The organism is Actinomadura rifamycini DSM 43936 (genome assembly GCF_000425065.1).
Taxonomy (GTDB): domain Bacteria; phylum Actinomycetota; class Actinomycetes; order Streptosporangiales; family Streptosporangiaceae; genus Spirillospora; species Spirillospora rifamycini.
On record NZ_AULB01000027.1, the window covers coordinates 56693 to 114363 of the forward strand.

A 57671-nucleotide genomic window follows, 5' to 3' on the forward strand; every position below is an offset into this window, starting at 1 on the left:
GCACCGCCTGCCGGGCGAGGTCCTCGCGGTGCTGCTCCTCGCGGCGGCGCAGCTCCGCCATCGCCGAGTGCCGGCCGCCGACCGCGTCGCCGAACGTCAGCGCCAGCGCCGCGAGCCCGGCGAGGATCGTGCCGAACCAGCCGGGCGTCCCGAACAGCACCGCCGGCGCGAACACCCCCGCGATCGTGACCGCCCCCACGCCGACGGTCGTCTCCCGGTCGCAGCCGACGCCGACGAAGAACAGGATCACCACCATCGCCAGGATGGCCGTGACCGGCCACGGCATGAACGCGTCGCCGGGCCGGACCAGGACGATCAGCAGCATCCCCGCCGCGGCCGTCCGCCACGCCCGCAGCGGCCAGCGCGCCGCGAAGATCAGCGGCGCCGCCTGCAGGACGCCGAGCGGCCAGGCGACACCGGGGTCCATGCCGTCCGCGACGATGGAGATGGCGATCGACCCGGCGGTGAACCCGATCGTCAGGGCGAGCAGGAACGCCAGCAGGGGGTAGCGCAGCGCGGGGTGCGCGGGCAGGAGCGTGACGCCCGGCTCGTCCCCGCCCGGCAGCACGGCGGAGCGCACGCCGGCCGTCAGCCGCGGCCGCCCCGCGTCGAAATGGTCCGTCTCGTTCATTAGGTAGGAAGCCTAGGACGTGCGGGAACGGGCACGCCTGCACCTGTGGAGGGAGATCCGGACCGGCCCCCGGGTATCGGGCGGGGCCGCCCGGCACGGTGACGCGATCTTGCGCATGATCGCCGGCGGACGGACACTGCGGACATGACGGACCTGAGGCATCCGATCTTCGCCCGGCTCTACCCGCGGATCGCCGCCGCGTCCGCGAAGGCGGGCGTGGACGCGCACCGCGCGGAGCTGCTCGCCGGCGCGTCCGGACGCGTCCTGGAGGTCGGCGCCGGCCACGGGGCCAACTTCCCGCACTACCCGCCGGAGGTCACCGAGGTCGTCGCGGTGGAGCCGGAGCCGCGGCTGCGCCGCGGCGCGATCGCCGCGGCCGCCCGCGCGCCCGTCCCCGTCTCGGTGCGCCCCGGACGCGCCGAGGACCTCGGGCTGGACGCCGCCTCGTTCGACGTCGTCGTGGTGTCGCTGGTGCTGTGCTCGGTGCGCGACCCGCTGCGCGCGCTCGCCGAGATCAGGCGGGTCCTGAAACCGGGCGGCGAGCTGCGCTACTACGAGCACGTCCGGGGGAGCACGCCGCGCCAGGTGCGCTTCCAGCGGTGCGCCGACCTGGTGTGGCCGTTCCTGGCGGGGGGCTGCCGGCTGGCCCGGCCCACCGACGCGCTCATCCCGCGCCTCGGGTTCACCGTCCGCGCCGAGCGCCGGTTCGCGTTCCCCGACTCCGGTCCGCCCAACCCGGCGTCCCCGCACGTCCTGGGCGTGGCCGTCCGGGACTGAGGACGCCGCGCCCACGACGTGCGCGCCCGCTCCCGGACGGCGTCCCGCATAAGGTCGACGCTCCCGGGAAGATCGCCGGGCATGACCGCATCGGACAGCGACGGCCCGGCTCCGGAGGAGTCGCCGCCCGGCCACGCCCCCTCCCACTCGGCCGCGACCGCCGCGCTCCTCGCGGGCGCGGCGGCCCTCGGCGGCTTCCTGTTCGGCTACGACTCCTCGGTGATCAACGGCGCGGTCGGCGCGATCGAGGACGAGTTCGGCCTCAGCGACTTCTCGGTCGGCTTCGTGGTGTCGTCGGCGCTGCTCGGCTGCGCCGTCGGCGCCTGGTTCGCGGGCCCGCTCGCCGACCGGCTCGGCCGCGTCCGCGTCATGCTGATCGCCGCCGTCCTGTTCGTGGTCAGCTCGCTCGGCTCCGCGCTGGCGTTCAGCGCGGCCGACCTGACGTTCTGGCGGGTCGTCGGCGGCCTCGCGATCGGCGCGGCGTCGGTCATCGCCCCCGCCTACATCGCCGAGATCGCGCCCGCCGAGCTGCGCGGGCGGCTCGGCTCGCTCCAGCAGATGGCGATCGTCCTCGGCATCTTCGCCGCGCTGGTCGTCGACTACGTCATCGCGGAGGTCTCCGACGGCGGCGCGAGCGGCGACTTCCCGTGGGGCGGGACGGCCTGGCGGTGGATGTTCGCCAGCGCGATCGTGCCCGCCGTCGTCTACGGGGTGATCGCGACGACCATCCCGGAGTCGCCGCGGTACCTGGTGAAGCGGCACGAGACGGCGCGGGCCCGGGACGTCCTGGCGAAGCTGATGAGGCCGAGCGAGGTGGACGCCAAGATCCGGCAGATCGCCCGGTCGATCAGCGCCGACCGGCCGGTGCGCCTGCGGGACCTGCGCGGGCGCACGTTCGGGCTGCTGGCGGTCGTGTGGGTCGGCATCCTGCTGTCGGTGTTCCAGCAGTTCGTCGGCATCAACGTGATCTTCTACTACTCGTCGTCGCTGTGGCAGGCCGTCGGCTACAACGAGAGCGACGCCATGTTCACCTCGGTGATCAACTCGGTGGTCAACGTGCTGTTCACGCTGGTGGCGATCGCGCTGATCGACCGGGTCGGGCGGCGGCCGCTGCTGCTGGGCGGCGCCGCCGGGATGACGCTGTCGCTCGGCACGCTGGCCGTCTGCTTCTCCACCGCGACCGTGGTGGACGGGGAGCCCGCGCTGGGCGACGTCGCCGGCCCGATCGCGCTGGTCGCCGCCAACGTGTTCGTCGCCTCGTTCGCCGCGACGTGGGGCCCGGTCGTGTGGGTGATGCTCGGCGAGATGTTCAACAACTTCATCCGCGCGGCCGCCCTCGCCGTCGCGACCGCGTCGCAGTGGATCGCGAACTGGATCATCACGACGACGTTCCCCGAGCTGTCGAGCGTGTCGCTCGTCCTCGCGTACGGCCTGTACACGCTGTTCGCCGCCCTCGCGTTCCTGTTCACGTGGCGGGTCGTCCCGGAGACCAAGGGCCGGGAGCTGGAGGACATGGACAAGCTCACCATGCGGGCCCGCGCGTGAGCGCCCCCGTCCTATACCCTGGAGGCATGCGAGCCGTGAGCGGGAACGTCTTCGAGACGACGACGCCGGGTCACCCCCGGCGCCACGGCCGCATGTCCTGACATTGCACGCGGTGAGGCCCCGGGAGCGATCCCGGGGCCTCACCGCTTTCCGGGATCGCGCCGGAGCCCGCCCCCGGACGAAGGAGGCAGGCGAATGGACGAGCCGAAGGGGCGGGATGCGTCCGGCGGAGTTCCCGACTCGATAGCATCGGAACCCGCCGATCCCGAACCGCCATCGCGAGGAGTATCCGTGTCCACCGTGTCTGAGCTGCGCATCACCCTCGACGGGAGCGAACGGGTGGTACCCGCCGGCTCGACCGCCGGGCAGGCCCTCGACGCCGACGGCCGCACCGTCGTCGCCGCGCGGGTGAACGGCGAGCTGCGCGACCTCGCCGGCGAGCTGCGCGACGGCGACCGCGTCGAGCCCGTGGAGATCGGCTCCGACGACGGGCGCGCCATCATGCGGCACTCCGCCGCGCACGTCATGGCGCAGGCCGTCCAGGAGCTGTTCCCCGAGGCGAAGCTCGGCATCGGCCCGCCCGTCGAGAACGGCTTCTACTACGACTTCGACGTCGCCGAGCCGTTCACCCCCGAGGACCTCAAGCGCATCGAGAAGAAGATGCGCGAGATCGTCAAGCAGGGGCAGCGGTTCGCCCGGCGCCCGGTGTCCGACGACGACGCCCGCGCCGAGCTGGCCGCCGAGCCCTACAAGCTCGAGCTGATCGGCCTCAAGGGCGGCGGCGCCGAGGACGCGGCCGAGGGCGCGGCCGTCGAGGTCGGCGCGGGCGAGCTCACCATCTACGACAACCTCGACGCCAAGTCCGGCGAGCCGCGCTGGAAGGACCTGTGCCGCGGCCCGCACCTGCCGAGCACCCGCGTCATCCCGGCGTTCAAGCTGATGCGCTCCGGCGGCGCCTACTGGCGCGGCAGCGAGAAGAACCCGCAGCTCCAGCGCATCTACGGCACCGCGTGGGAGTCCCGCGAGAAGCAGGACGAGTACCTGAAGTTCCTCGAGGAGGCCGAGAAGCGCGACCACCGCAGGCTCGGCGCGGAACTCGACCTGTTCTCCTTCCCGCCGGAGCTCGGCAGCGGGCTGCCCGTCTTCCATCCCAAGGGCGGAATCATCCGCAAGGAGATGGAGGACTACATGCGGCGGCGGCAGCACGAGGCGGGCTACGAGTTCGTCAACACCCCGCACATCACCAAGTCGTCGCTGTTCGAGATCTCCGGCCACCTGCCGTACTACGGCGACGACATGTTCCCGCCCTTCGAGGTGGACGAGGTCGAGTACCGGGTCAAGCCGATGAACTGCCCGATGCACAACCTCATCTTCCGGTCGCGCGGACGGTCCTACCGCGAGCTGCCGCTGCGCCTGTGCGAGTTCGGCTCGGTCTACCGGTACGAGAAGTCCGGGGTGGTGCACGGCCTCACCCGCGTGCGCGGCATGACCCAGGACGACGCCCACATCTACACCACCAAGGAGGAGATGGGCGACGAGATCAAGTCGCTGCTGGACTTCGTGCTCAGCGTGCTGCGCGACTTCGGTCTCTCGGAGTTCTACCTGGAGCTGTCCACCAAGGACGACTCCGACAAGTTCATCGGCGAGGACGCCGAGTGGGCGGAGGCCACCGAGGCGCTGCGGCAGGCGGCCGGGGAGTCCGGCCTCGACCTGGTCGACGACCCGGGCGGCGCGGCGTTCTACGGGCCGAAGATCTCGGTGCAGGCCAAGGACGCCATCGGCCGGACCTGGCAGCTGTCGACCATCCAGCTCGACTTCAACCAGCCGAAGCGGTTCGGGCTGGAGTACCAGGCGTCCGACGGCACCCGCCGGCAGCCGGTGATGATCCACCGGGCGCTGTTCGGCTCCATCGAGCGGTTCCTGGGCGTGCTCGTCGAGCACTACGCGGGCGCGATGCCGCCGTGGCTGGCGCCCGTCCAGGTCGTCGGGATCCCGATCGGCGACGCGCACGTCCCGCACCTGGAGAAGGTCGCCGGGGCGCTGCGCGAGCGGGGGATCCGGGTGGAGGTCGACACCTCCTCCGACCGCATGCAGAAGAAGATCCGCAACGCGCAGAAGCAGAAGATCCCCTACATGCTGCTGGCGGGCGACGACGACGTCGCCAAGGACGCGGTGTCGTTCCGCTACCGCAGCGGGGAGCAGAAGAACGCCGTGCCGATCGGCGAGGCGGTCGAGGAGATCGCCAAGGCCGTCGAGGCCCGCGTGCAGATCTGAGTCCGTCCCGGGGGCGCGCCGGCCGTGCCCGCGGCCCCCGGGACGTTCCGGCCGGTCAGTCCTTGGCGAGGACGAGCGGCTTGCCGTCCCGGACGCCCACGGCCATCACCGTGCGCGTGCCGGGCACGTGCGCGAGATCGAGCAGCCGTCCGCCCGGGCCGGCGGCGACCGGTTCCCGGACCCAGGCCCCGCCGGAGTAGCGCAGCAGCCCGACCTCGTCCGCGGTGCTCCGCGGCGCGGCGATCGTGTACAGGCCGCCCGCTCCGTCCTCGACCAGCGGTCCGCCGAGGGAGAACCGGTCCGCCTCCGGCACCGGCACCTCCCGCCAGGCGGTCCCGTTCCAGTGGTAGGAGCGGGCCTCGGCGGGGCCGCCGCCGTCCCGGCCGCGGCCGGTGACCCACACGTCGTCGGCCGCGCGGGCGAGGACGGCCTCGAGCGCGGAGCCCTCGCCCGTGAGCCGCGGAGGCGTCATGTCCCGCCACGTGGAGCCGTCGTAGTGTGCCGCGAACGCCTCGTCGCCGTACTCGGAGTCGGTGCCCACGGCCCACACGTCGTCGTGGGCGCGCGCCTCGATGTCCGCGATCCTGGTGGAGCCGGGGTCGTGCGGCTCCCACCCCTGCCCGGACCACCGGTACACCGACACCCGGCCGTGCGCCGTGTCGGCCCGCCCGGCGACCCAGGCGCCCGCCGCGTCCCCGTCGATGTCCTCGAGGCACGCGAGGCCGTCCGGCGCCGGCAGCTCGCTCCATCCGTTCCCGCCGTCGTGGGCGACATAGGCGGTTCCGCATCCGGACCCGTCGGGCCGGTCCCGCCTCCCCGCGGCCCACGCATCGGTGGCGGAGACCGCGTCCACCTCCAAGATCTGTCCCGAGCCCGGCATTCCGGGCGTGCCGATCCATGACCACGAGCTGCCGTTCCCGCTCTGCAGCACGGGATTCTGGTGGACGTGCGTGGCGCAGTACACCCCGGGGCAAGGGTAGGAGGTGTAGGAGAGGCGCCATTGGTATCCGCCGACCAAGACCGCATCGGGCGCGGCGGCCGCGATCGTGTTCAGGCCGCTGGTGCCGAGGGCGAACGGGGCCGGACGTTCGCTCCATCCGGTGTCGGCGTGCGCGGTGGTCGAGGGTGCGGCGAGCGTGATCGCCAGGGCGGCGGCGAGGACGGCGGGCGCGTGCGCGGTTCGTGTGATCTTCACGACACGAGGATGCGCCGGGCGGCGCGTCCCGATCTTGTCCCGCGCGTGACAACAAGCGGGTGCGGCGCGTGCCCCGGTCTGGACAGAATCACCGCATGCGTCAACGTGGTCTCCCGCGGGAGCGGCTGCTCGACGCGGCCCGCGCGGTCGTGGCGGACGGCGACTGGGAGGACCTGCGGATCGCCCCGGTCGCCCGCGCGGCCGGCGTCAGCAGGCAGACCGCCTACAACGAGTTCGGGTCCCGGCTGGGACTGGCGCGGGCGCTCGTCGAACGGGAGCTCGACGGGTTCGTCGGCGGCGTCCAGGAGCGGATGGAACGGCACGTGGACGACGTCCCGGCGGCGGTGGAGGCGGCCGTCCTGCACGCCCTCGCGGAGGCGGGCCGCCGACCGCTGCTGCGCGCCGTCCTCGGCGCGGGCCGCACCCGCGACGACGACCTGCTCGGCCTGGCGACCCGGGGGACCGACCTGCTGCTGCGGCGGCTGGTCGGGGCGTTCCGCGCCTACGCCGACGCGGTGTGGCCCGCGATCCCGGACGAGGCGAAGAACCTGCTGGTGGAGTCGCTGATGCGGCTCACGGTCAGCCACGCGGTCGCGCCGCTGCACGCGCCCGGCGAGGTCGCGAGGGGAATGGCCGAGCTGACCCGGCGCCTGCTGGCGCCGCCGCCGGACGGGCCGTGAGCGGCCGCCCGAATTGGTAGCCTTCACGCTCGTCGTGCGGGAGCGGAGAGAGGGCTTAACGCGGATGAAGACCGGGAGGCCGGTGCGAAGCGGCCGGTCGATCTGGGGACGCGTCGCCGGATACGGCGGCGCGGTCCTGCTCGTCGCGGCGGCCGTCGCGGTGCTGCTCGTCCCCCTGCTGGAGGACGACGGCGGCGCCGACCCCGCGGGCGCCCGGGGGCCCGCGACCGGCGCGGTGCCGCCGTCCAACGCGCCCACCCGGCACACCGCGCCGCCCGCGACGATCGCGACGCCCGGGGCGACCGCGCCGACCACCGGCGGAACGCCGGGCGGCGGGACCGGCCCGTCCGGCGGGACGGCCGGGAACGGCGGGCCGCCCATGCCCGACGCGGGCGGCGGCACCGGCGCGTCCTGGTGCCCGCAGGGGACGGCCGTCTACCGCGCGACCGGCACCGGCGTCGACGTCGTGGTCGCGGTGGCGTCCAGCGGCGCCGTCCGGGCCGAACTGCAGATGCAGGGCGCCGACCCGCAGTCGCAGCAGACGACGATCCGGGGCGGCAGCCCGCACACGTTCCGCTTCGCCGGGGTCTCCCCGCAGCGGCTCGAACGCGTCAAGATCACCACAGTGTCGGTGGGCGTGGCGATGCAGACGTGCTACGCCCGCGCGGCGACCTGACCGGGGCGGCCCGACCGCCCGCTCAGGCGGGCGGCCTGCGGACGTCCTCGACCGAGACGTTGACGGCCGTGACGCGCATCCCCAGCATCAGTCCCGCCATCCGCGCCGCGTTCTCCTGCACGGCGCCCGCCACGTCCCTGACCACGCTGCCGTACGCGACGACGATGCCGAGGTCGAGCGCCACCGCGCCGTCGCGCACCCGCGCGCGCACCCCGCCCTCGCCGTCCCCGTGCGGAGCGGCCAGCGCGACGACGCCGCGCACGTCCAGCGCGGCCAGCTCGGCGATCCGCGCGACCACCGCGTCCTCGATCGCGATGCGCCCGTCCACGCCCGTCCCGCCCTGCTCCGCCGCCGGACGCGCGTCGCCGTGCGGGCGCGGGGACGGGACGGGCGGCGGGGCGGCGGACGCCCGGTCGCCCGCGAGCTCGGGGGAGGCGGGCGGCGGCGCGGACAGCGGGGTGCCCGGCGGCCCCGGCGGGCCGGAGAAGAAGCGCATCGGGCCGGTGTCCGGGCGCGGGGCCGGGCGGCCGGGCTCGGCGGGACGCTCGTCGGGCTCGCTCATGATCGCTCCCACGGGACGGGTCGGACCACCATCGTGCCCGACGCGGGCGGCCGGCACGGGCGGCGGACGGGACGGCGGATCATCATCGTGGCGGAAGCCCCGCACGGCGTCACGGAGCCCCGCGATCACCGGCGCGTCCGGGCCTCCCGCCCGAACCCGGCTGCGGCCCCGCGGGGGCGTCTCTCTATGCTGCTGGTCAGGCCGTGAACAAAAGGAGACCGCCGCCTTGACCGCAGAGCCGGAGGAGCCCGTGGAGCGCGTGGAGCGGCACGGGCGCGAAGAGCCGTCCGGGGCGGACCCCGGTGACCGGCGCAGCCCCCGCCTCGAGGAGGAGCGGGGCGGGGCGGGCATGCCCGACAACTTCCAGCGGCTCTGGACTCCGCACCGCATGGCCTACATCAAGGGGACGGGCTCGGAGGGCGGCTGCCCCTTCTGCGAGATCCCGAAGATGACCGACGAGGAGGGGCTCGTCGTGTCCCGGGGCGAGACCGTGTACACGGTGCTCAACCTGTACCCGTACAACTCCGGGCACCTCATGGTCGTCCCGTACCGACACGTCGCCGACTACGGGGAGCTGGAGCAGGCGGAGTACGTCGAGCTGGCCGAGTTCACCCGGCTCGCGCTGGCGGCGCTGCGCAAGGCGAGCGGCGCGCAGGGCTTCAACGTCGGGATGAACCTCGGGCTGGTCGCGGGCGCGGGCATCGCCGCGCACCTGCACCAGCACGTCGTCCCGCGCTGGGGCGGCGACACGAACTTCATGCCGGTGGTCGGGCACACCAACGTGCTGCCGCAGCTGCTGCGCGACACCCGCCGGATGATCGCCGACTGCTGGCCGGGCGCGGACTGACGGGCGCGGACTTGACGGGCGCGGACTGACGGGCGCGGGCCGGGCGTCCCGCGCCGCGGCGGGCGGCGGGCGGCGGGCGGCGGGCGGCCGGTCCCGGCCGCCGCGCCCCCGCCGGGCGTCCGGGTCAGCCGGTCTCGTGCGACGCGGCGGCGACCTTCTCGGTCAGGTGGGACGGGAGCGGCTCGTAGCGCAGGAACGCGCGGCTGAACGTGCCGGTGCCGTGCGACATCGAGCGCAGGTCGATCGCGTACCGGACGATCTCGAGCTGCGGCACCTCCGCCTTGATCGCGGTGCGGCCGCCGGGGATCGCGCGGGAGCCGAGGACGCGGCCGCGCCGCGCGGTCAGGTCCGACATGACCGTCCCGACGTGCTCGTCGGCGATCAGCACGTCGACCTCGTCGACCGGCTCGAGCAGCAGGATCGGCACCGACGCGGCGGCGTCCTTGAGCGCCTGGGCGCCCGCCGCCTGGAAGGCCATGTCGGACGAGTCGACCGAGTGCGCCTTGCCGTCGTGCAGGGTGACCTTGATGTCGACCATCGGGTACCCGGCGGACACGCCGCGCTCCATCTGGTGCCGCACGCCCTTCTCGACCGAGGGGATGAACTGGCGCGGGATCACCCCGCCGACGATCCGGTCGACGAACTCGAAGCCCTCGCCGGACGGCAGCGGCTCCACCTCGATGCGGCAGATGCCGTACTGGCCGTGCCCGCCGCTCTGCTTCACGTGCCGGCCGAGGCCCTCGGCGGAGCCGCCGAACGTCTCCCGCAGCGGCACCCGCAGGTCCGCCCGGTCGACCTCGACGCCGTAGCGGGTGTGCAGCCGCTCGATCAGCACCTCGGCGTGCGCCTCGCCCATGCACCACAGGACGAGCTGGCGGGTCTCGGAGTTGTTCTCCAGCCGCAGCGTCGGGTCCTCGGCGACGAGCCGGCCGAGCGCCTGGCTGAGCTTGTCCTCGTCGGCCTTGGAGTGCGCCCGGACGGCGACCGGCAGCAGCGGGTCGGGCATCGACCACGGCGCCATGACCACGGGGGAGCCGGGGTCGGAGAGCGTGTCGCCGGTCTCCGCGCGGCTCAGCTTGGCGACCGCGCAGATGTCCCCGGCGATGCACGACGACACCGTCCGCTGGGTCTTGCCGAGCGGCGAGGTGAGGGCGCCGACGCGCTCGTCGACGTCGTGGTCCTCGTGCCCGCGGTCCTCGAGGCCGTGCCCGGACACGTGCACGAGGGTGTCGGGCCGCAGCGTCCCGGAGAACACCCGGACGAGCGAGACGCGGCCCACGTACGGGTCGGACGTCGTCTTCACGACCTCGGCGACCAGCGGCCCCTCCGGATCGCAGGCGACCGCGCGCGGCGGACCGCCCGCGACCGGCGTCACCGTCGGGATGCCGTGCTCCAGCGGCGACGGGAACGCCTGGGTGACGACCTCCAGCAGCTCCTGCATGCCGATCACCGGGCCGGGGTGGTCGCCGTGCGGCACCGACGTCGCCAGCACCGGGTAGAAGCTGCCGCGCGCCACCGCGGTCTCCAGGTCCTCGATCAGCGCTTTGACGTCGATCTCCTCACCGGACACGTACCGGTCCATGAGGGTCTCGTCCTCGCTCTCCTGGATGATCCCCTCGATCAGCGAGGCCCGCTGCTCGGCGATCTGCTCCAGGTAGCGCGGGTCGGGCTCGCACTCGGTGCGCCGCCCGGTGGAGTAGTCCAGGCAGCGCTGCGTCAGCAGCCCGATCAGGCCCGTCGGGCCGCCGTCCCCGTCGGTGGGGAAGTAGACCGGGGCGACGCCCTCGCCGAAGGCGTCCTGGCAGGCCAGGACGGTGTCGTCGTAGTCGCCGCGCTGCTGGTCGATCTTGGTGATGACGACCGCGCGGGGCATCCCCACGGCCGCGCACTCGTCCCACAGCATCCGGGTGAGCCCGTCGATGCCGTCCACCGCCGAGATCACGAACAGCGCGGCGTCCGCGGCGCGCAGCCCGGCCCGCAGGTCCCCGACGAAGTCGGCGTATCCCGGCGTGTCGATCAGGTTGATCTTGATGCCCGCGTGCTCGAGCGGGGCGAGCGCGAGGTTCACCGAGCGCCGCCGCCGCAGTTCGGCCTCGTCGAAGTCGCTGACGGTGGTGCCGTCCTCCACCCGGCCGGGCCGCTGGATCGTGCCGGTGGCCGCGAGCAGCGCCTCGACGAGCGTCGTCTTGCCCGCTCCGGAATGGCCGACCAGCGCGACGTTGCGCACCTTGTCGCACCCGCCGGCCTCCGGTGCCCTGCCGGCGCCTCCGGTGTGGCCTCCCTTGTCCGCCATGGCTACCTCCTCGGACGGTCTCCGCGCGGATCTCGCGCGCAGGCCCGCGTACGGTGGGGCCCGGCCCGGCGGCCCGGCCCCCGACGTCCGAGTGCGGCGGCGGCCTCGTCCTCGGCGTGACCGACGTCACACCCGTGCCAACACCTTTTCCCGGTATTCGCGGGATCACAAGAGGTGGACGGCAAACAACGCGAAACCGTCGCGAGCGAACCGCGACGAACCGGAGGGGACCGGTCGCCCGGGGCCCGCCCCGAGGGCCGTGCGGGACGCACGTCCCGGCGGGAGCGGGACGAACACGGAGCGCGCCGGGGCGCACTACGATGGGCGCGCTGCGGGAGCCCGCGGGGGGCCTTCACCAGACACACGAGAACGGACGGCGATGCTCAACAAACTGAGGCCCGCGCTCGGGCGAGTCCTGACGCCCATCGGGCAGGCGGTCGCGCGGACGGGGGTCTCGCCCAACGCCATCACGATCATCGGCACCGCCGGCGTGGCCGCCGGCGCCCTCGTGCTGTTCCCGCGCGGCGAGTTCTTCTGGGGCACGATGGTGATCACCGCCTTCGTGCTGTTCGACATGCTCGACGGCGCGGTCGCCCGCGTCACCGGGAAGATCTCCCGCTTCGGCGCGTTCCTGGACTCCACGATGGACCGGGTCGCCGACGCCGCGATCTTCTCCGGCCTGATGATCGGCCTGTACCGGGACGGGCAGGAGGTCCTCGCGGGCGCCGCGCTCTACTGCCTGGTGTCCGGGGTCGTCGTCTCCTACGCCAAGGCCCGCGCCGAGGGGCTCGGCTACACCTGCAACGTCGGCATCGCCGAGCGCGCCGAGCGGCTCATCGTCGCGCTCGTCGCCGCCGGCTTCGCCGGCCTCGGCGTCCCCTACATCCTGGCCGTCGCGCTGTGGGCGCTCGCGGCGCTCAGCACCGTCACGGTCGGGCAGCGGTTCGCGACCGTCTACGCCCAGGCGAAGGCCGACCCCGCGCCCGTCCCGCCGGGCGGCGCGCCCGCCGCGCCCGCCCCGGGCGCCGCGGGCGGCGCGACCGCCGCCGGGCGGCCGGACGGCGGCGCCGGGCGCGGCGGCGCCCCCGGCCCCGGGGCGCGGGCCGCCGCGAACGCCGGCGCGGAGCGGCGACGATGAAGGTCCCGTACCGCGACGAGGCGGCGGACGCCGCCTACGCGTTCGGCTGGACGGTCGTCCGCAAGACGCCCGAGCGGGCGGCCCGGCTGGCGTTCACCGCCATCGCCGACCGCACCTGGCACCGGTACGGCGCCGGGGTGCGGCAGCTCGAGAGGAACCTGTGCCGCGTCCTCGGCAAGGACGCCGTCGACGACGAGGTCCGCGTCCTCAGCAAGAAGGTCATGCGGTCCTACCTCCGCTACTGGCTGGAGGTGTTCCGGCTCCCCGAGTACGACCGGGAGCGGATCGTCGGGAAGATGCGCGTCACCGGCGAGAAGAAGATCTTCGCGAACCTCGAGGCGGGACGGGGCGTCATCCTCGCCCTCCCGCACATGGGCAACTACGAGCACGCCGGCGCCTGGCTCGTCCACCAGGGACACCCCTTCACGACCGTCGCGGAACGGCTGAAGCCCGAGTCGCTGTTCGACCGGTTCGTCGAGTTCCGGGAGGGGCTCGGCATGGAGGTCCTCGCGCACAAGGGCGCCTCCGCCTACGGGCGGATGGCGCGGCGGCTGCGCGAGGGGCGGCCGGTCTGCCTCGTCGTCGACCGCGACCTCACCGACAGCGGCGTGGACGTCGAGTTCTTCGGCGCGACCGCCCGCATGCCCGCCGTGTCCGCCGCCCTCGCGATCCAGACCGGCGCCGCGCTGATCCCCGTCACGCTGTGGTACGAAGGGGAGTACTGGGCGGCGCGCGTGCACGAGGAGATCCCCGTGCCCGCCGAGGGCGCAAGACAGGAGAAGATCCGCGCCATGACCCAGGAGCTCGCGGGCGTCTTCGAGGAGGGCATCGCCGCCCACCCCGAAGACTGGCACATGCTGCAGAAGGTGTGGCTGGACGACCTGCCGGGGAGCCCGGCGGAGGCACCCCGATGAGGGTCGGCATCGTCTGCCCCTACACATGGAACGTCCCGGGCGGCGTCCAGCGGCACATCGCCGACCTCGCCGAGGCGCTGATCGACCTCGGCCACACCGTCTCGGTGATCACCCCGGCGGACGACGACGCCGACCTCCCCCCGTACGCGGTCCCGGCGGGGCGCGCCGTCCCGGTCCCCTACAACGGCTCGGTCGCGCGGCTCGCGTTCGGGTTCCTGTCGTCCGGACGCGTCCGGCGGTGGATCCACGAGGGCGGCTTCGACGTCCTGCACGTGCACGAACCCGCCGCGCCGTCGCTCGGGCTGCTGGCCTGCTGGGCGGCGGACGGCCCGATCGTCGGCACGTTCCACGCGTCCTACGAGAAGTCCCGCGTGGTGTCGGTCACCGCCCCCATCCTGCAGAGCGCGCTGGAGAAGATCACCGGACGGATCGCGGTGTCGGAGGCGGCCCGCACCACGCTCGTCGAGCACCTCGGCGGCGACGCCGTCCTCATCCCCAACGGGGTCGCCACCGAGCGGTACGCGATGGCCGACCCGCTGCCCGGCTGGCCCGGCCGCGCCGACGGCTCCGGGGACGGCTCCGGCGAGGAGGCGATCGGCTTCCTCGGCCGCATGGACGAGCCCCGCAAGGGCCTCCAGGTGCTGCTGCGCGCCTTCGACGTCCTCGGCCGCGCCCGGCCGCGCCTGCGGCTGCTGATCGCCGGGCCCGGCGACGCCGACGACGTCCTGTCCCGCGTCTCCCCGGAACTGCGCGACCGGGTCGTCCTGCTCGGCATGGTCAGCGAGGAGGACAAGGTCCGCGCCTACCACTCGGTGGACGTCTTCGTCGCGCCGAACCTCGGCGGGGAGAGCTTCGGGATCGTCCTCGCCGAGGCGATGGCGGCGGGCGCCCCCATCCTCGCCAGCGACATCGAGGCGTTCGACCGGGTGCTGCGCGGCGGCCGCGCCGGGGCGCTGTTCCGCACCGGCGACCACGAGGCCCTCGCGGCGGCGGCCGCCGACCTGCTCGACGACCCGGCCCGCCGCAAGCAGCTGTCCGCCGAGGCCCGCGCCGCCGTCCGCGACTACGACTGGTCGGCCGTCGCCCGCGACGTGCTGAGGGTGTACGAGACCGTCTCCCTCGGCCACGCCGGCGTCGTCGAGTCCGGCCCCGTGGCGTAGGGGAGCACCGGATGCCCGACTGGATCATCGACGTCCTGTTCTGGATCGCCGTCGCGTTCCTGCTCGCCGTGTACGTGTCGTGGCGGGCGACCCGCCTCGACCGGCTGCACGTCCGCGTCGAGACGGCCCGCGCCGCGCTCGACGCCGCGCTCGTCCGGCGGGCGGCCGCCGCGCTCGAGCTCGCGGCGTCCCGGCTGCTGGACCCCGCGACCAGCCTGGTCCTCGCCACCGCGGCGCACGAGGCCCGCACCGCCGACGCCGAGCACCGCGAGTTCGCCGAGAGCGACCTGTCGCGGGCGCTGCGCGCCGTCGTCGACCAGCCCGGCTTCGTCGACGCCCTCACCGGCCGCGGCGACGGGGACGGCAAGGCGGTGCTGGAGGAGCTCTCCTCCTCCGCCGCGAAGGTCGCCTACGCCCGCCGCTTCTACAACGACGCCGTCTCGCAGGCCCGCATCGCCCGCCGCAAGCTGCTGATCCGGGCGCTGCGGCTGGCGGGGCGGGCCCCGCTGCCCGGGTTCTTCGAAATCGACGACGACCCGCCCGGCATCTGACCCGACCCGCACGGACGGACGCACGGACGGGGCACGGCGCGCGCTTCGCTACCCTCTGGCGCAGCTCTCGCGAAGGAGGGATCAGCGTGCGCATGTCCCGAGGCGGCACCGCCGCCGGCCGGGCGGCCGCGGGGACCGGGGCGCTCGTCCTGGCCGCCGCGCTCACCGCCTGCTCCGGCGGGGACGGGGGCCGGCGGGCCGAACCGCCGAGCGCGCCCGGCGGACGGGACGGCGCCGGGACGTCCGCGACCCCCGGCCTGCCGTACCACCCGTTCGACGGCGGCGCCGAGAGCCCGCGCGGCCCGGTCCTCGCCGTGAAGATCGCGAACACCGAGCGGGCGCTGCCGCAGTCCGGCGTCCGGGACGCCGACATCGTCTACGTCGGGCAGGTCGAGGGCGGCGAGACCCGGCTGATGGCGGTGTACTCGTCGAAGCTGCCCGAGCGCGTCGGGCCCGTCCGCAGCGCCCGGATCTCCGACCTGTCCATCCTGGCGCAGTACGGGCGGCCCGCTTTCGCCTTCTCCGGCGTCCAGAGCAAGATGAAGAAGGACATCCGGCAGGCGCCCTCCTACGACGTCTCCCAGGAGAACGGCGGGTCCGCCTACTTCCGGGCCGGCCCGAAGCCGATCCCCTACAACCTGTACGCCGACCCCCGCGACCTGCTGGAGCTCGCGCCCGAGGCGACCGGTCCGCGCGACATCGGCTTCCGCTTCGGACCGGCCCCGGCCGGCGGCGAGCCGACCGCGTCGTTCACCGCGAAGTGGCCGTCGGCGACCATGGGCTTCACGTGGTCGGCCGAGGAGAAGCGCTGGCTCGCGAGCTTCGGCGGCCGTCCCGACGTCGCCGCCGAGGGCGGCAGGCTCGGCGGCGCCACGGTCGTCGTCCAGTACGCGAAGACGACGCGCTCGAAGTTCCACGACTCCCTCGGCCACTACACCCCCCTGATCCGGACGACCGGGACCGGCCGCGCGCTCGTCCTGCGCGACGGCAAGGGGTACGACGCCCGCTGGTCGCGGCCGTCGGAAGGGCAGGGGACGACCTTCACCACCGCGGACGGGAAGCCGATGACGTTCGCGCCCGGCCAGGTCTGGGTCGTGCTGGTCAGCGAGGGCGGCCCCGTCATCCCCTGAGGACGCCCCCGCCACACTGCTCGCCGGGGCGCCGGGAACGTGTTTCGGGCTCCGGATCCGACGACCTGTAAACCGGACGTACCTCGCGTTGACGGTCTGCCGGGTCCAGAGACGACACAAGCAGGCAATATTATGGAAAGCGACTAGTCGCCCGCTCACGTGAGGATGTGCCTGTGTCCACTTCCAGTCCCGCTTCCCAGAACACCGCGCCGGAGACCGGGACCGCCCGGGTCAAGCGCGGCATGGCGGAGATGCTCAAGGGCGGCGTGATCATGGACGTCGTCACGCCCGAGCAGGCGAAGATCGCCGAAGACGCCGGCGCCGTCGCCGTGATGGCCCTCGAGCGGGTCCCCGCCGACATCCGCGCCGAGGGCGGCATCTCCCGGATGAGCGACCCGGACATGATCGACGGGATCATCAGCGCCGTGTCGATCCCGGTCATGGCCAAGGCCCGCATCGGCCACTTCGTCGAGGCGCAGGTGCTGCAGGCGCTCGGCGTCGACTACATCGACGAGTCCGAGGTGCTCACCCCGGCCGACTACGAGAACCACATCGACAAGTTCGCGTTCACCATCCCGTTCGTGTGCGGCGCGACCAACCTCGGCGAGGCGCTGCGCCGCATCACCGAGGGCGCCGCGATGATCCGCTCCAAGGGCGAGGCGGGCACCGGCGACGTCTCCAACGCCACCACCCACATGCGCCAGATCCGGCAGCAGATCCGCAAGCTGCAGAACCTGCCCGAGGACGAGCTGTACGTGGCGGCCAAGGAGCTGCAGGCGCCCTACGAGCTGGTCAAGGAGGTCGCGCAGGCCGGGAAGCTGCCCGTCGTGCTGTTCACCGCCGGCGGCATCGCCACCCCCGCCGACGCGGCCATGATGATGCAGCTCGGCGCCGAGGGCGTCTTCGTCGGTTCCGGGATCTTCAAGTCCGGCAACCCCGCGCAGCGCGCCGAGGCGATCGTGAAGGCCACCACCTTCCACGACGACCCCGAGGTCATCGCCAAGGTCTCCCGCGGCCTCGGCGACGCGATGGTCGGCATCAACGTCGCGTCCCTCGGCGAGGACCAGAAGTTCGCCGGCCGCGGCTGGTGATCCGCTGACGCCCCCGGAGGCGGTCGCCGCACGGCGATCGCCTCCGGCCCCTCCACAGCGCGTCATTCCGGGGTTACGCTTGCGGCGCGGCCGGTGCGGGACCGGGCGCACGGCGCGATCCCGCGGGCGGTGCCCGGCCGCGGGAGGGGAGAGCATGGCTTGGTCGGTCGCGCTGGCCTGTGCGAGCGCCGGGGAACCCGCCGACGTCTTCCGCCCCGGCCTGGAGCCCGATCCGGACGCCGCCGCGCGCATCGCCCGCGGCCTGCACCCGGCGGGCGCCCTCACCGAGACCGGCGACACCGTCCTCGACTTCGCCCTCTGGCCCTACGAGGACGAGCTGTTCGTCGGGGCCTTCGGCGCCGCCCGCGACGGGCGGGCGCTGCTGGTGTGCGACCGCCGGCTGTTCCGCCTCGACGACGACGCCCGCCGCGTCGCCGACGCCACCGCCGCCGCGCTGCCCGGCGCCCGCTGCGGCGTGCTCGTGCTGCACAGCGTCGTCCGGGGCTGCTGGTTCCGCTGGTACGAGGACGCCGAACTGCGCCGGGACGTCTTCCTCACCGCCGAGGACGGCGTCATCGTCGACCAGGGCGCCCGGCTCCCCGCCGAGCGCCCGTTCTGGCGCGCCCTCGACGCCGGCGCCCCGGACGTCCCGCTGCCGTTCGACCCCGAGGAGTTCGGCCTCGCGCTCGCCGCCGCCCACATGTTCGGCCGCGGCATCGCCGACCGCGGGACGGACGGCTTCCTGCCCCTCGAACTGCCGCTGCGCCGCTTCAAGCTCGCCGCCCGCGACCGCGCCGGGACCGGCGACGCGCGGTGATCCGCGGGGCCCGCGCAGGGAAGACGCGCGCGTGACCGGGGCGTTGGACAAAGCGTCCAGACGACGGAACGTCTAGGGTTGGTCCGTCCGCATCCCCCGGAAGGTTCATTTGTGACTGCCGTACCGACCATCGGCGTCCTGGCCCTGCAGGGCGACGTGCGCGAGCACGCCCGCGCCCTCGAACAGGCCGGGGCCCGAACCGTGAACGTGCGCCGCGCCGCGGAGCTGGAGCGGGTCGACGGGCTGGTCCTGCCCGGCGGCGAGTCCACCGCCATCTGGCGGCTGGCCCGCGCGTTCGACCTGCTGGAGCCGCTCCGCAAGCGGATCGAGGCGGGCATGCCCGCCTACGGCTCCTGCGCCGGCATGATCATGCTGGCCGACCGCATCCGCGACGGCGCGGCCGGCCAGGAGACCATCGGCGGGATCGACATGACCGTGCGGCGCAACGCCTTCGGCCGGCAGGTCGACTCGTTCGAGTCCGACGTGCCGCTGGCCGGTATGGGCGACACGCCGTACCACGCCGTATTCATCCGCGCCCCCTGGGTGGAGTCCACCGGCGACGCCGTCGAGATCCTCGGCCGCGCCGAGGGCGGCCCGAACGCCGGTAGGATCGTCGCCGTCCGCCAGGGCCGGCTGATGGCCACCGCGTTCCACCCGGAGCTGACGGGCGACTTCCGCGTGCACCACTACTTCGCCGATCTGGTGCGCCGGGCGATGGTTGAGGAGGATTGAGATGTCCGGCCATTCCAAATGGGCGACGACCAAGCACAAGAAAGCGGCCCTCGACGCCAAGCGGGGCAAGCTCTTCGCGAAGCTGATCAAGAACATCGAGGTGGCGGCCCGCACGGGCGGCGGCGACCCCGACGCCAACCCCACCCTGTACGACGCCATCTACAAGGCGAAGAAGAACTCGGTCCCCAACGACAACATCGAGCGTGCGCGCAAGCGCGGCGCCGGTGAGGAGGCCGGGGGTGCCGACTGGCAGAACATCACCTACGAGGGCTACGCGCCCGGCGGCGTCGCGGTGCTCATCGAGTGCCTCACCGACAACCGCAACCGCGCCGCCTCGGAGGTCCGCGTCGCGCTGACCCGCAACGGCGGGTCCCTCGCCGACCCGGGCTCGGTGTCGTACATGTTCAACCGCAAGGGCGTCGTGATCGTCCCGAAGAACGGCACCAGCGAGGACGACGTCATGATGGCCGTCCTCGACGCCGGCGCCGAGGAGGTCAACGAGCTCGACGAGGAGAACTTCGAGGTCGTCAGCGAGGCCGGTGACCTCGTCGCCGTCCGCACCGCCCTCCAGGAGGCCGGGATCGACTACGAGTCGGCGGAGAGCAAGTTCCTGCCGAGCGTCACGGTCCCGCTCGACGAGGAGAACGCCAAGAAGGTCTTCCGCCTGCTCGACGCCCTCGAGGACAGCGACGACGTCCAGGACGTCTACGCGAACTTCGACGTCAGCGACGAGGTCATGGCCGCGATCGACGCCTGAGCACGATCGCCGTCGCCCGACGCCGCCGCGCACCCGACCGCGCGGCGGCGTTCGCGCGTCCCCGCGGACGCGCCCGCCCCGGGGGACACACGCGGGCGGGGCGCTGCGCGATGTCGGCGCGGATTGGTAGCGTTGGCGGCCCGAACAGATGATCGAGAGGGGCGGCCGTGCGGGTGATGGGGGTGGACCCCGGGCTCACCCGGTGCGGGGTCGGCGTCGTCGACGGCGCCCCGGGCAGGCCGCTCCGGCTGGTGCACGTGTCGGTCGTCCGCACCGCCCCCGACGAGGACCACGCGCTGCGGCTGCTCGGCGTCGAGCGGGGCATCGAGGCCCTCATGGACGAGCTGCGCCCCGAGGCCGTCGCCGTGGAGCGGGTGTTCTCGCAGCACAACGTGCGGACCGTCATGGGCACCGCGCAGGCCGCCGGCATCGCGATGCTCGCCGCCGCGCGCCGCGGGCTGCCGGTCGCCCTGCACACCCCCAGCGAGGCCAAGGCGGCCGTCACCGGCAACGGCCGCGCCGACAAGGCGCAGGTGACGAAGATGGTGACGCGGCTGCTCGCGCTCGACGCGGCACCGAAGCCCGCCGACGCGGCCGACGCGCTCGCCCTCGCCATCTGCCACGTGTGGCGCGGCGGGGCGGGGCGGCGGCCCGCGCCCGCGTTCCGGTCGCGGATCGAGGAGGCGGCCCGGGCCGAACGCGAACGGCTCGCCGCCCGCAGAACAGGAGGGACCGCCCAGTGATCGCCTTCGTCAGCGGCGAGGTGGCCGCCGCCGGACCCGACGGCGCGGTGATCGACGTGCACGGCGTCGGGCTCGCGGTGCAGTGCACCCCCGCCACCCTGGCCGGGCTGCGCGTCGGCGACCGCGCCCGGGTGCCCACGTCGCTGGTCGTCCGGGAGGACTCCCTGACCCTCTTCGGGTTCGCCGACGACGACGAGCGGACGGTGTTCGAGCTGCTGCAGACCGCGAGCGGCGTCGGCCCCCGGCTCGCGCTGGCGATGCTGGCCGTGCACACCCCGAACGCGCTCCGCCGGGCCGTGGCCGCCGAGGACCTCACCGCCCTCACCAAGGTCCCCGGCATCGGGAAGAAGGGGGCGCAGCGCATCGTGCTCGAGCTGAAGGACCGCCTCGGCGGCCCGGTCGGCGACGGCGCCGACGACCGGGCGCCCGCCCGGGCCGAGCCGTGGCGCGAGCAGGTGCAGATGGGCCTGGTCAACCTCGGCTGGTCGGCCAAGGACGCCGACGCCGCCGTCGACGCGGTCGCCGCCGACCTCGACGGCGCCGAGGCGCCGCCCGTCGCGACCCTGCTGAAGTCCGCCCTGAAGAAGCTGAGCAAGTGAGCGAGGACGAGCGGCTCGTCTCGGCGGACGCCGACGGGTCCGAGGAGCAGGTCATCGAGGCCGCGCTGCGGCCGAAGAAGCTCGGCGACTTCGTCGGGCAGGAACGGGTCCGCGAGCAGCTCGCGCTGGTGCTGCACGGCGCCCTCGGGCGCGGCCGGACGCCCGACCACGTGCTGCTGTCCGGCGGTCCCGGCCTCGGCAAGACCACCCTCGCGATGATCATCGCGGCGGAGCTGGGGCAGCCGCTGCGGATCTCCTCCGGCCCCGCCATCGAGCGGGCCGGCGACCTGGCGGCCGTCCTGTCGACGCTGGCGGAGGGCGAGGTCCTGTTCATCGACGAGATCCACCGGCTGGCGCGGCCCGCCGAGGAGATGCTCTACATGGCGATGGAGGACTTCCGCGTCGACGTCGTGGTGGGCAAGGGGCCCGGCGCGACCGCGATCCCCCTCGACATCGCCCCGTTCACCCTGGTGGGGGCCACGACCCGCGCCGGGATGCTGCCGGGGCCCCTGCGCGACCGGTTCGGGTTCACCGCCCACATGGACTTCTACGAGCCCGCCGAACTGGAGATCATCGTCCGGCGCTCGGCGGGCCTGCTGGGCGTGGAGATCAGCGATGAGGGCGCCGCGGAGGTCGCCGGGCGCGCCCGCGGCACGCCCCGGATCGCGAACCGGCTGCTGCGCCGCGTCCGCGACTACGCCGAGGTGCGCGGCGACGGCACCGTCACCCGGGAATCGGCGCGGACGGCGCTGTCGTTGTACGAGGTGGACGAACGAGGGCTCGACCGGCTCGACCGCGCCGTGCTCGGTTCCCTGCTGCGCAAGTTCGGCGGCGGCCCGGTGGGGCTGTCGACGCTGGCCGTCGCGGTGGGGGAGGAGCCGGAGACGGTCGAGGTGGTCGCGGAGCCGTTCCTGGTGAGGCAGGGCCTGCTGGCCCGGACGCCGCGCGGCCGGGTCGCGACCGGCGCCGCGTGGGCGCACCTCGGGCTGACCCCGCCGCCGACGGCGCCGCTGGCCGGGACCCTGTTCGACCTGGACGACGACGCCGATCGGCCCGAATAGTGATCATCGGGTAACGGGTTGGGAACTACTCGGCACCACCGATCGTCACGTCGTTGCCGGGGCCTGGCGTAATCTCTAGACTCCGGGACCTGGTTCACCGTCTTCCAGCCGACGGTTCCAATGATGTGGCCGATCCGGTCACGGGCTGGGCAATCGACACCGGAAGGATGCCCCAGTAATGGGCGGCGACATGATCATTGCGGCGGAGTCGGGCGGCAGCGGGGCCTTCAACCTCCTGCTCCTGCTGGCCATTCCGCTCGTCTTCTACTTTCTCCTCATCCGGCCGCAGAGCAAGCGGCGCAAGGAGCAGCTGCAGATGGAGAGCTCCCTGCAGCCGGGCACGCGCGTGATGACGACCAGCGGCATGCGCGCCACCGTGCTGTCGGTCGACGACGACGGCGTGCTGCTGGAGATCGCGCCCGGCGTCGAGGTGAGCTTCGTCAAGCAGGCCGTCATGCGGGTCCTCCAGGACGACGACGCCAAGGGCGCCGACGCCGAGGAGCTCGACCTGGACGAGGACGACGACGCGGACGACGACGAGCGCGACGGCGACGCCGTCGACCTCACCAAGAACGACGCGGACGCCGACGACTCCGTCGAGGACGTCGAGGACGACGAGCCCGAGGCGAAGGCCGGTGCGAAGGCCGGGCGGAAGTCCTCCGACTGACCGACGCCCTCCTGCACCGAATCCAGACGGGAAGTAAGACGACAAGTGGCTCCCCCTAGGAACGTCCCCAAGCCGGGACGCACCCTTCTCGCGCTCTTCGCGATCCTGGTGGTCCTGGCAGGGACGGCGTTCCTGCAGGGGTCCACGACTCCCAAGCTCGGGCTCGACCTCGCGGGCGGGACGACCGTGACGCTGTCGGCGAAGACGCCGAACGGCGAGACCCCGCCCGCCGAGCAGATGGACCAGGCCGTCAAGATCATGACCCAGCGGGTCAACGGCCTGGGCGTCTCGGACGCCGAGGTGCAGAAGCAGGGCGGCGACAACATCGTCGTCAACGTGCCGGGGGCGGGCCAGAGCCGCGTCGTCAACATGATCGGCACGACCGCGAAACTCCAGTTCCGGCAGGTGTTCGCGGCCGCGGACGGGCGTCCGGCGACGGGGGGCTCCCCGTCGCCGTCGCCCTCCGCGGGCGGAGGCGAACGCGCCGACCGAGGAAGCGGGGACCGCGGCGACCAGGACGGGGAGGCGAGCCCGTCGCCGTCGGCCTCCGCGTCCGCCGGCGCGCCGTCGTCCTCGCCCTCCTCTTCCGCGGCGCCGCGCGGCCGCGCCGCCTCCGCGGCGCTGACCGCGTCCGCTCCCACCGCTCCCACTCCCCCCGCGACCGCCTCCCCGTCGCCGTCCGGCTCCGCCGAGCCGTCCGCCTCGCCCGAGCCGTCCGGCTCGTCCGACGCGACGGACGCGTCGGCCCTCTACCCGGGCGTCCGCGACCAGGCCGTCGTCAAGCAGTTCGAGGAACTCGACTGCTACAACGGCGACCGCCGCGCCCCAGGCTCCAACGACCCCGGCAGGCAATGGGTCGTCGCCTGCGACGAGGAAGTCGAGAACGGCCAGGTCACCAAGTACATCCTCGGCCCCGTCCGAGTGCTCGGCGAGAACGTCGACGGCGCCGAGGCGGTCCCGCCGAACGCCCAGCAGGGACAGCCGAGCTGGTCGGTCTCCCTCGACTTCGACGGCCGCGGCGCCGACCAGTTCGGGCAGGTCACCACCGAGGCGTACGGCGCCTACCAGCAGGACCCCACGTCCGCGCAGGCGCAGATCGCGATCGTCCTGGACGGCCAGGTCGTCTCCGCCCCCGCCATCAACCAGGGCCCGATCACCGGCGGCACCGCCAGCATCGACGGCCCGCCCGAGAGCTTCGGCCAGCAGTACGCCACCGACCTCGCCAACGTGCTCAAGTACGGGGCGCTGCCGCTGGAGTTCGAGCAGAGCTCCATCGACGAGGTCTCGTCCACGCTCGGGTCCGACCAGCTCACCGGCGGCCTGATCGCCGGCGCCATCGGCCTCGTCCTCGTGGTCGTCTACTGCATGGTCTACTACCGGGGCCTCGGCCTGGTCGCGGTCTCCAGCCTCGCGGTCGCCTCCGCGATCACCTACCTGGCGGTGGTGATCCTCGGCGAGAACATGGGCTTCCGCCTCTCGCTGCCGCACATCATCGGCCTGATCGTGTCGATCGGCATCACCGCCGACTCCTTCATCGTCTACTTCGAGCGCCTGCGGGACGAACTGCGCGCGGGCCGCAAGCTCCGGCCGTCCGTCGAGACGGCCTGGAAGCGCGCCCGCCGCACGATCCTGGTCGCCGACGCGGTGACCTTCCTGGCCGCCCTCGTGCTGTACTTCCTCGCGGTCGGCGGCGTCGCCGGGTTCGCGTTCGCGATGGGGCTCACCACCCTCATCGACGTGATCGTGGTGTTCTTCTTCACCAAGCCGCTGGTGGCCGTTCTGTCGCGCACCACGTTCTTCGGCCAGGGCCATCCGCTGTCAGGGGTCGACGCCAGACGGCTGCGCCGCGCCTCCGGGGCCGCGCCAGGTTCCGCCGCCCGTCCGACGAGCCAGGAGGTCTGAGACATGGCGACGCGTGCGATCATCTCCCGGATCTACCGGGGCGAGGTCAGCGCCGACATCGTCGGCCGGCCGAAGCTGTGGTACTCGATCTCCGGGATCCTGCTGGTCCTGTCCATCGCCGGCCTGATCGTGCAGGGCCTGAACTTCGGCGTGGAGTTCAAGGGCGGCTCGGTCTTCACCTTCCAGGCGCCGAGCGCGTCGATCGAGCAGGTGCGCGGCGCCGTCGCCGACGGTGGCGCCCACCAGACGATCGTGCAGGAGGCCGGCGACAAGTGGCGGGTGACCACCGAGAGCATGTCGTCCGACGAGGTCGGCGAGGTCAAGCAGAGCGTCACCGAGCGGCTCGGCATCCCGGGCGACAAGGTCAGCACCCAGGTGGTCGGCGCCTCCTGGGGCGGTGAGATCCAGTCGAAGGCGTGGCAGGCCCTCGCCGTCTTCATGGTGCTGATCATCGCGTACCTGTCCATCGCGTTCGAGTGGCGGATGGCGGCGGCCGCGGTCGTCGCCCTCGTCCACGACCTCGTGATCACCGCGGGCGTCTACGCGTGGTCCGGCTTCGAGGTGACCCCCGCCACGCTGCTGGGCTTCCTGACGATCCTCGGATACTCGCTGTACGACGCGGTCGTGGTGTTCGACATGATCAAGGAGGTCACCAAGCCGCTCGGCCCGACCTCCAAGACCACCTACAGCCAGGCCGCGAACACGGCCCTCGCCAGCACGCTCGTCCGGTCCCTGAACACCTCGCTGGTGGCGATCCTGCCGGTGGCGGCGATCCTGTTCATCGGGACGACGCTGTTCGGCGCGGGCACGCTGAAGGATTTGTCGCTCGCGCTGTTCGTCGGCATGATCGTCGGGACGTACTCGTCGCTGTGCGTCGCGACGCCGCTGCTGGTGCAGCTGAAGGAGCGCGAACCCAAGTACCGGGAGATCCGGGCGAACATCGCGCGCCGCGAGGCCAGCGCGAAGCGGAAGTCGAAGACGGTCGCCAAGGTGAAGGCGACGGCGGGCGCGCCCGGCGGCGACGACGCGGACGGCGGCTCCGCCGGCGACGACGCCCCGGACGGCGGCGCGGGCGACGCCGCGGCGACGTCCGGCGAGGACGTCGCGAAGTCGGTCACCGTCCGCAAGGTGGTCCAGTCGGGGCCGCGGCACCAGCCCAGGCGCGGCACGCGCCAGCAGCGCCGCGGCAGGTGACGGCGGGCCGCGCGGGCGGCGAGCAGGGCCCTCAGGGGCGGTAGCAGGCAACAGGCGTCTCAGGGGGACGAACGATGGTGGACCTCGGCAAGCTGATCCAGGAGCGGATCCGCGACGTGGACGACTACCCGAAGCCGGGGGTCGTGTTCAAGGACATCACTCCGCTGCTGGCGGACCACGTCGCCTTCGCGGGGGTGGTGGACGCCATCGTCAACCACCACGGCCGCGGCACGATCGACAAGATCGTCGGTATCGAGGCGCGGGGCTTCATCCTCGCCGCGCCCGTCGCCTACCACTTCGGGGCGGGCTTCGTGCCCGTCCGCAAGAAGGGCAAACTGCCCGCGCGGACGCACGCCGCCACCTATGATCTCGAGTACGGGACGGAGACGATCGAGATCCACGCGGACGCCTTCGAGTCCGGCGACCGCGTCCTGATCGTCGACGACGTCCTGGCCACCGGCGGGACGGCCCGCGCCGCCGCCGACCTCGTCCGGCGCTGCGGCGGCGAGGTGGTCGGGCTCTCCGTCCTGCTGGAGCTGTCGTTCCTGCACGGGCGCGACAAGGTCGGGAATCTCGACGTCCACTCGCTGGTTACCGTCTAACACGGAACCGGCGCCGGATACACTGGCGCAATCGAGCCCGGTGGGGACGGGCGCTCACCCGCGGGGCGGACGGCATGCGGCGCCCGCACGGACCCGAGGAGGCTGAGTGCCCGGTGAGGCGGCATCGACCGGCGCGGTGAGCGAGGCCGCGGAGAAACCCGCGACCGGAGCCCGCCCCGCGACGCCGGCCGCCGGCGAGGCGGCCGCGGAGCGCGCCGCGCCCGCCGGCCCGCCCCCCGAGCGCCCCGGAGCCGCCCCCGCCGGCAACGCCCCCACCGGCCCCGACGCGACCGGCGACGCCCCCTCCCGCACCCCGGAGACCGGGCCCGCGCCGGGCACGGCCGCCGCGGACGACGCGGCGAAGGACGCCGCCGGGGACGCCGCCGGGGCCACCCCGGGCGGCACCGGGGGCGAGGCCGGGGCCGCCCGGCCGGGCCCCGCGTTCCACACCGAGGAGGACCCCGCCGACCGGGGCGCCTCCGCGACCACCACCGTCCCGCCGTCCGCCGCCCGGGTGCGCCGCAGGCTCGCACGGCTGGGCGCCCAGCGCGGAACCGCCATGAACCCGGTACTGGAACCACTGATCAAGACGGTCCGCAACACCCACCCGAAGGCGGACCTCCGGCTCATCGAACGCGCCTACGACGTCGCGGCGCACTACCACCGGCACCAGAAGCGCAAGAGCGGCGACCCGTACATCACGCACCCGCTCGCGGTCGCGACCATCCTCGCCGAGCTCGGCATGAACACCGAGACGCTCTGCGCGGCGCTGCTGCACGACACCGTCGAGGACACGCCCTACAGCCTGGACGAGCTCACCGCCGACTTCGGCGACGAGATCGCCGCCCTGGTCGACGGCGTCACCAAGCTCGACAAGGTCAAGTACGGCGAGGCCGCCGAGGCCGAGACCGTCCGCAAGATGGTCGTCGCGATGTCCCGCGACATCCGCGTCCTGGTGATCAAGCTCGGCGACCGGCTGCACAACATGCGCACCCTGCGCTACATGCCGCGGCACAAGCAGGAGAAGAAGGCCCGCGAGACCCTCGAGGTGTTCGCGCCGCTGGCGCACCGCCTCGGGATGAACACGCTGAAGTGGGAGCTGGAGGACCTCGCGTTCGCCACCCTGTACCCGAAGCGGTTCGACGAGATCGCCCGGCTGGTGTCCGAGCGCGCCCCGCGGCGCGACGTCTACCTGCAAGAGGTCATCGAGAACGTCTCCACCGACCTGCGCGAGGCCCGCATCAAGGCCACCGTGACGGGACGGCCGAAGCACTACTACTCGATCTACCAGAAGATGATCGCCCGGGACGTCAGCTTCGACGACATCTACGACCTGGTCGGCATCCGGGTCCTGGTCGACAGCGTCCGCGACTGCTACGCCGCCCTCGGCTCGATCCACGCGCGATGGAACCCGGTCCCCGGCCGGTTCAAGGACTACATCGCGATGCCGAAGTTCAACATGTACCAGTCGCTGCACACCACGGTGATCGGCCCCGGCGGCAAGCCCGTCGAGCTGCAGATCCGCACGTGGGGGATGCACCGGCGCGCCGAGTACGGCGTCGCCGCGCACTGGAAGTACAAGGAGGAGACCGTCGGCGGCCGCCGCGCCGGCGACATGCAGTGGCTCCGGCAGCTCCTCGACTGGCAGAAGGAGACCGCCGACCCGGCCGAGTTCCTGGAGTCCCTCCGCTTCGACCTGTCGGTCTCCGAGGTGTTCGTCTTCACCCCCAAGGGCGACGTCATCGCGCTGCCGCAGGGCGCGACCCCGGTCGACTTCGCGTACGCGATCCACACCGAGGTCGGGCACCGCTGCATCGGCGCCCGCGTCAACGGACGCCTCGTCCCCCTCGAGTCGACCCTCGACAACGGCGACACCGTCGAGGTGTTCACCTCCAAGTCGCAGGACGCCGGGCCCAGCCGCGACTGGCTCGGGTTCGTCAAGAGCGCCCGCGCCCGCAACAAGATCAAGCACTGGTTCTCCAAGGAGCGCCGCGACACCGCGATCGAGTCCGGCAAGGACGCCATCGCCCGCGCCATGCGCAAGCAGAACATGCCGCTGCAGCGCATGATGTCCGGGGAGGCGCTGCTCGCCCTCGCCCGCGACATGCGCTACCCCGACGTGTCGTCGCTGTACGCCGCGGTCGGCGAGAGCCAGGTCTCGGCCCAGCACGTGGTGCAGCGCCTCGTGGACGCCCTCGGCGGCGTGGAGAGCGCCGAGGAGGACCTCGCCGAGATCGCGCTGCCGACCCGCCGCAAGCGGAACCGGCCCGCGGGCGACCCGGGCGTCGTCGTCGCCGACGACCCGGACGTGTGGGTCCGGCTGTCGCGCTGCTGCACGCCCGTCCCCGGCGACGACATCGTCGGGTTCGTCACCCGCGGCCACGGCGTCTCGGTGCACCGCAGCGACTGCGCCAACGTCGGGAGCCTGCGCAGCCAGCCCGACCGGCTGATCGACGTCAAGTGGTCCCCGGGCGAGGACTCGGTCTTCCTCGTGGCCATCCAGGTCGAGGCGCTCGACCGGCCGCGGCTGCTGTCCGACGTCACCCGCGTGCTGTCCGACCAGCACGTCAACATCCTGTCCGCGTCGGTCACCACCACCCGCGACCGGGTCGCCGTCAGCCGCTTCACCTTCGAGATGGGCGACCCCAAGCACCTCGGGCACGTCCTGAAGGCCGTCCGCTCGATCGACGGCGTGTACGACGTCTACCGCGTGACGAGCGGCGCCACCCGCTGACCCGCGGCGCCGGGGCCTCCGGCCGGACACGCGAGAGGGCGGTCGCCACCGCGGCGACCGCCCTCTGCCGTGCGTGCGGGTCAGCTCCCGGCGGGCTCCTCCTCGGGGATCACGTCGACGCCGGCCTCCTTGCGCTGCTGCGGCGTGATCGGCGTGGGCGCGGCGGTCAGCGGGTCGAACCCGGACGCGGCCTTCGGGAAGGCGATGACGTCGCGGATCGATTCCTGCCCGGCGAGCAGCATGACGACGCGGTCCCAGCCGAACGCGATGCCGCCGTGCGGCGGCGGGCCGAACTTGAACGCCTCCAGCAGGAAGCCGAACTTCGACTCGGCCTCCTCCTTGGACATGCCGAGGACGTCGAACACCCGCTGCTGCATCTCGGCGCGGTGGATACGGATCGAGCCGCCGCCGATCTCGTTGCCGTTCAGCACGAGGTCGTAGGCGTCGGCGAGCGCGGCGCCCGGGTCGTCCTGGAAGGTGTCGGCGTACTCGGGCTTCGGCGCGGTGAACGGGTGGTGCACCGGCGTCCAGCCGATCTGCTCGCCCTTGTCGTCCTCGACCGGCTCGAAGACCGGGGCGTCCACGACCCAGACGAACTCCCACGCGGACGCGTCGATCAGCTCGCAGCGGCGGCCGATCTCCAGCCGGGCGGCGCCCAGCAGCTCCTGCGTGGCGTGCCGCTTGCCCGCGCCGAAGAAGATCGCGTCGCCGGGGGACGCGCCCGTCTTCGCGGCGAGGCCCTCCTTCTCGGCGTCCGACAGGTTCTTGGCGACCGGCCCGCCGAGCGCCCCGTCGGGCTGGACGAGGACGTACGCGAGGCCGCGGGCGCCGCGGGACTTCGCCCAGTCCTGCCAGGCGTCCAGCTCCTTGCGGGTCTGGGACGCGCCGCCCGGCATCACGACCGCGCCGACGTACGGGGCCTGGAACACCCGGAACGAGGTGTCGGCGAAGTACTCCGTCATGTCGGTCAGCTCGTTGCCGAACCGCAGGTCGGGCTTGTCCGAGCCGTACCGCGCCATGGCGTCGGCGTAGGTGATGTGGGGGATCGGCCGGGGGATCTCGTACCCGGCGATCTCCTTCCACAGCCGGGACACGAGGTCCTCGCCGACGCGCAGGACGTCGTCCTGGTCGACGAACGACATCTCGATGTCGATCTGCGTGAACTCGGGCTGCCGGTCGGCGCGGAAGTCCTCGTCGCGGTAGCAGCGGGCGATCTGGTAGTAGCGCTCCAGCCCGCCCACCATGAGCAGCTGCTTGAACAGCTGCGGGGACTGCGGCAGCGCGTACCAGTGGCCCGGCTTGAGCCGGACGGGCACGAGGAAGTCGCGGGCGCCCTCGGGCGTCGAGCGGGTCAGCGTCGGGGTCTCGACGTTGACGAAGCCGTGCTCGCGCATCACCTCGTGGGTGAGGAACGACGCCTCCGACCGGACGCGCATGGCGTGCGCCACCGCGTCCCGGCGGATGTCGAGGTAGCGGTACTTGAGCCGGATCTCCTCGTTGACGTTGACGTCGCCCTCGATGGGGAACGGCAGCGGCGCGGCCTCCGACAGCACCTCGATCGTCTCGGCCGCGACCTCGATGTCGCCGGTGGGCAGCTCGGGGTTCTCGTTCCCCTCCGGACGGATCCGGACCTCGCCGACGACCTTGACGCAGAACTCCGAGCGCAGGTCGTGCGCCGCGTCCTCCTCGCGGAAGACGACCTGCGCGGTGCCGGACGCGTCCCGCAGGTCGATGAAGGTGACGCCGCCGTGGTCGCGGCGGCGGGCCACCCAGCCGGCCAGCGTGACCTGCTGCCCGGCGTGCTCCCTGCGGAGCGTCCCCGCCTCGTGCGAGCGGATCATTTCGAAAGCCTCTCTTTCAACGTCGTGACGATGTCGGCGAGGGGGACGGCGGTCTGCTCGCCCGCGGCCAGGTCCTTGACCTGGGCGACGCCGTCCGCGATATCTCGCTCGCCGAGGATCACGGCGTACCGGGCGCCGGACCGGTCCGCGTCCTTCATGGCGCCCTTCAGCTTCTTGCCGCCGAACGCCGTGTCGGCGGCGACCCCGGCCCGGCGCAGCTCCGCGACGAGCCCGAACATGCGGCGCTCCGCGGCGCCGCCCAGCGGCACCCCGAACGCCTCGCAGCGCGGCCGGGCGGCGAACTCGGCGCCCTCGGCCTCCAGCGCGAGGATCGTCCGGTCCAGCCCGAGCCCGAACCCGATGCCGGGCAGCGGCGGGCCGCCGATGTCCTCCGACAGCCCGTCGTAGCGGCCGCCGCCGCCGATGCCCGACTGGGCGCCGAGCAGCGGGTGGTCGAACTCGTAGGTCGTCCGGGTGTAGTAGTCGAGGCCGCGCACCAGGGTGGGGGTGTCCTCCCACTCGATGCCGAGGTCGGCCAGCAGCTCCCGGACGGCGTCGTGGTGCGCCTTGCAGGCCGCGCACAGGTGGTCGGCCATCAGCGGCGCGCCGGCGAGCTGCTCGCGGACCCGCGGGCGCTTGTCGTCCAGCACCCGCAGCGGGTTGATCTCGATGCGGGCGCGGGTCGCCTCGTCCAGGTCGAGGCCGCGCAGGAACTCCTGCAGCCGCGCCCGGTAGGCCGGACGGCACTCGCGGCAGCCGAGCGAGTTCAGCAGCAGCCGCACCCGCGTCAGCCCGAGGGAGCGGTACCAGTTCGCCGCGATCGCGATCGTCTCGGCGTCGACCCGCGGGTCCTCGCTGCCGATCGCCTCGAGGTCGAGCTGGTAGAACTGCCGGTAGCGGCCCTGCTGCGGGCGCTCGGCGCGGAACGCCGCGCCGGTCGTCCACACCTTCACCGGCAGCGCGCCCTGCTTGTGCAGGCCGTTCTCCAGCACGCACCGCAGGACGGACGCGGTGAACTCGGGCCGCAGCGTCAGCGAGCGGCCGCCGCGGTCCTCGAACGTGTACATCTCCTTGGACACCACGTCGGTGGACTCGCCGACGCCGCGGCGGAACAGGTTGGTGTCCTCGAAGACGGCCAGTTCCAGATAGCCGTATCCGGCCAGCCGCGCCTGCTCGGCGAACGCCTCGCGGACCGCGTACAGCAGGTCCGCGCGCGGCGGGACGTATTCACTGACCCCTTTGGGGGCCTGGAAGCTCGAACTCATGATGTGTGTGACGTTCCTAGAGTCCCTTGCGGGGCCCGTCGGCGGGCGCGGTGTCCGCGAGGAACGGATTCGTGGCGCGCTCGCGGCCGATTGTGGTCTGGGGGCCGTGGCCGGGCAGGACGGCGGTCTCGTCGGGCAGCGACAGGCACACCCGCGCCAGGCTGGCGAGGATCTGCTCGTGCGACCCGCCCGGCAGGTCGGTGCGGCCGATCGACCCGGCGAACAGCAGGTCCCCGGAGAACATCACGTCGGGGAGCTCCTGCGCGGCGGGCGTCCGGAAGGTCACCGACCCGGGCGTATGGCCCGGCGCGTGGTCGACGGTGAACCGTAGCCCGGCGAGCTCCAGCTCGGCGCCGTCGGCCAGTTCCCGCACGTCGTCCGGCTCGGTCAGCTCCAGCCCGCCGAACAGCTGCTGCCCGGGACCGAGCGACAGCCCCTTGGCCGGATCGGTCAGCAGGTCGCGGTCGTCCGGATGGACGAACGCGGGCACGTCCTTCGCGCCGCACACCGGCGCCACCGACCACACGTGGTCGATGTGGCCGTGGGTCAGCAGCACCGCGACCGGCTTCAGCCGATGCTCGCGCAGGATCTCGTCGATGCCTGCCTCGGCGTCCTGGCCGGGGTCGATGATGACGCACTCCTCACCCGCGGCGGGCGCCACGACATAGCAGTTCGCGGCGAACGATCCAGCGGGGAACCCGGCGACGAGCACGGACGTCCTTCCTTAGAACCATCTCGGTGGGCGTGTTCGAGGGTACCGGCGCGCCCGCGGCCACCGCGAACGAGATCCGCCGATCGCCGTGTCGCGGAGCGTTATCCCGCGGGGCGGAAGGGTGACCTCGTTCCCCGGCGTCCGTTTTACGGCGCTTTTACGCGCCGGTACCGCTACTATGCGCTGCACGTTCACCTGATCACAGCGAAAGGGCATGGCCAGTGGCGGGGAAGGACCGCAAGAAGCAGCTCGCGCGGCAACGCTATGAGCGCCAGCAGCAGCGCCGGGCGGCGGAGGCGGCCAGGGCGCGCAGGCTGAAGGTGTTCGGCTCGGCCGCCGCGGTGGCGGTGATCGCGCTCGGCGGGGCGGGGATCTTCCTGTTCACCGGCGACGACGACCCGGCCGAGGCGAACGCCGCGTCCGGCGGGAACTCGGCGTCGCCCGCGAACGGCGAGTGCGCCTACACCGAGTCCGACGCGCCGGGCGCCCCCGACGGCCTCGGAACCCCGCCCGTGAAGCCGGCTCACACCGGCACGGTGAACGCGACCGTCAAGACGAACCAGGGCGACGTCGTCCTTCAACTGGACGGCAAGAACGCGCCCTGCACCGTGAACTCGTTCGCGTTCCTGGCGGAGAAGAACTACTACGACGACAGCCCCTGCCATCGGCTCACCAGCGGCGGGCTGAACGTCCTGCAGTGCGGAGACCCGACCGGCAAGGGAACGGGCGGCCCCGGCTACCGGTTCGCCGACGAGAACCTCGACGGCGCGGCCTACGGCAAGGCGACCCTCGCCATGGCGAACTCGGGCCCCGACACCAACGGCAGCCAGTTCTTCATGGTCTACGGCGATTCGCAGCTCCCGCCCGACTACACCGTGTTCGGCAAGATCACCAAGGGTATGGACGTGCTGGAGAAGATCGCCGCGGCGGGTTCGGAGCCCGAGGGGGACGGCGAACCCAAGAAGAAGGTCACGATCGAGGACGTCACGGTGGCCGCCGCGGCCGGGTGACCGGTATCAGCCGAACGGGATACTAAGGTGTGGAGGGTCCGAAGGCCGTGAGCACGTTCGGGCCCGCGATTCAGGAGGCAAGGGTGTCCAGCGCGACCGATCCATGGGGCCGGGTGGACGAGGACGGCACCGTCTATGTCAAGACGGCCGACGGCGAACGGGTCGTCGGGTCCTGGCAGGCGGGCGCGCCCGAGGAGGCCCTGGCCTACTACAAGCGCAAGTACGACGCGCTCGTCACCGAGATCGGGCTGCTCGAGCAGCGCGTCCGCACGACCGACCTGCAGCCCGCCCAGGCCGAGCAGAGCATCGGCCGGCTGCGCGAGGCGGTGACCGGGGCGAACGCGGTCGGCGACCTCGACGCGCTGGCCCGCCGGCTCGACGGGCTGACCGAGCGGGTCGGCCGGCGCCGCGAGGAGGTCAAGGCGCAGCGCGAGCAGCACCGGCACGAGGCGCGCGAGATCAAAGAGCGCATCGTCGCCGAGGCCGAGCGCATCGCCGCCGAGGAGACCCACTGGAAGAACGGCGGCGAGCGGCTCCGGCAGCTCGTCGAGGAGTGGAAGGCCGCCGACCGCATCGACCGGCCCACCGAGACCGCGCTGTGGAAGCGGCTGTCGTCCGCCCGCAACGCGTTCACCAAGCGCCGCAAGGCGTACTTCGCGACGCTGGACGAGCAGCGGGAGGACGCCCGCCGCGAGAAGGAGCGCCTGGTCGCCGACGCCGAGGCGATGAGCGGCTCCACCGACTGGGGCGAGACCGCCGCGGCCTACCGCGAGCTGATGCGCCGCTGGAAGCTCGCCGGGCGTGCCGCCCGCGACGCCGAAGAGGAGCTGTGGGCCCGCTTCAAGGGCGCGCAGGACACCTTCTTCCAGGCCCGCAGCGCGGCGTTCGCCGAGCGCGACGCCGAGTTCCGCGGGAACGCCGAGGAGAAGGAGAAGATCCTCGCCGAGGCCGAGCGGCTGCTGCCCGTGCGGGACGTCCGGCAGGCCCGGCAGGCGCTGCGGACGGTCCAGGAGCGCTGGGAGGCCGCCGGGATGGTGCCGCGCGACCAGCGCGACCGCCTCGAGGGCCGGCTCCGCAAGATCGAGGAAGCCGTCCGCGCCGCCGAGGAGAACGAGTGGCGGCGCACCAACCCCGAGGCCCGCGCCCGCGCGGAGGCCACGGTCGCGCAGCTGCGCAGCTCCATCGACCAGCTCCAGGGCCGCCTCGACAAGGCCCGCGGCGCCGGCCGCGAGCGGGACGCCAAGGAGGCGGAGGAGGCGCTCACCGCCCGCCGCGCGTGGCTGGAAGAGGCCGAGCGGACCCTCGCCGAGTTCTCCTGACCCCGCGTCGGCCGCAGCGCGTACCGTCGGCCCCGCCCCGGGACGTCCCGGAGCGGGGCCGACGGCGTCCGCGGGCGGCGTTCAGCCGGGGTCCCCGGCCGGGGACGCCCCGCGCTCGCGGAGCATCCCCTCCATCAGCGAGATCTCCGACTGCTGCCCGCGGACCATCGTCCGGGCCAGCCGCCGCACCCGCTCGTGACCGGTCAGGCCGAGGACGGCCTCGGCCATCTCCACCCCCGCTCGGTGGTGGGTGGTCATCAGCCGGAGGTACAGCACCTCGGCGTCCCGGCCGGACGCCCGCTCCAGCTCCGCGAGCTGCTCCGGCGTCGCCATCCCGGGCATCCGGCCGGACGCGCCGGACCCCGGTGGGGACCCGCCGCCGTGCCCGCCGTGCCCCGCCATCCAGCGCATCCGGCCGCCCGGATCCGCCTTCGGCAGCTCCCACTCGTCCAGCCAGGCCGTCATCATGCCGATCTGCTGCGACTGGGTGTTGGCGATGTCGTAGGCGAGCAGGCGCACGTCCGCGTCGCCGGTGCGGTCCCGCACGATGAACGACATCTGCACCGCCTGGGCGTGGTGGACGCTCATGTCCCGCGCGAACCCGGCCTCGGGCCCGTCGGTGCCCGGCCGTCCCGACCGCAGCGCGGCCAGCCCGGCGAGGGCGACCGCGCCCACGAGCACGGCGACGGCGAGGACGACGGTGACCCGGCGCCCCCGCCCGCCGCCAGACGCGCCCCCGGACGGAACCCCGTCGGTCCAGTCGGTCCCGTCGGCCGCGCCGGACGGGACGTCGTCCGGTCCGGCGCGGCCGTCGTCGTTTCCGGGCGTCACGCGGTGGCCTTGGCGCCGGTGCACGCGGCGCCCGGCTCGGGGGTCTGCGGGCCCTTCACGAACGCCTTGAGGAACTCGTCGAGGCGGGCGTCGCCGGCGTCCTGGAGGTCGAGCTGGTTGCCCCAGGCGGTGAGCGTGATGGGGGCGTCCTGGGCCGCGTACGGGCTCATGAACGTGTAGCTCGTCGACTCGACCTTCTCCCGCAGCGCCTCGACCTGTTCCGCGGCGAGCCCCGGCCGGTAGGTGATCCAGACCGAGCCGTGCTCCAGGGAGTGGACGGCGTTCTCGTTGCGCAGTTCCCGGTCGTAGACGACGCCGTCGCAGTTCTGCCACACCGGGTCGTGGTCGCCGCCCATCGGCGGGTCGGTCTCGTAGTCGACGCTCGCCCGGGTGTGCTCGCTGCCGAGGTCGTCGTTGGTGACCACGCCGGCGATGGACGCGCCGCCGTCCGACGACGACCTCGTCTGCAGGAAGGCGTAGGTGACGGCGACGACCGCGACGAGGCCGATCACGGTGAAGAAGGCGATGCCGCCCCAGGGCACCTCCCGCTGCGTCAGGGCGTTCTTCTTCGCGGTCCTGCTCCTGTTCCCGGCGGCGTTGTTCCTGGGGGCGCCGCTCTTCACGGGGCCGCTCTTGGCGGCACTGCTTCGGGCGTTCTTGTTCCGGGCGCTCTTGGACATGAGAGCGGTCCTCTCGAGGGTGGTTCGGCTGATCGGGGAGACGGAGGCCCCGCCGTACCGCCTGGGCGGCGGGCACGGCGCGGCGGCCTGGACGGCCGGTCTCCTACAGCCGGAGCACCTGGAGCGCGGAGAGGGAGGGGGCGGCGAGCGCCGCGCCCGGGGGCCGGTTCGGGGCGCGGCCTGAGCGGGCGGGCAGCCGCAGGAACGGGCGGCGGGCGGCGCCCGCCAGCACGAGGGCCATCAGCGTCAGCAGCACCGCCAGGCACAGGCAGACGTCCCCCGGCGAGGGGCCGGGCATGTCGGGCGGCGTCGGTGCCGCGTGCGCGACCGCCACAGGACCGCCGAGAACCCCAGGGGCGGGGCCGGACACGGCATCGGACCCGAGACCGGACGCCGGACCCGGCGCGGCACCGGACACGTCGCCCGGTACGGCCGACGCGCCGCCCGAGGAGCCGCCGGGCGCCGCGGCGGCGGCCGCGACCGGCGCGCTCACCGCGTGCTCGGTGCAGATCCGCATCGGCGGAGCGTGGCCGAGCCCGTACCCGGCCACCAGCCCGGCCACGACGAACAGGGCCACGAGCAGGCCGGCGAGCCCGCTCCGCCTGTTCGCCCGCGCCCGGGCCGTCCTCGTCTCGGTCACTTTCCCGCTTTCTCCTCCGGGGCGTTTCAACGCGCCCGCCCGCCTCCCGGTTCCCGCAGGAGCGGGCGGATCGGCGCGCCCCCTGGGAGAGATAATGTCGGAGCGTGACCAGCAGGGCGGAATCGGGCCAAGCGGAAAGCCTGTTCGACGATCCGGCGCTCACGGGCGGCGCCCGCGGCGACACGGCGGGTGACGCCCGCGGCGGGCCGGCCGCGGCCGCCGCGCCGGCGGCCGGCCCCGGCGGGCGGGCGGACGGGCAGCCGCTCGCCGTGCGCATGCGGCCGCGCGCCCTCGACGAGGTCGTCGGGCAGGGCCACCTGCTCGGCCCCGGCACCCCGATCCGGCAGCTCGTCGACCGGGACGCCCCCATGTCGCTCGTCCTGTGGGGCCCGCCCGGCACCGGCAAGACCACCCTCGCCACGGTCGTCAGCCACGTCACCTCCCGCCGCTTCGTGGAGGTGTCCGCCGTCAGCGACGGCGTCAAGCGGGTCCGCGCCGAGATCGACCTGGCGCGCCGCGAGCTCGGCATGACCGGACGGCAGACCGTCCTGTTCGTCGACGAGGTGCACCGCTTCAACAAGGCCCAGCAGGACGCCCTCCTCCCGGCCGTGGAGAACCGGTGGGTGTCGTTCATCGGCGCGACCACCGAGAACCCCTTCTTCTCGGTGATCAGCCCGCTGCTGTCGCGGTCGCTGCTGCTCACGCTGGAGCCGCTCGGCGACGACGCGCTGCGCGAGGTCGTGGGCCGGGCGATCGCCGAGGAGCGCGGCCTCGGCGGCTCCGTCCGCCTCGACCCCGCCGCCGAGGACCACCTCGTCCGCCTCGCGGGCGGCGACGCGCGCCGGGCCCTCACCTACCTGGAGGCCGCCGCCCTCGTCGTCGACCGGGGCGGCGCGAAGACCGGCGACGCGGAGGAAGAAAACGCGGAGACCGACGCGGGGGACGGCGACGCGGAGGACGGCGGCGACGCGGCCGCGGACGTCCCGGTGATCGACCCCGACGTGCTCGAGCGGGCGGTCGACCGCGCGGCCGTCCGCTACGACCGCGAGGGCGACCAGCACTACGACGTCATCAGCGCGTTCATCAAGAGCATCCGCGGCAGCGACGTGGACGCCGCGCTGCACTACCTCGCCCGGATGATCGAGGCCGGGGAGGACCCCCGGTTCATCGCCCGGCGGCTGATCGTGCACGCCAGCGAGGACGTCGGGATGGCCGACCCGACCGCCCTGCAGACGGCGGTGGCGGCGGCGCAGGCCGTCGAGTTCGTCGGCCTGCCCGAGGCGCGGATCAACCTCGCGCAGGCGGTGATCCACCTCTCCCTGGCCCCCAAGTCCAACGCGGTGATCGCGGCGGTGGACGGGGCGCTCAGCGACGTCCGCAAGGGGCTGGCCGGCCCTGTCCCCGCCCATCTGCGGGAAGCCCACTACAAGGGCGCCGCCCAGCTCGGGCACGGGAAGGGCTACAAGTACGCGCACGACCACCCCGGCGGCGTCGTCCGCCAGCAGTACGCGCCCGACGCGGTGCACGGCCGGGAGTACTATCGCCCGACCCGGCACGGCGCCGAGTCCCGCTTCACCGAGGTCCTCGCGCGCATCCGCTCGGTGCTGCGGGGGAGCGGCGACCGGAGTTGAGACCGCCCCGCGCAGCGGTGCGCCCGGCAACGGGCGCCCGATCCCGATAATCTTGGGCGGGACGCCCCGGGCGCGGGGTCCGCGCCGCGGGGGGCCGGACCGGACGGCCCGGTAGGGTCGGTCGGCATGCCGGCCGGCGCGGTCCGGCCGCAAGCCCGGCCCCGGGCCGAACACACAGCGAACGGAAAGCCCTGATGCTCACTGGTGGACAGGTTGCCGGCCTCATCGTGGCCGTGTTCTGGGCGGTGCTCGTCGCGTTCGTCGCGCTCACGCTGCTGAAGCTCGCCCGGCTCCTCGACGAGGCCGGCAAGGTCGTCCGCGACCTGGGCGAGCAGGCGGGACCGCTGCTGGACGACATGACGCGCACGGTCAGGCGGGCCGACGAGCAGCTCGCCCGCACCGACGTGATCACCAAGCAGGCCGCCTCCGTCACCCAGAACGTCTCCGCCGTCACCACCGTCATGACGTCGGTGGTCGGCGGTCCGCTGGTGAAGGCCGCCGCGTTCTCCTACGGGGTCCGCAAGGCCATCGGCAACCGGGAGGGCGAGGGACGGCCCGCCGACTCGGGGCGGCCGCGGCTGGAGTCGGGCCGCGGGGCCCGCAAGAGCGGAAGGGGACGCAGGTGAAGCGGCTGTTCTGGCTCTCGGTCGGCGCGGGCGCCGGCGTCTACGCCACGCACCGCGTCAAGCGGCGCGTCGAGCGGTTCGCGCGCTCGCTGACCCCCGAGAGCGTCGCGGCGCGCGCGGTCGCCGGCGGGCAGGGCGCAGGCGAGCGGCTGAAGCTGTTCGCCGCGGACGTCCGCACCGAGATGCGGGCCCGCGAGGACGAACTGCGCGAGGCCGTCCGCATGGACCAGGCCCCGCCCGAGCAGGACGACGCCCGGCCCGCCCGGGTGCTGCGCGGGCGGTACACGATCATCGATGACGACAAGGATGGCCACTGATATGGAGTCGGCAGAGGTCGCACGCCGCTTCCTCAAGTTCTTCGAAGAGCGCGGGCACACGGTGGTGCCGTCGGCCAGCCTGATCGCCGAGGACCCCACGCTGCTGCTGGTCAACGCCGGCATGGTCCCGTTCAAGCCGTACTTCCTCGGCCAGCGGACGCCGCCCTCGCAGCGGATGACCAGCGCCCAGAAGTGCGTGCGGACCCCCGACATCGAAGAGGTCGGCAGGACCACCCGGCACGCCACCTTCTTCCAGATGCTGGGCAACTTCTCCATCGGGGACTACTTCAAGGAGCAGGCGATCCCGTTCGCCTGGGAGCTGCTGACGCGCCCGCGCGAGGACGGCGGGTTCGGGTTCCCCGAAGAGAAGCTGTGGGTGACCGTCTTCGAGAACGACGACGAAGCCCGCGACATCTGGCACGACAAGGTCGGCGTCCCCCTCGACCGCATCCAGCGGCGCGGCATGGAGGACAACTTCTGGTCGATGGGCGTGCCGGGCCCCTGCGGCCCCTGCTCGGAGATCTACTACGACCGCGGCCCCGAGTACGGCCGCGAGGGCGGCCCCGTCGCCGACGAGGACCGCTACCTCGAGGTGTGGAACCTCGTCTTCATGCAGTTCGAGCGCGGCCCCGGGGAGAGCAAGACCGACTTCCCGATCCTCGGCGACCTGCCCGCCAAGAACATCGACACCGGCATGGGCCTGGAGCGCATGGCGGCGATCCTGCAGGGCGTCGACAACATCTACGAGACCGACACCCTGTGGCGCGTCCTCGACCGCGCCGCCGGGCTGACCGGCGCGCGCTACGGCCGCGACCACCGCGCGGACGTGTCGCTGCGCGTCATCGCCGACCACGTCCGCAGCGGCACGATGATGGTCGCCGACGGCATCCGCCCCGGCAACGAGGGCCGCGGCTACGTGCTGCGCCGCATCCTGCGCCGCTCCATCCGCAACCTCCGGCTCCTCGGCGGCGAGGACGCCGGGCTGATGCACGAGCTGACCGCCGTCGCGGTCGCCGCGATGGGCGAGCAGTACCCCGAGCTCGTCCGCACCGCCGCGAACATCCACGCGGTCATCGACGCCGAGGAGGACTCGTTCCTCCAGACGCTGCGCACCGGCACCGCCATCTTCGACACCGCGGTCGCCGAGACCAAGAAGTCCGGCGGCGCCGCACTGGCCGGCGACCAGGCGTTCAAGCTGCACGACACCTACGGCTTCCCCATCGACCTCACCCTGGAGATGGCCGCCGAGCAGGGGCTCCGAGTCGACGAGGACGGCTTCCGCCGGCTCATGCAGGAGCAGCGGGACCGCGCCAAGAAGGACGCCCGCGACAAGAAGACCGGCAACCTCGACGTGTCCGTGCTCGACTCGCTGCTGACCGGCGCGGGCGGGCAGGTCGACTTCACCGGCTACACCGACATCGTCGGCGAGGCCCGCCTCGTCGGCCTGCTGATCAACGGGGCCGGCGCGCAGGCGGCCGGCGAGGGCACCGACGTCGAGGTCGTCCTCGACCGCACCCCCTTCTACGCCGAGGGCGGCGGCCAGCTCGCCGACCACGGCGTGATCCGGCTCGGCAGCGGCGCCGTCATCGACATCACCGACGTGCAGTCGCCGCTGCCGGGACTGATCGTGCACCGCGGCCGCGTCCGCAGCGGCGAGGCGCAGGCCGGCGACTCCGCGTTCGCCGAGATCGACGTCGAGCGGCGCCGCGCGATCTCCCGCTCGCACAGCGCGACCCACATGGTCCACGCCGGGTTCCGCCGCGCGCTCGGCGAGTCCGCCGCGCAGGCCGGGTCGGAGAACTCGCCCGGCCGCTTCCGGTTCGACTTCACCGCGACCGGCGCCGTCCCGGAGAGCGTGCTGCGCGACGTCGAGGACGAGGTCAACGAGGTCCTGGTCGGCGACCACGACGTCCGCGCCTTCCACACCTCGATCGATGAGGCCCGCGCCATGGGCGCCCTCGCCCTGTTCGGCGAGAAGTACGGCGACGAGGTGCGCGTCGTCGAGATCGGCGACTACTCCCGCGAGCTGTGCGGCGGCACCCACGTCGCCCGCTCCGGCCAGCTCGGCCTGGTCAAGGTGCTCGGCGAGTCGTCGATCGGCGCCGGCGTCCGGCGCGTCGAGGCCCTCGTCGGCATCGACGCGTTCCGCTTCCTCGCCCGCGAGAACGTCCTCGTCGCGCAGCTCGCCGAGCAGCTCAAGACCCGCAAGGAGGAGCTGCCGGAGCGCGTCGCCGGCATCGTGACCCGGCTGCGGGACGCCGAGAAGGAGCTCGAGCGGCTGCGCGCCGCCCAGGTGCTGCAGATCGCCGGGTCCCTCGCCGAGGGCGCCCGCGACCTCGGCGGGACCGCGTTCGCCGCGCACCGCGCCCCCGACGGCACCGGCGCCGACGACCTGCGCAAGCTCGCCGTGGACGTGCGGGGCCGGCTCGCCGCCCGCCCGGCCGTCGTCATGATCGCGGGCGTGCCCAAGGACCGTCCCGTCGTGGTCGTCGCGGTCACCGAGGGCGCCCGCGAGCGCGGCCTGAAGGCCGGCGCGCTCGTCGGGCTCGCCGCCAAGGCGCTCGGCGGCGGCGGAGGCGGCAAGGACGACCTCGCGCAGGGCGGCGGCGCCGACCCGTCCGCCGTGGACGCCGCGATCACCGCGGTCGAACGCGCCGTAGGGGCCGCGTGATCCCCGCAGTCGGGGGTAAAGGGCTTCCGGGGGACCCGGATCGGCGGATCCGGAACCGGACGGGAGCCGGGCGGTGAGGCCGGGGGTGCGCCTCGCCGTCGACGTCGGCAGCGTCCGCGTGGGCGTGGCGCGTTGCGATCCCCGCGGCGTCCTCGCCTCCCCGCTGGAGACCGTGAAAAGCGGGAAGGGGGACGTCGACCGGGTCGTGGAGCTCGCCGGAGAGCACGAGGCCGTCGAGGTCGTCGTCGGGCTGCCCACCACGCTGGCGGGCCGGGAGGGCCCGGCGGCGGAGGCGGCGCGCGCGTTCGCGCGCCGCCTCGCGGGGCGGCTGCCCGACGGCGCGGTGCGGCTGTACGACGAACGCCTCACGACCGTGACGGCGGAGAGCGGCCTGCGCGCGGGGGGCGTGCGCGGGAAGGCCCGCCGCAAGGTCGTCGACCAGGCGGCGGCGGCGGTGCTGCTCCAGGCGGCACTTGACGCGGAACGGTTGACTGGGCGTCCCCCAGGCGAGATCGTCCGGGGAAGCTCATGAACGATTTGGACCTTTTCTCAGAACCGCAGGACGGCCGGCAGGGCCGTCCCGCCGGACGCCGCGACCAGCGGCGCCAGCGCAAGGGGCAGAAACGGCGCCGCCGCAACGGCCGCGCGGCGGTGTTCTTCGCGCTCGCGTTCCTGGTGGCGGTCTTCGGCACCGCCGGTGTCCTCGGAGTCGCCGTGCTCGACAACCGGCTCAACCCGCCGGACTACGACGGCGCGGGCAGCGGGAGTGTCACGGTCCAGGTGACCGAGGGCGCCAGCGGCACGGTGATCGCGGCCGCGCTGGAGGAGCACGGGGTCGTCCAGAGCGCCCGCGCGTTCCTGAAGGTGTGGAACGCCGAGACGCGCTCGTCCAGCATCCAGCCCGGCTTCTACCAGATGCGGCGGAAGATGTCGTCGAAGGCGGCCATGGCGCTGCTGCTGGACCCCAAGGCCCGGTCGGGCAACCAGATCACCATCCCCGAGGGACGCCGCGCCTACGAGACGTACGAGCTGCTCTCGAAGAAGACGGGCATCCCCATGGAGGAGTTCGAGGCCGCGGGGAAGAACACCGAGAACCTCGGGCTGCCCGAGTACGCCGGCGGGAAGGTCGAGGGCTACCTCTTCCCCGGCCGCTACAACCTCGACCCGAACGGCTCGGCGGAGGACATCCTCAAGCAGATGGTGGCGCGGTTCGTCCAGTACGCGGAGTCCAGCGGGCTGGAGGCCAAGGCCGAGGAGGCCGACCTGGAGCCGGCGAAGGTCGTCACGCTGGCGAGCCTGGTGCAGGCCGAGGGCGGCAAGCCGTCCGACCTGCCCAAGATCTCCCGGGTGATCTACAACCGGATCAAGATCGGCATGAAGCTGCAGTTCGACACGACCCTCCTCTACGCGCTCAAGGAGCGGCGGCTGGCGGTGAGCGTGGCGGACACGAAGATCGACTCGCCGTACAACACGTACCAGCACGCGGGGCTGACGCCGGGGCCGATCTCGAACCCGGGCGAGGCGGCGATCGATGCGGCGCTGAACCCGGAGGAGGGGGAGTGGCTCTACTTCGTCGCCACCGACCCCACCAACAAGGTCACCAAGTTCGCCGAGACGTGGCAGGAGCACCAGGCGAACGAGCGGGAGTTCGAGGAGTGGCAGAGCCGGAACCCCGGCAACTGACCCGACCCGCTCGGCACAGGGCCGCCCGGCGGGACCGCCGGGCGGCCCGGTCGTCGTGAAGGAGGAGATGTGAGCGACTCCGGTCGCCCCGGCCGCCGCGCGGCCGTGCTCGGATCGCCGATCGCGCACTCGCTGTCCCCGGTGCTGCACCGGGCGGCGTACGCGGCGATGGGACTGGACGGCTCGTGGACGTACGAGGCGGTGGAGTGCGGCGAGGCGGAGCTGGCCGGCTTCCTCGGCGGGCTCGGGCCCGAGTGGGCCGGGCTGTCGCTGACGATGCCGCTCAAGCGCGTCGCGCTCGACCTCGCCGACTCGGTGAGCGACCTCGCGGCCGGGGTCGGCGGCGCCAACACGCTCGTCCTGCGGGACGGGCGCCGCCACGCCGACAACACCGACGTCCACGGCATCGTCGCGGCGCTCGCCGAGGCGGGCATCGCCGCGCCCGCGTCCGCGCTCGTGCTGGGCGGCGGCGCCACCGCCGCGTCCGCGCTCGCCGCGCTGGCGCGGCTCGGCACCGCCGAGGCCGTCCTCGCCGTCCGCGCCCCGGAGCGCGCCGCCGGAACGGCCGCGGTGGGGGAGCGGTTCGGGCTGGCGGTCAAGGTCGTGCCGCTCGACCGGGTCCGCGACCACCTCCCGGCGCAGCTGGTGGTGTCGACGCTGCCCGGCCGCGCCGCGGACGCGTTCGCCGCACCGGTCGCCGCGTCCGGCGCGGCCCTGTTCGACGTCGTCTACGCGCCGTGGCCGACCGCGCTCGCGGCGGCCGTCGAACGGGCGGGCGGCACGGTCGTCGGCGGGTTCCCGATGCTGCTGCACCAGGCCGTCCGGCAGGTCGCGCTGATGACGGGCCGCGACGACGTCCCGGTGGAGGCGATGCGCGCCGCCGGCGAGGCCGAGCTGGCCCGCCGCGGCTGACCGTCCGGAGCCGGCAACCGGCGCGGCGGGGCGCCCCGCGGGAATGCGGGCGGCCCCACGGCGGTTGACGGTGATGACGCCGGTGATCGGCGTACCCACTCGACGCCCGGCCCGTCCGCCGCTCCGCCGTCGGCGCGGCGAACGCGGCGGCCGGATCGCCGGTCGTGCTCACGGACGCCTCCGACGGTGGTAGTCTTGGAGGCCGACCGGCCCTGTGCCCGCGACCCGTCCAGGTTGCGTGCGCCGGGCGCTCAAGCGGAGGCCATCTCCCACCTGACCGGCCGAAAGGGCCGGTGGGTAACGGTCCGGCGAACGGGCGCGCAGCGTCCGCTCCGCCGTCGTCCCCGGACGGTCGTCCGTTCCGGGGAGACCGAAGGTGGCCCCGTATGCGAGTCGTGCGGGGCTTTTCTCATGGGAAGCCTCGGGGTACGACCGGTCCCAGAACTTGAGAACGGCCCCAAGGAGGTCCCATCAGCGCCGAACCGCGTATCAACGACCGCATTCGCGTGCCCGAGGTCCGGCTCGTCGGCCCGAACGGCGAACAGGTGGGCATCGTGCCCATCGCCAAGGCCCTTGAACTCGCGCGCGAGTCGGACCTCGACCTCGTCGAGGTGGCGCCCACCGCGCGTCCGCCCGTCGCGAAGCTCATGGACTACGGCAAGTTCAAGTACGAGTCCGCGATGAAGGCCCGTGAGGCGCGGAAGAACCAGGCGCACACGGTCATCAAGGAGATCAAGCTCCGCCCGAAGATCGACCCGCACGACTACGAGACCAAGAAGGGTCACGTGGTGCGGTTCCTGAAGGCCGGGGACAAGGTGAAGGTCACGATCATGTTCCGTGGTCGTGAGCAGTCCCGCCCGGAGCTGGGGCGCCGCCTCCTGCAGCGGCTGGCCGACGACGTCGAGGAGCTCGGCTTCGTCGAGTCGCGGCCCAAGCAGGACGGTCGGAATATGATCATGGTGATCGGTCCGCACAAGAAGAAGACCGCGCGCGGGCAGGAAGAGTCCGGCACCGCCTGACGGCGACCGGGCGCCACGCCTGAACGCGGCGCACGGCCCGGTTCCGGCCGGGCCGCCGCCGGGGAGTCCGGGGGGCGTCTCCTCCGAGAAGAACCGGCCCGGGCCTGCCTCCACGGCGGGCCCGAACCATGGCCTCGCGTTCGCGCGGGGCCGTCACGCACGTACATTGACGCCTGACCAGGCGCGTCACACGGAACGCGGGCGCGGACCACGCCCGCGCCGCCGTGCGGTGCGCCGATCAGGCACGCCTCCGTGCCGCCGCACGGAGGCCGGAACGAGGGAGACGACGGCGACCATGCCGAAGACGAAGACCCACAGCGGTGCCAAGAAGCGGTTCAAGCTGACCGGCTCCGGCAAGGTGATGCGCCGCCGCGCCAACAAGAACCACCTGCTCGAGCACAAGCCGTCCAAGCGGACCCGCCGCCTCGACGGCCCGGCGGTCGTGGCCGACGCCGACGCCAAGAACATCAAGAAGCTGCTGCGCAAGTAGCACTCGACCGGCAACATCAGCGACCGGCCGGGTCCAGACGGGCCCCGGCCCCCACGAAGGAGTTCAGCACGTGGCACGCGTGAAGCGGGCGGTCAACGCCGCCAAGAAGCGTCGGGTCGTCCTTGAGCGGTCGAGCGGCTACCGCGGCCAGCGGTCGCGCCTGTACCGCAAGGCCAAGGAGCAGCAGCTCCACTCGATGACCTACGCCTTCCGGGACCGCAAGGACCGCAAGGGCCAGTTCCGCCGGCTGTGGATCCAGCGCATCAACGCCGCCGCCCGCGCCAACGGGATCACCTACAACCGGTTCATCCAGGGCCTGAAGGCCGCGGAGATCGAGGTCGACCGGCGCATGCTGGCCGAGCTGGCCGTCAACGACGCCGCCGCGTTCGCCGCGCTCGTCCAGGTGGCCAAGGACGCCCTCCCCGCCGAAGGGAAGGCCGCCTGAGCCGGGCCGCCGGCGACAAGGCGAACACAGCGATATGGCGGGCCGCGAGCTGACCTCCCTGCGATCACCACGGGTGAAGTCCGCTCGGCGGCTCGCCAAGCGCGCGTTCCGCCGCCGCGAGCGCCGGTTCCTCGCCGAGGGGCCGCAGGCGGTGCGGGAGGCGCTGCAGATCCCGGGCGGACTCGCCGAGCTCTACACCACCGCCGAGGCCGAGACCCGGCACCACGAACTCGTCCTCGCCGCCGAACGCGCCGGAGTCCCGGTGCTGCGGGTGAGCGGCGAGGTCATGGCCGAACTCGCCCAGACGGTCACCCCCCAGGGGCTGCTCGCCGTCTGCGGGTTCATCGACGTCCCCCTGGCCCGCGCGCTGGAGACCGGGCCCCGGCTCGTCACCGTGCTCGCGCACGTCCGCGACCCGGGCAACGCCGGCACCGTCCTGCGCACCGCCGATGCGGCCGGGTCGGACTCCGTCGTCTTCACCGACGCCTCCGTCGACCCCTACAACGGCAAGTGCGTGCGCGCCTCCGCGGGCAGCCTGTTCCACCTGCCGGTCGTCGTCGGGCCCCGCTTCGAGGACCTGATCGGCGAGTTCAAGAACGCCGGTCTCACGGTCCTGGCGGCGGACGGCGCCGGGGACCGCACCCTCGACGCCGCGATCGACGACGGCGTCCTCGCGCGGCCCACCGCCTGGGTGTTCGGCAACGAGGCGTGGGGGCTGCCCGACGAGATCCTCCAGCACGTCGACGAGGTCGTGCGCGTCCCGATCTACGGACGCGCCGAGAGCCTCAACCTGGCCACGGCCGCGGCCGTGTGCCTCTACGCGTCCGCGCGCGCGCAGCGCGGAGGCTGACCGGCGGTTGCGTTCCGTGGCCGGTTGGCCGCATGAGGTCGCCGAACCGGCCACGGAACGCCGCTCCGCCTGGGACAATGGTTGCTTCCGTGGACGCGTGGCGGGGGCCCGTCCCGTGCCGGGCCTCGTCCCTGAGGAGGACGAGAAGTCGGACCGGCGAGGGAGTACGAGCGTTCCACCGGATGCCTACTGTGTTGACCAGGCGGCGACGACGCCGTGCGGACTGGGGGCGAACGTGATGACCAAGAACGCGGCCGGACGGGCGGGCAGGCCGGGGCCGGAGATCAGATGCACCGGCACCGCCGTCCTCGCGCCGCCCCGCGACGCGGGCGCCCCGCCGGCGCCGCCCGGCCTGGAGATCGACGTCGCCCGCGTGCACGGCGACACCGCGGTCGTCGCGGTCGCGGGCGAGATCGACCTGCACACCGCCGACACGCTGCGCGCCCGCCTCGTCGCCCTGCACGCCGCGGGCTCGCGCCGCCTCGTCGTCGACTTCGCGGGCGTCGTGTTCTGCGACGCCACCGGCCTCGGCGCGCTCGTGGCCGCGCACAACGAGATCTCCGCCGACGGCGGCCGCATCGTCCTCGCCCGGGTGCGCCCGGCTCAGATCCGCCTGCTCCGCATCACCGGCCTGCACCGCCTCTTCACGCTGCACAACGACCCCGACGAGGCGTGCGTCTGATCACGGACGGGGGTACGTCCGGAGGGTCGCCGGGGGGCCGGCCCGCGCGGCGGCGGCCTCCGGGAAGGCCACAAAAGCCTTGCCTCACGGTCTTTCCCGGGTCCCCGGGGGTGCGGGACTGCCGATAGAGTCGTATCCGACAGGCCGCGTCCCCCTCGGTGTTCTGGAGGCCGCTTTGGGCGGAGAGGAATACCCGCGCGTGGCCGCGCGCGCGCCCGCGCCCGGCTTCGAGCGGGACCCGGCCGACGACCTGCCCGACGGGCTGCTGGTCGCCGACCGCGAGGCGCGGATCGTCACCTTCAACGCCGCCGCCCGGCGCATGACGGGGATCGCCGCGGCGGACGCGATCGGCCGCGACTTCCGCGACGTCCTGCCGCTGCACGACGCCGAGGGCCGCGACTGGTGGAAGTGCCTCGACCCGTACGAGGGGCTGTCCACCCGCACCCGGCACCCCGAGCAGACCCTGTTCCGCCCCGGCGGCGCGGAACTGCTGGTCACGGCCTCTTACCGGCGGGACGCCGAGGGGCGGGTGGAACGATTCACCGTGTGCCTGCGCGACGCGCAGCAGCGCGCGCGGCGCGAGCGCGACCGCGCCGACCTGGTGTCGACCGTCGCGCACGAGCTGCGGTCGCCGCTGACCAGCGTGAAGGGTTTCACCGCGACGCTGCTGGCCAAGTGGCACCGGTTCAACGACGACCAGAAGCGCGTCATGCTGGAGACCGTCAACGCCGACGCCGACCGCGTGACGCGGCTCATCACCGAGCTGCTCGACGTCTCCCGCATCGAGGCGGGCCGGCTGGAGATGCGCCGCCAGGTCGTCGACCTCGCCGAGGAGGTCCGCAAGGTCATCGCCGGACGGGTCGCGGCCGGGGAGCCCGAGGACCGGTTCCGCTTCGAGGTCCGCGGCGAGCTCCCCGAGATGTGGCTCGACCCCGACAAGGTCGACCAGATTCTGGGAAACCTCGTGGAAAACGCGGTGCGGCACGGCGCCGGAACCGTCACAATCGTGGTGCAGCCGGACGCGCACAAGGAGGGGGCCGCCGTGTCGGTGCGGGACGAGGGCGAGGGCATTCCGCCCGAGGCCGTCCAGCGCGTCTTCCGGCAGTTCTGGCGCGGCCCCGGCGGCAACCGCCGCGGCGGTACCGGGCTCGGTCTCTACATCGTGAAGGGCCTCGTCGAGGCGCACGGCGGCGTGATCACCGTGCGGCGCGCGCCCGGCGGCGGCGCCGAGTTCCGATTTACCGTGCCCGCAGGGGCTCCCGACTACGCCGTCTGACGGCGTCCGGAACCGTTCGGAACCGGGCGCGCGGCGACCCGGGGCTCCGGCGGGCCGCGCGGCACGCGCACGCTGACCGGACATCCGCCGCCCGCGCACTAGACTGCGGGCGTCCCACGCCGACCGGAGTCGATCACACAGCCATGTCTGCACCCAATAAGTCCTATGACCCCGTCGAGGTCTCCGCGCTCCAGCCGCAGGAGGTGGAGCGGGCCCGCGACGAGGCCCTCGCCGCCATCGCCGCGGCCGCCGACCTCGACGCCCTCAAGCAGGCCCGCCTGGCGCACGCCGGCGACCGCTCGCCGCTGGCCCTCGCCAACCGCGAGATCGGCGCGCTGCCGCCCGCGGCCCGCGCCGACGCGGGCAAGCGCATCGGCGCCGCCCGCGGCGCCGTCGGGCAGGCGCTCAAGAAGCGCCAGGCCGAACTCGAGGACGAACGCGACCAGCGCGTCCTGGTCGAGGAGACCGTCGACGTCACCCTGCCGTGGAACCGCGCGCCGCGCGGCGCCCGGCACCCGCTGACCACCCTGCAGGAGCGGATGGCGGACGTCTTCGTCTCCATGGGCTTCGAGGTCGCCGAGGGGCCCGAGGTCGAGGCGGAGTGGTTCAACTTCGACGCCCTGAACTTCAAGCCCGACCACCCGGCCCGCACGATGCAGGACACCTTCTTCGTCGAGTCGGAGGAGACCGGGCTGGTCCTGCGCACGCACACCTCCCCGGTGCAGATCCGGTCGCTGCTGTCGCGGGACCTGCCGGTGTACGTGGTGGCGCCGGGGCGTACGTTCCGCACCGACGAGCTGGACGCCACGCACAGCCCCGTCTTCCACCAGCTGGAGGGCCTCGCCGTCGACGAGGGGCTGACGATGGCGGACCTGCGCGGCGGCATCGAGGCGTTCGTCGCCGGGATGTTCGGCGCGGGCCTGGCGACGCGGTTCCGGCCGTCGTACTTCCCGTTCACCGAGCCGTCCGCCGAGGTGGACATGCAGTGCTTCGTGTGCCGGGGCGCGTCCGCCGAGCCCGGCGGCGACCCGTGCCGCACCTGCGGTTCGGAGGGCTGGATCGAGCTCGGCGGCTGCGGCATGGTCAACCCGCGGGTGCTCACGGCCTGCGGCGTCGACCCGGACCGCTACAGCGGCTGGGCGTTCGGGCTGGGCGTCGAGCGGACGCTGATGTTCCGGCACGGCGTGGAGGACATGTACGACATGGTGGAGGGCGACGTCCGGTTCACCCTCCCGTTCGGGATGGAGATCTGATGCGGGCCCCGCTTTCCTGGGTGCGCGAGCACGTCGCGCTGCCGGCGGACGTGACCGGCCGCGACCTGGCCGAGAAGCTGATCGCGGCCGGTCTGGAGGTCGAGACGGTCGAGCGGGCCGGCGCCGACATCACCGGGCCGCTGGTCGTCGGCGAGGTCCTGGCGATCGAGGAGCTGACCGGGTTCAAGAAGCCGATCCGGTACTGCCGGGTGGACGTGGGCGACGCCAACGGCACCGGCGAGCCGCAGAACATCGTGTGCGGGGCGACGAACTTCGCCGTCGGCGACCGCATCGTGGCGATCCTGCCCGGCGGCGTGCTGCCGGGCGGGTTCGCGATCGGCGCGCGCAAGACCTACGGCAAGATGTCCGAGGGCATGATCTGCTCGGTCAGCGAGCTCGGCATCGGCGACGACCACGGCGGCATCCTGGTGCTGCCGCCGGACGCGCCGGTCGGCGCGGACGCGATCGAGCTGCTCGGGCTCCGCGACGACGTCCTCGACATCGCCGTCACGCCCGACCGCGGCTACGCGCTGTCGATCCGCGGCATCGCCCGCGAGGCCGCGACCGCCTACGGCGTCCCGTTCACCGACCCCGCGGAGATCGAGCTCCCGGCGGCGTCCGGCGAGGCGCACCCGGCGAGCATCGCCGACCCGACCGCCTGCGACCGGTTCGTCCTGCGCGAGGTCCGCGGCTTCGACCCGGACGCGCGGACGCCGATGTGGATGCGGGTCCGGCTGCACCGCGCCGGGATGCGGCCGGTGTCGCTCGCCGTCGACGTCACCAACTACGTGATGCTGGAGCTCGGGCAGCCGCTGCACGCCTTCGACCGGGCCAAGCTCACCGGCCCGATCGTGGTGCGGCGCGCCGCGTCCGGCGAGGTGCTGGAGACCCTCGACCACGTCAAGCGGACGCTGGACCCCGAGGACGTCCTCATCACCGACGAGTCGGGGCCGATCTCGATGGCGGGCGCGATGGGCGGCCTGGCCACCGAGATCGACGACCGGTCGTCCGACATGGTGATCGAGGCCGCGCACTTCGACCCGATCGGCACCGCCCGGATGTGCCGCCGGCACCGGCTGCACAGCGAGGCGTCGCACCGCTTCGAGCGCGGCGTCGACCGCGAGCTGCCGCTGTACGCGTCCTACCGGGCGGCGCGGATGCTCGCCGAACTGGGCGGCGCCGAGGTCCTTCCCGGGGTGACGCACGCCGAGGCGCCCGTCGAGCGGACGACCGTCGCGATGCCCGCCGGGCACCCCGGGCGCGTCGCGGGCGTGCCGTACGGGCGCGACGCCGTCGTGCGGCGGCTGGAGCAGGTCGGCTGCACCGTCGAGGGCGCGGGGGACGAGCTCGCGGTGACGCCGCCGTCGTGGCGTCCCGACCTCGTCGACCCGAACGACCTGGCCGAAGAGGTCATCCGGCTGGAGGGGTACCAGAACATCCCGGTGCGGGCGCCGCGCCCGGCCGCCGGGAAGGGCCTCACCGCCGGGCAGCGGCTGCGCCGCCGCGTCGGCCGCGCCCTCGCCGGCGCCGGGTACGTGGAGGTGCTGAACTTCCCGTTCGTCGCCGAGAAGGACTGGGACGACCTGCACCTGCCGGCCGACGACGCCCGCCGCCGCGCGCTGCGGCTCGCCAACCCGATGTCGGAGCAGGAGCCGCTGCTGCGCACGACGCTGCTGCCGGGCCTGCTGCGGACGCTCGCGCAGAACGCCGGGCGCGGCTTCGGCGACGCGGCCCTGTACGAGCTGGGCGTGGTGTTCCGGCCCGACCCGGACGCGCCGAAGACCGCGCCGCGCCTCGCGGTGGACCGGGGGCCGACGGCCGAGGAGGTCGCGTCCGTGGAGGCGGCGCTGCCCGACCAGCCGCACCGGGTCGCGGTCGTGCTGTCCGGCGAGCGCGAGGCGTCCGGCTGGTGGGGCGAGGGCCGTCCGGCGCTGTGGGCGGACGCGATCGAGGCCGCCCGCACCGTCGCCCGCGAGGTCGGCGTAGAGCTGACCGCCGCGGCCGACCGGCACGCCCCGTGGCACCCGGGCCGCTGCGCCGCGCTGTACGTCGGCGACGTGCTCGTGGGGCACGCCGGCGAGCTGCACCCGCGCGTCACCAAGGCGTACGGGCTGCCGCCGCGCAGCTGCGCGATGGAGCTGGAGCTGCGCCGCCTCGGCGAGCCGGTCCAGGTCCGTGCGCCGCACGTGTCGACCTACCCGGTCGCGGTGCAGGACGTCGCCCTGGTCGTGGACGACGCCGTCCCCGCGGCGGACGTGGAGGCGGCGCTGCGCGACGGCGCCGGGGAGCTGCTGGAGACGGTCCGGCTGTTCGACGTCTACACCGGCGAGCAGGTCGGGGAGGGCCGCAAGTCGCTGGCCTACTCCCTGCGGTTCCGCGCCGCCGACCGCACGCTGACCGCCGAGGAGGCGTCGGGCGCGCGGGACGCGGCGGTCGCCGCCGCGGCCGACCGCACCGGCGCCGTCCTGCGCGGCGCCTGACGATCGCGCGCCGCCGAAGCGCGGCTGAGGAAACGGCCCGGACCCGCCCCGCGGGTCCGGGCCGTTTTCATCGGCCGCCGCCGGAAACCTTCTTAATGCTACTTGTGTTGCGATAAGCGCTCGGGTAATCTGACCGCGTCACATCGCCGCCCGGTTGGGGAGTCCATTGAGGATCTGAGGTCGCAGGCACCGCGCGACCAGCCGCGCCCGTCATCGGGCCGTCGGCACGCGCATGCGATCTCAGCGGACCCTCGTCCCGGGCTTTTCCCATGCCCGCAGGCGCGATGCGCGTTCTCCGCGGTGTCTCCACGTGTCCGGCACACCGAACGACACCTCCGGAGGAGCGCCTCTTGTCTCACGCCATCGTCTGCACCGACCTGTCCTTCGCCTGGCCCGACGGGACGACCGTCCTGGACGGCCTCGACGCCGCGTTCGGCGCCGGGCGCACCGGCCTGATCGGCGTCAACGGGGCGGGGAAGTCCACCCTGCTGAAGCTCGTCGCCGGGGAACTGCGGCCGGGCTCGGGCAGCGTCACCGTCGAGGGGGAGGTCGGCTACCTGCCGCAGACCCTCGTCCTCGACGGCTCCGCCACGGTCTCCGATCTGCTCGGCATCAGCGGGACGCGCGCCGCGCTGCACGCCATCGAGCGGGGCGAGGCCACCGAGGCGAACTTCGCGGCCGTCGGCGACGACGGCTGGGACGTCGAGGAGCGGGCCCGCGCCGAGCTGGACCGGCTCGGCCTCGAGGACCTCGGCCTCGACCGGCCCATCCCGACGCTGTCGGGCGGTGAGGCCATGATGGTCGGGCTCGCCGCGCTGCTGCTCGCCCGTCCCGACGTCCTGCTGCTGGACGAGCCGACCAACAACCTCGACCTGGACGCGCGCCGCCGCCTCTACGACGCGGTCGCGGCCTGGAAGGGCGTGCTGGTCGTCGTCAGCCACGACCGGGAGCTGCTGGACCTGGTCGACGACATCGCCGACCTGCGCGACGGCGGCGTCCGCTCGTTCGGCGGCAACCTGTCCGCCTACGAGGAGCTGCTCGCCGTCGAGAAGGAGGCGGCCGAACGCGCCGTCCGCGCCGCCGAGACCGACCTGCGCCGGCAGAAGCGCGAGCTGGAGGAGGCCCATGTCAAGCTCGCCCGGCGCAAGCGGTACGGCGACAAGATGTACGAGAACAAGCGCGAACCGAAGATCGTGATGGGGGAGCGCAAGCGGCAGGCGCAGGTCGCGGCCGGCAAGCACCGCATCATGCACGAGGAGCGGCTCGCCGACGCCAGAACCCGGCTGGACGAGGCGGAGAGCGCCGTCCGCGAGGACGACGAGATCCGCGTCGAGCTGCCCGCGACGCGCGTCCCGGCGGGGCGCACCGTCGTGACCGTCACCGGGCTGTCCGCGCCCGAGCCGGAGCCCGCGACGCTCACCGAGCTGATCGTCCGGGGCCCGGAACGGATCGGCCTCGTCGGCCCGAACGGCTCCGGCAAGACGACCCTGCTGCGCGCGCTGGTCGGCGAGTCGGCCCCGGACGGGACGACCGTCAAGATCGGCGTCGACGGCGTGCGGTACCTGCCGCAGCGCCTGGACGTCCTGGACGACGCCCTCAGCGTGGTCGACAACGTCCGGGCGCACGCCCCGTCGGCGTCCGTCACGGAGATCCGCTCGGGGCTGGCGCGGTTCCTGTTCCGCGGCGCGCGGGCCGAGCGGCCCGCGGGGACGCTGTCGGGCGGCGAGCGCTTCCGCGCGGTGCTGGCGTCGCTGCTGCTCGCCGAGCCCGCCCCGCGGCTCCTGCTGCTGGACGAGCCGACGAACAACCTCGACATGGCCAGCGCCCGCCAGCTCGCCCAGGCGCTCGCCGCGTACCGGGGCGCGCTCGTCGTGGTCAGCCACGACCTGCCGTTCCTGCGCACGCTGGGCCTCACCCGCTGGCTGCGGATGGACCGCGCGACCGGCCTGACGGAGGTGGAACCGGAGTGATCCGGAAAATACGGTGATGACACGATCAAGCTGCTGCTACGGTCCTTCTGTCCGAAAAAGGGGGAGCGAACGAGATGCCGACGAAGCTGAACCAGATCATCGCGGTCGAGAAGGGCGTGAAGAGCAAGTCCGTCCAGGATCTGGCGGCCGCGCAGCAGGCGGTCCAGAAGGCCCCGCTGCTGTCCGGTATCTCGCGGACCTACCAGCCCAAGGACGAGGAGGGGGAGCAGTTCCCCGCGGAGTCCACCCGGGTGCAGGTCAAGGTCGACGACGTCCTGCGCGACGTGACCGGGTCGCTGACGCGCCTGTTCGACGTCACCGCCACCAAGGACTGGGCGAACTGCGACGCCCGCGCCGACGTGACGGTGGACGGCACGACGATCCTGCGGGACGTGCCGGTGTCCTACCTGCTCTTCCTGGAGAAGCAGCTGAAGGAGCTGCACGGCTTCGTCCGGAGGCTGCCGGTGCTGGACGCCGCCGAGACGTGGGTGTCCGACCCGTCCACCGACGTGTGGCGGACCGAGCCGGTCCGCACCGTGAAGACCAAGAAGGTCCCGCGCAACCACGTCAAGGCGGAGGCGACCGACAAGCACCCGGCGCAGGTCGAGGTGTACTACGAGGACGTCACGATCGGCCACTGGACGACGGTGAAGTTCTCCGGGGCGCTCCCGGCCAAGCGGGTCAACGAGCTGCTCGGCCGGATCGAGCGGCTGCAGGACGCCGTCAAGTTCGCGCGCGAGGAGGCGAACGGCACCGAGGTGACGGACCGGCGGGTCGGCGAGGCGGTGTTCGGCTACCTCTTCGGCTGACCGCGCCGAAGCCGACCGACAACTGAAAAGGATCCTCCCGCCGACGCGCGGGAGGTGCGCGAGGAGCGCAAGCTGAAGCTGAAGCCGAAGCTGACACGGCGAGCGAAATGCGGGTTCGAGTCCCGCCCCCGGCACTCGCGCCGGGGTGGCCCAACCGGTAGAGGCAGCCGCCCGTCAAACTCAGATTCTCGCTCCAGACTCAGCATTCACCGCCGATCGCCGGATCGCGCGGACGTGGACGAGTCCCTTGAGATGCCGGTTCGATTCCGGCTCGCTCCGCTCGTGGGGCGATGGCGTAAAGGTAACGCGCAAGGGTCTGATGAGACTGATCCGCGTCCTTTCACAGACCGGCGTGCGAATTGGGCGGTAACCACAGGGGCCCGGGGGATGGCAAAACCCCCGGGCCCCGCCTGCGCTCCGGCGCCTGCGTCGGCACGCGCCACCTCGGCACGGGCCACGTCGGCAAGCGCTACGTCAGCACGCGCTTGGTGAACGTGCGGGTCGCGGCCCACGTCAGGACGACCGTCCCGCCGACGATCGCGAGCAGGAACGCCCACGCGGGCATGTGCGGGATGTCGGGCGTCAGCGTGCTGCGCAGGCCCTCGCTGACGTACACGAGCGGGTTGAGCAGGCTGAGGTACTGCAGCCACGGGATGCTCTCCAGCGCCGACCACGGGTAGTAGACGCAGCCGAGCATGGTCATCGGCAGCAGGATCAGCGAGAACATCATCTGGACCTTCTGCGGGTTCATGAGCGTGCCGAGCAGCAGCCCGCCGGACGCGGCCAGCAGCGACCCGGCGACCATGACCAGGACCAGGACGGGCCAGTTGTCCACGTTCACCTGCGGCGCCTCGCCCTCGGCGTGGATGAACAGCACCGCGGGGAACACCAGCAGCCCGCCGATGAGCCCCTGCAGCGCCGCCGCGAGGATCTTCTGGATCGCCAGCAGCGGGATCGTGACCGGCGCCAGCGCCCGGTCGGTGATCG

At 73.5% G+C, this 57671-nt stretch carries 52 protein-coding genes and 2 pseudogenes (2 of these 54 running past the window's edge); 43 read left to right on the forward strand and 11 right to left on the reverse strand.

Translation table 11 applies throughout. The features are described from left to right. On the reverse strand, positions 1 to 631 hold the 5' portion of the coding sequence (locus H505_RS44190) for a sensor histidine kinase (protein WP_064743698.1). Its footprint begins 662 nt before the window's first position; only the first 631 of its 1293 coding nucleotides appear in the window; it begins with the start codon at positions 629 to 631; its stop codon lies beyond the left edge, outside the window. A 144-nt stretch (positions 632 to 775) separates the two neighbouring features. Between H505_RS44190 and H505_RS0124930 the strand changes: the two genes are divergently transcribed. The 3 genes from H505_RS0124930 to thrS all read left to right on the forward strand — a co-directional run bounded on the left by H505_RS0124930 (position 776) and on the right by thrS (position 5227). After that, positions 776 to 1408, forward strand: coding sequence for a class I SAM-dependent methyltransferase (locus H505_RS0124930; RefSeq protein ID WP_026404155.1), 633 nt, complete (start codon positions 776 to 778; stop codon positions 1406 to 1408). Between the two features lie 81 nt (positions 1409 to 1489). Continuing rightward, complete coding sequence (locus H505_RS0124935; RefSeq protein WP_026404156.1) at positions 1490 to 2953, forward strand: sugar porter family MFS transporter; 1464 nt, start codon at positions 1490 to 1492, stop codon at positions 2951 to 2953. A gap of 291 nt (positions 2954 to 3244) precedes the next feature. Further along, positions 3245 to 5227 carry a threonine--tRNA ligase gene (gene thrS, locus H505_RS0124940; protein WP_026404157.1) on the forward strand — a complete coding sequence of 661 codons (1983 nt, stop codon included), beginning with the start codon at positions 3245 to 3247 and terminating at the stop codon, positions 5225 to 5227. A 55-nt stretch (positions 5228 to 5282) separates the two neighbouring features. Here the strand turns inward: thrS and H505_RS0124945 are convergent, their stop codons facing one another. Next, positions 5283 to 6422 (reverse strand): hypothetical protein, encoded by a 1140-nt coding sequence (locus H505_RS0124945; RefSeq protein ID WP_026404158.1) that lies wholly within the window; start codon positions 6420 to 6422, stop codon positions 5283 to 5285. Positions 6423 to 6517: 95 nt separating this feature from the next. Here H505_RS0124945 and H505_RS0124950 point away from each other — a divergent pair, with 95 nt between their 5' ends. Then, positions 6518 to 7102 carry a TetR/AcrR family transcriptional regulator gene (locus H505_RS0124950; protein WP_026404159.1) on the forward strand — a complete coding sequence of 195 codons (585 nt, stop codon included), beginning with the start codon at positions 6518 to 6520 and terminating at the stop codon, positions 7100 to 7102. An 82-nt stretch (positions 7103 to 7184) separates the two neighbouring features. Continuing rightward, positions 7185 to 7778: a hypothetical protein gene (locus tag H505_RS0124955; RefSeq protein WP_125619663.1), complete on the forward strand. Its 594-nt coding sequence runs from the start codon at positions 7185 to 7187 to the stop codon at positions 7776 to 7778. A gap of 22 nt (positions 7779 to 7800) precedes the next feature. Here the strand turns inward: H505_RS0124955 and H505_RS49245 are convergent, their stop codons facing one another. Continuing rightward, the gene (locus H505_RS49245) at positions 7801 to 8340 is read right to left on the reverse strand and encodes an Asp23/Gls24 family envelope stress response protein (RefSeq protein ID WP_051301126.1); all 540 of its coding nucleotides are present in this window, start codon (positions 8338 to 8340) and stop codon (positions 7801 to 7803) included. Between the two features lie 349 nt (positions 8341 to 8689). On the opposite strand from H505_RS49245, the gene H505_RS44200 reads away from it, so the two are divergent. Then, on the forward strand, positions 8690 to 9187 hold the full coding sequence (locus tag H505_RS44200; protein WP_051301138.1) for an HIT family protein: 498 nt from the start codon (positions 8690 to 8692) through the stop codon (positions 9185 to 9187). 124 nt (positions 9188 to 9311) lie between these two features. On the opposite strand, the gene H505_RS0124970 is transcribed toward H505_RS44200, so the two are convergent. Beyond that, complete coding sequence (locus tag H505_RS0124970; RefSeq protein WP_026404161.1) at positions 9312 to 11480, reverse strand: elongation factor G-like protein EF-G2; 2169 nt, start codon at positions 11478 to 11480, stop codon at positions 9312 to 9314. Positions 11481 to 11859: 379 nt separating this feature from the next. Between H505_RS0124970 and pgsA the strand changes: the two are divergent. The 17 genes and pseudogenes from pgsA to H505_RS0125055 form a co-directional block, all read left to right on the forward strand. Then, a pseudogene (gene pgsA, locus H505_RS44205) lies at positions 11860 to 12480 on the forward strand (phosphatidylinositol phosphate synthase); the annotation flags it as partial. 134 nt (positions 12481 to 12614) lie between these two features. After that, positions 12615 to 13532, forward strand: a complete 918-nt coding sequence (locus H505_RS0124980; RefSeq protein ID WP_026404162.1) for a phosphatidylinositol mannoside acyltransferase — start codon at positions 12615 to 12617, stop codon at positions 13530 to 13532. Further along, entirely contained in the window at positions 13529 to 14692 is a 1164-nt protein-coding gene (locus H505_RS0124985; RefSeq protein ID WP_026404163.1) for a glycosyltransferase family 4 protein, read from the forward strand. The genes H505_RS0124980 and H505_RS0124985 overlap by 4 nt, the downstream gene beginning before the upstream one ends. A gap of 11 nt (positions 14693 to 14703) precedes the next feature. After that, positions 14704 to 15243 (forward strand): LemA family protein, encoded by a 540-nt coding sequence (locus H505_RS0124990; RefSeq protein ID WP_026404164.1) that lies wholly within the window; start codon positions 14704 to 14706, stop codon positions 15241 to 15243. A 92-nt stretch (positions 15244 to 15335) separates the two neighbouring features. After that, a complete protein-coding gene (locus tag H505_RS44210) occupies positions 15336 to 16373 on the forward strand; it encodes a DUF3048 domain-containing protein (RefSeq protein WP_034519684.1) in 1038 nt (345 codons plus the stop codon). Positions 16374 to 16546: 173 nt separating this feature from the next. Then, positions 16547 to 17464 carry a pyridoxal 5'-phosphate synthase lyase subunit PdxS gene (pdxS, locus tag H505_RS0125000; RefSeq protein ID WP_026404165.1) on the forward strand — a complete coding sequence of 306 codons (918 nt, stop codon included), beginning with the start codon at positions 16547 to 16549 and terminating at the stop codon, positions 17462 to 17464. A 154-nt stretch (positions 17465 to 17618) separates the two neighbouring features. Further along, a complete protein-coding gene (locus H505_RS44215) occupies positions 17619 to 18281 on the forward strand; it encodes a DUF6928 family protein (RefSeq protein ID WP_051301127.1) in 663 nt (220 codons plus the stop codon). Between the two features lie 111 nt (positions 18282 to 18392). Beyond that, positions 18393 to 19013 (forward strand): pyridoxal 5'-phosphate synthase glutaminase subunit PdxT, encoded by a 621-nt coding sequence (pdxT, locus tag H505_RS0125010; protein ID WP_026404166.1) that lies wholly within the window; start codon positions 18393 to 18395, stop codon positions 19011 to 19013. 1 nt (position 19014) lies between these two features. Beyond that, on the forward strand, positions 19015 to 19770 hold the full coding sequence (locus H505_RS0125015; RefSeq protein ID WP_026404167.1) for a YebC/PmpR family DNA-binding transcriptional regulator: 756 nt from the start codon (positions 19015 to 19017) through the stop codon (positions 19768 to 19770). Positions 19771 to 19937: 167 nt separating this feature from the next. Next, entirely contained in the window at positions 19938 to 20513 is a 576-nt protein-coding gene (gene ruvC / locus H505_RS0125020) for a crossover junction endodeoxyribonuclease RuvC (protein WP_026404168.1), read from the forward strand. Next, positions 20510 to 21112, forward strand: a complete 603-nt coding sequence (gene ruvA, locus H505_RS0125025) for a Holliday junction branch migration protein RuvA (protein ID WP_026404169.1) — start codon at positions 20510 to 20512, stop codon at positions 21110 to 21112. The genes ruvC and ruvA overlap by 4 nt, the downstream gene beginning before the upstream one ends. Next, positions 21109 to 22173 carry a Holliday junction branch migration DNA helicase RuvB gene (ruvB, locus tag H505_RS0125030; protein ID WP_026404170.1) on the forward strand — a complete coding sequence of 355 codons (1065 nt, stop codon included), beginning with the start codon at positions 21109 to 21111 and terminating at the stop codon, positions 22171 to 22173. The genes ruvA and ruvB overlap by 4 nt, the downstream gene beginning before the upstream one ends. A gap of 178 nt (positions 22174 to 22351) precedes the next feature. Next, positions 22352 to 22840, forward strand: a complete 489-nt coding sequence (yajC, locus tag H505_RS44220; RefSeq protein ID WP_051301128.1) for a preprotein translocase subunit YajC — start codon at positions 22352 to 22354, stop codon at positions 22838 to 22840. Positions 22841 to 22885: 45 nt separating this feature from the next. Next, entirely contained in the window at positions 22886 to 24742 is a 1857-nt protein-coding gene (gene secD / locus H505_RS44225; RefSeq protein ID WP_034519688.1) for a protein translocase subunit SecD, read from the forward strand. 3 nt (positions 24743 to 24745) lie between these two features. Next, the gene (gene secF, locus H505_RS0125045; RefSeq protein ID WP_026404171.1) at positions 24746 to 25936 is read left to right on the forward strand and encodes a protein translocase subunit SecF; all 1191 of its coding nucleotides are present in this window, start codon (positions 24746 to 24748) and stop codon (positions 25934 to 25936) included. A gap of 74 nt (positions 25937 to 26010) precedes the next feature. Beyond that, complete coding sequence (locus H505_RS0125050; RefSeq protein ID WP_026404172.1) at positions 26011 to 26538, forward strand: adenine phosphoribosyltransferase; 528 nt, start codon at positions 26011 to 26013, stop codon at positions 26536 to 26538. Between the two features lie 559 nt (positions 26539 to 27097). Then, positions 27098 to 29272 (forward strand): RelA/SpoT family protein, encoded by a 2175-nt coding sequence (locus tag H505_RS0125055; protein ID WP_051301139.1) that lies wholly within the window; start codon positions 27098 to 27100, stop codon positions 29270 to 29272. Between the two features lie 80 nt (positions 29273 to 29352). Here the strand turns inward: H505_RS0125055 and aspS are convergent, their stop codons facing one another. The 3 genes from aspS to H505_RS0125070 are packed head-to-tail and all read right to left on the reverse strand — an operon-like array spanning position 29353 to position 33090. Beyond that, positions 29353 to 31113: an aspartate--tRNA ligase gene (gene aspS, locus H505_RS0125060; RefSeq protein ID WP_026404174.1), complete on the reverse strand. Its 1761-nt coding sequence runs from the start codon at positions 31111 to 31113 to the stop codon at positions 29353 to 29355. Further along, on the reverse strand, positions 31110 to 32378 hold the full coding sequence (hisS, locus tag H505_RS0125065) for a histidine--tRNA ligase (protein ID WP_026404175.1): 1269 nt from the start codon (positions 32376 to 32378) through the stop codon (positions 31110 to 31112). The genes aspS and hisS overlap by 4 nt, the downstream gene beginning before the upstream one ends. A 16-nt stretch (positions 32379 to 32394) precedes the next feature. Beyond that, positions 32395 to 33090 (reverse strand): MBL fold metallo-hydrolase, encoded by a 696-nt coding sequence (locus H505_RS0125070; protein ID WP_026404176.1) that lies wholly within the window; start codon positions 33088 to 33090, stop codon positions 32395 to 32397. Positions 33091 to 33311: 221 nt separating this feature from the next. Here H505_RS0125070 and H505_RS0125075 point away from each other — a divergent pair, with 221 nt between their 5' ends. Further along, entirely contained in the window at positions 33312 to 34100 is a 789-nt protein-coding gene (locus H505_RS0125075; RefSeq protein ID WP_026404177.1) for a peptidylprolyl isomerase, read from the forward strand. An 83-nt stretch (positions 34101 to 34183) separates the two neighbouring features. Beyond that, on the forward strand, positions 34184 to 35419 hold the full coding sequence (locus H505_RS0125080; RefSeq protein WP_026404178.1) for a DUF349 domain-containing protein: 1236 nt from the start codon (positions 34184 to 34186) through the stop codon (positions 35417 to 35419). An 81-nt stretch (positions 35420 to 35500) separates the two neighbouring features. Here the strand turns inward: H505_RS0125080 and H505_RS44230 are convergent, their stop codons facing one another. The 3 genes from H505_RS44230 to H505_RS0125095 form a co-directional block, all read right to left on the reverse strand. Beyond that, positions 35501 to 36250 (reverse strand): DUF305 domain-containing protein, encoded by a 750-nt coding sequence (locus tag H505_RS44230; protein WP_051301141.1) that lies wholly within the window; start codon positions 36248 to 36250, stop codon positions 35501 to 35503. Then, complete coding sequence (locus H505_RS0125090; RefSeq protein WP_084550770.1) at positions 36247 to 36930, reverse strand: DUF3105 domain-containing protein; 684 nt, start codon at positions 36928 to 36930, stop codon at positions 36247 to 36249. Before H505_RS0125090 ends, H505_RS44230 begins: the two co-directional genes overlap by 4 nt. A 103-nt stretch (positions 36931 to 37033) precedes the next feature. Then, positions 37034 to 37570: a hypothetical protein gene (locus H505_RS0125095; RefSeq protein WP_026404180.1), complete on the reverse strand. Its 537-nt coding sequence runs from the start codon at positions 37568 to 37570 to the stop codon at positions 37034 to 37036. A gap of 275 nt (positions 37571 to 37845) precedes the next feature. Between H505_RS0125095 and H505_RS44235 the strand changes: the two genes are divergently transcribed. From H505_RS44235 to H505_RS0125180, 18 genes and pseudogenes are all read left to right on the forward strand, one after another. Continuing rightward, complete coding sequence (locus H505_RS44235) at positions 37846 to 39201, forward strand: replication-associated recombination protein A (RefSeq protein WP_084550782.1); 1356 nt, start codon at positions 37846 to 37848, stop codon at positions 39199 to 39201. Positions 39202 to 39395: 194 nt separating this feature from the next. After that, a complete protein-coding gene (locus H505_RS0125105) occupies positions 39396 to 39827 on the forward strand; it encodes a DUF948 domain-containing protein (protein WP_026404181.1) in 432 nt (143 codons plus the stop codon). Next, the gene (locus H505_RS0125110) at positions 39824 to 40144 is read left to right on the forward strand and encodes a hypothetical protein (protein ID WP_026404182.1); all 321 of its coding nucleotides are present in this window, start codon (positions 39824 to 39826) and stop codon (positions 40142 to 40144) included. Before H505_RS0125105 ends, H505_RS0125110 begins: the two co-directional genes overlap by 4 nt. Position 40145: 1 nt before the next feature. Then, positions 40146 to 42815 carry an alanine--tRNA ligase gene (alaS, locus tag H505_RS0125115; RefSeq protein WP_026404183.1) on the forward strand — a complete coding sequence of 890 codons (2670 nt, stop codon included), beginning with the start codon at positions 40146 to 40148 and terminating at the stop codon, positions 42813 to 42815. Between the two features lie 73 nt (positions 42816 to 42888). Then, on the forward strand, positions 42889 to 43347 hold the full coding sequence (gene ruvX / locus H505_RS0125120) for a Holliday junction resolvase RuvX (RefSeq protein WP_026404184.1): 459 nt from the start codon (positions 42889 to 42891) through the stop codon (positions 43345 to 43347). After that, entirely contained in the window at positions 43344 to 44498 is a 1155-nt protein-coding gene (mltG, locus tag H505_RS0125125; protein ID WP_026404185.1) for an endolytic transglycosylase MltG, read from the forward strand. Before ruvX ends, mltG begins: the two co-directional genes overlap by 4 nt. A 69-nt stretch (positions 44499 to 44567) precedes the next feature. Continuing rightward, the gene (locus H505_RS0125130; protein ID WP_026404186.1) at positions 44568 to 45410 is read left to right on the forward strand and encodes a shikimate dehydrogenase; all 843 of its coding nucleotides are present in this window, start codon (positions 44568 to 44570) and stop codon (positions 45408 to 45410) included. Between the two features lie 488 nt (positions 45411 to 45898). After that, complete coding sequence (infC, locus tag H505_RS44240) at positions 45899 to 46429, forward strand: translation initiation factor IF-3 (protein ID WP_281173488.1); 531 nt, start codon at positions 45899 to 45901, stop codon at positions 46427 to 46429. Between the two features lie 295 nt (positions 46430 to 46724). Then, positions 46725 to 46919, forward strand: a complete 195-nt coding sequence (rpmI, locus tag H505_RS0125140; protein WP_026404187.1) for a 50S ribosomal protein L35 — start codon at positions 46725 to 46727, stop codon at positions 46917 to 46919. Positions 46920 to 46989: 70 nt separating this feature from the next. Then, positions 46990 to 47364, forward strand: a complete 375-nt coding sequence (gene rplT, locus H505_RS0125145) for a 50S ribosomal protein L20 (RefSeq protein ID WP_026404188.1) — start codon at positions 46990 to 46992, stop codon at positions 47362 to 47364. Positions 47365 to 47398: 34 nt separating this feature from the next. After that, complete coding sequence (locus tag H505_RS0125150) at positions 47399 to 48214, forward strand: TrmH family RNA methyltransferase (RefSeq protein ID WP_026404189.1); 816 nt, start codon at positions 47399 to 47401, stop codon at positions 48212 to 48214. Positions 48215 to 48452: 238 nt separating this feature from the next. Further along, positions 48453 to 48896 (forward strand): STAS domain-containing protein, encoded by a 444-nt coding sequence (locus tag H505_RS0125155; protein ID WP_051301129.1) that lies wholly within the window; start codon positions 48453 to 48455, stop codon positions 48894 to 48896. 199 nt (positions 48897 to 49095) lie between these two features. Beyond that, positions 49096 to 50172 (forward strand): sensor histidine kinase, encoded by a 1077-nt coding sequence (locus tag H505_RS0125160; RefSeq protein WP_051301130.1) that lies wholly within the window; start codon positions 49096 to 49098, stop codon positions 50170 to 50172. 143 nt (positions 50173 to 50315) lie between these two features. Continuing rightward, positions 50316 to 51425 carry a phenylalanine--tRNA ligase subunit alpha gene (gene pheS / locus H505_RS0125165; protein WP_026404192.1) on the forward strand — a complete coding sequence of 370 codons (1110 nt, stop codon included), beginning with the start codon at positions 50316 to 50318 and terminating at the stop codon, positions 51423 to 51425. Continuing rightward, on the forward strand, positions 51425 to 53905 hold the full coding sequence (gene pheT, locus H505_RS0125170) for a phenylalanine--tRNA ligase subunit beta (RefSeq protein WP_026404193.1): 2481 nt from the start codon (positions 51425 to 51427) through the stop codon (positions 53903 to 53905). The genes pheS and pheT overlap by 1 nt, the downstream gene beginning before the upstream one ends. Before the next feature lie 284 nt (positions 53906 to 54189). Next, a pseudogene (locus H505_RS52770) lies at positions 54190 to 54852 on the forward strand (ATP-binding cassette domain-containing protein); the annotation flags it as partial. 300 nt (positions 54853 to 55152) lie between these two features. Further along, complete coding sequence (locus H505_RS52775) at positions 55153 to 55875, forward strand: ATP-binding cassette domain-containing protein (protein ID WP_425248269.1); 723 nt, start codon at positions 55153 to 55155, stop codon at positions 55873 to 55875. A gap of 74 nt (positions 55876 to 55949) precedes the next feature. Beyond that, positions 55950 to 56684 carry a DUF7873 family protein gene (locus tag H505_RS0125180; RefSeq protein ID WP_026404195.1) on the forward strand — a complete coding sequence of 245 codons (735 nt, stop codon included), beginning with the start codon at positions 55950 to 55952 and terminating at the stop codon, positions 56682 to 56684. A gap of 469 nt (positions 56685 to 57153) precedes the next feature. Here the strand turns inward: H505_RS0125180 and H505_RS0125185 are convergent, their stop codons facing one another. Next, a protein-coding gene (locus H505_RS0125185) for an ABC transporter permease (RefSeq protein ID WP_034519697.1) crosses the window boundary here: on the reverse strand, positions 57154 to 57671 show its 3' portion. 322 nt of this gene lie beyond the right edge of the window; only the last 518 of its 840 coding nucleotides appear in the window; its start codon lies beyond the right edge, outside the window; its stop codon occupies positions 57154 to 57156.

Coding starts and splice junctions, on each gene's coding strand:
- H505_RS0124930 (WP_026404155.1), top strand. CDS start 776: ATGACGGACCTGAGGCATCCGATCTTCGCCCGGCTCTACCCGCGGATC.
- H505_RS0124935 (WP_026404156.1), top strand. CDS start 1,490: ATGACCGCATCGGACAGCGACGGCCCGGCTCCGGAGGAGTCGCCGCCC.
- H505_RS0124950 (WP_026404159.1), top strand. CDS start 6,518: ATGCGTCAACGTGGTCTCCCGCGGGAGCGGCTGCTCGACGCGGCCCGC.
- H505_RS49245 (WP_051301126.1), bottom strand. CDS start 8,340: ATGAGCGAGCCCGACGAGCGTCCCGCCGAGCCCGGCCGCCCGGCCCCG.
- H505_RS44200 (WP_051301138.1), top strand. CDS start 8,690: ATGCCCGACAACTTCCAGCGGCTCTGGACTCCGCACCGCATGGCCTAC.
- H505_RS0124970 (WP_026404161.1), bottom strand. CDS start 11,480: ATGGCGGACAAGGGAGGCCACACCGGAGGCGCCGGCAGGGCACCGGAG.
- H505_RS0124980 (WP_026404162.1), top strand. CDS start 12,615: ATGAAGGTCCCGTACCGCGACGAGGCGGCGGACGCCGCCTACGCGTTC.
- H505_RS0124985 (WP_026404163.1), top strand. CDS start 13,529: ATGAGGGTCGGCATCGTCTGCCCCTACACATGGAACGTCCCGGGCGGC.
- H505_RS0124990 (WP_026404164.1), top strand. CDS start 14,704: ATGCCCGACTGGATCATCGACGTCCTGTTCTGGATCGCCGTCGCGTTC.
- H505_RS44210 (WP_034519684.1), top strand. CDS start 15,336: ATGTCCCGAGGCGGCACCGCCGCCGGCCGGGCGGCCGCGGGGACCGGG.
- H505_RS44215 (WP_051301127.1), top strand. CDS start 17,619: ATGGCTTGGTCGGTCGCGCTGGCCTGTGCGAGCGCCGGGGAACCCGCC.
- H505_RS0125015 (WP_026404167.1), top strand. CDS start 19,015: ATGTCCGGCCATTCCAAATGGGCGACGACCAAGCACAAGAAAGCGGCC.
- yajC (WP_051301128.1), top strand. CDS start 22,352: ATGGGCGGCGACATGATCATTGCGGCGGAGTCGGGCGGCAGCGGGGCC.
- secF (WP_026404171.1), top strand. CDS start 24,746: ATGGCGACGCGTGCGATCATCTCCCGGATCTACCGGGGCGAGGTCAGC.
- H505_RS0125050 (WP_026404172.1), top strand. CDS start 26,011: ATGGTGGACCTCGGCAAGCTGATCCAGGAGCGGATCCGCGACGTGGAC.
- H505_RS0125055 (WP_051301139.1), top strand. CDS start 27,098: ATGAACCCGGTACTGGAACCACTGATCAAGACGGTCCGCAACACCCAC.
- aspS (WP_026404174.1), bottom strand. CDS start 31,113: ATGATCCGCTCGCACGAGGCGGGGACGCTCCGCAGGGAGCACGCCGGG.
- hisS (WP_026404175.1), bottom strand. CDS start 32,378: ATGAGTTCGAGCTTCCAGGCCCCCAAAGGGGTCAGTGAATACGTCCCG.
- H505_RS0125090 (WP_084550770.1), bottom strand. CDS start 36,930: ATGTCCAAGAGCGCCCGGAACAAGAACGCCCGAAGCAGTGCCGCCAAG.
- H505_RS44235 (WP_084550782.1), top strand. CDS start 37,846: ATGCGGCCGCGCGCCCTCGACGAGGTCGTCGGGCAGGGCCACCTGCTC.
- H505_RS0125105 (WP_026404181.1), top strand. CDS start 39,396: ATGCTCACTGGTGGACAGGTTGCCGGCCTCATCGTGGCCGTGTTCTGG.
- alaS (WP_026404183.1), top strand. CDS start 40,146: ATGGAGTCGGCAGAGGTCGCACGCCGCTTCCTCAAGTTCTTCGAAGAG.
- mltG (WP_026404185.1), top strand. CDS start 43,344: ATGAACGATTTGGACCTTTTCTCAGAACCGCAGGACGGCCGGCAGGGC.
- rpmI (WP_026404187.1), top strand. CDS start 46,725: ATGCCGAAGACGAAGACCCACAGCGGTGCCAAGAAGCGGTTCAAGCTG.
- H505_RS0125150 (WP_026404189.1), top strand. CDS start 47,399: ATGGCGGGCCGCGAGCTGACCTCCCTGCGATCACCACGGGTGAAGTCC.
- H505_RS0125155 (WP_051301129.1), top strand. CDS start 48,453: ATGACCAAGAACGCGGCCGGACGGGCGGGCAGGCCGGGGCCGGAGATC.
- pheS (WP_026404192.1), top strand. CDS start 50,316: ATGTCTGCACCCAATAAGTCCTATGACCCCGTCGAGGTCTCCGCGCTC.
- pheT (WP_026404193.1), top strand. CDS start 51,425: ATGCGGGCCCCGCTTTCCTGGGTGCGCGAGCACGTCGCGCTGCCGGCG.
- H505_RS52775 (WP_425248269.1), top strand. CDS start 55,153: ATGCACGAGGAGCGGCTCGCCGACGCCAGAACCCGGCTGGACGAGGCG.
- H505_RS0125180 (WP_026404195.1), top strand. CDS start 55,950: ATGCCGACGAAGCTGAACCAGATCATCGCGGTCGAGAAGGGCGTGAAG.